This is a genomic window from Nonomuraea gerenzanensis (assembly GCF_020215645.1).
GTDB lineage: Bacteria > Actinomycetota > Actinomycetes > Streptosporangiales > Streptosporangiaceae > Nonomuraea > Nonomuraea gerenzanensis.
On sequence record NZ_CP084058.1, the window covers coordinates 11,944,972 to 11,998,208 of the forward strand.

Annotated in this window: 62 protein-coding genes, 2 tRNA genes and 1 other RNA gene (1 of these 65 running past the window's edge); 33 read left to right on the top strand and 32 right to left on the bottom strand. The window is 69.4% G+C overall.

The window, feature by feature from the left end; genetic code table 11:
* Positions 1-149, bottom strand: partial view of a DNA polymerase III subunit gamma and tau gene (locus tag LCN96_RS55725; RefSeq protein WP_225270456.1) — the 5' end (the start) only. Its footprint begins 2,407 nt before the window's first position; only the first 149 of its 2,556 coding nucleotides appear in the window; the start codon lies at positions 147-149; the stop codon falls past the left edge of the window.
* Positions 150-180: 31 nt separating this feature from the next.
* Positions 181-276: signal recognition particle sRNA small type (ffs, locus tag LCN96_RS55730), an RNA gene on the bottom strand.
* Between the two features lie 125 nt (positions 277-401).
* On the opposite strand from ffs, the gene LCN96_RS55735 reads away from it, so the two are divergent.
* Positions 402-489 (top strand) — tRNA-Ser (locus LCN96_RS55735).
* 65 nt (positions 490-554) lie between these two features.
* Here LCN96_RS55735 and LCN96_RS55740 read toward each other — a convergent pair.
* Positions 555-923 carry a tyrosine-type recombinase/integrase gene (locus LCN96_RS55740; RefSeq protein ID WP_225270457.1) on the bottom strand — a complete coding sequence of 123 codons (369 nt, stop codon included), beginning with the start codon at positions 921-923 and terminating at the stop codon, positions 555-557.
* Positions 924-1,217: 294 nt separating this feature from the next.
* Here LCN96_RS55740 and LCN96_RS55745 point away from each other — a divergent pair, with 294 nt between their 5' ends.
* Entirely contained in the window at positions 1,218-1,694 is a 477-nt protein-coding gene (locus LCN96_RS55745) for a hypothetical protein (RefSeq protein ID WP_225270458.1), read from the top strand.
* A gap of 57 nt (positions 1,695-1,751) precedes the next feature.
* Here LCN96_RS55745 and LCN96_RS55750 read toward each other — a convergent pair whose 3' ends face one another.
* Positions 1,752-2,006, bottom strand: coding sequence for a hypothetical protein (locus LCN96_RS55750; protein WP_225270459.1), 255 nt, complete (start codon positions 2,004-2,006; stop codon positions 1,752-1,754).
* Positions 2,007-2,165: 159 nt separating this feature from the next.
* Here LCN96_RS55750 and LCN96_RS55755 point away from each other — a divergent pair, with 159 nt between their 5' ends.
* From LCN96_RS55755 to LCN96_RS55770, 4 genes are all read left to right on the top strand, one after another.
* Complete coding sequence (locus tag LCN96_RS55755) at positions 2,166-2,342, top strand: hypothetical protein (RefSeq protein WP_225270460.1); 177 nt, start codon at positions 2,166-2,168, stop codon at positions 2,340-2,342.
* Positions 2,343-2,417: 75 nt separating this feature from the next.
* Positions 2,418-3,368, top strand: coding sequence for a DUF418 domain-containing protein (locus LCN96_RS55760; protein ID WP_225270461.1), 951 nt, complete (start codon positions 2,418-2,420; stop codon positions 3,366-3,368).
* Between the two features lie 25 nt (positions 3,369-3,393).
* Positions 3,394-4,038, top strand: coding sequence for a hypothetical protein (locus LCN96_RS55765; RefSeq protein WP_225270462.1), 645 nt, complete (start codon positions 3,394-3,396; stop codon positions 4,036-4,038).
* 90 nt (positions 4,039-4,128) lie between these two features.
* Complete coding sequence (locus LCN96_RS55770; protein ID WP_225270463.1) at positions 4,129-4,497, top strand: hypothetical protein; 369 nt, start codon at positions 4,129-4,131, stop codon at positions 4,495-4,497.
* Here the strand turns inward: LCN96_RS55770 and LCN96_RS55775 are convergent.
* On the bottom strand, positions 4,494-5,120 hold the full coding sequence (locus LCN96_RS55775) for a LysE family translocator (protein WP_225270464.1): 627 nt from the start codon (positions 5,118-5,120) through the stop codon (positions 4,494-4,496). The genes LCN96_RS55770 and LCN96_RS55775 overlap by 4 nt on opposite strands.
* Before the next feature lie 117 nt (positions 5,121-5,237).
* Here LCN96_RS55775 and ypfJ (LCN96_RS55780) point away from each other — a divergent pair, with 117 nt between their 5' ends.
* The 3 genes from ypfJ (LCN96_RS55780) to LCN96_RS55790 all read left to right on the top strand — a co-directional run bounded on the left by ypfJ (LCN96_RS55780) (position 5,238) and on the right by LCN96_RS55790 (position 7,478).
* Positions 5,238-6,197: a KPN_02809 family neutral zinc metallopeptidase gene (ypfJ, locus tag LCN96_RS55780; protein WP_225270465.1), complete on the top strand. Its 960-nt coding sequence runs from the start codon at positions 5,238-5,240 to the stop codon at positions 6,195-6,197.
* A gap of 86 nt (positions 6,198-6,283) precedes the next feature.
* Positions 6,284-7,171 (top strand): KPN_02809 family neutral zinc metallopeptidase, encoded by an 888-nt coding sequence (ypfJ, locus tag LCN96_RS55785; protein WP_225270466.1) that lies wholly within the window; start codon positions 6,284-6,286, stop codon positions 7,169-7,171.
* Positions 7,172-7,181: 10 nt separating this feature from the next.
* Positions 7,182-7,478 carry a type II toxin-antitoxin system VapB family antitoxin gene (locus tag LCN96_RS55790; RefSeq protein ID WP_043615040.1) on the top strand — a complete coding sequence of 99 codons (297 nt, stop codon included), beginning with the start codon at positions 7,182-7,184 and terminating at the stop codon, positions 7,476-7,478.
* A gap of 164 nt (positions 7,479-7,642) precedes the next feature.
* Here the strand turns inward: LCN96_RS55790 and LCN96_RS55795 are convergent.
* The 4 genes from LCN96_RS55795 to LCN96_RS55810 form a co-directional block, all read right to left on the bottom strand.
* Positions 7,643-7,732, bottom strand: a tRNA-Ser gene (locus LCN96_RS55795).
* A gap of 10 nt (positions 7,733-7,742) precedes the next feature.
* Positions 7,743-8,180 carry a nucleoside deaminase gene (locus tag LCN96_RS55800; RefSeq protein WP_225276274.1) on the bottom strand — a complete coding sequence of 146 codons (438 nt, stop codon included), beginning with the start codon at positions 8,178-8,180 and terminating at the stop codon, positions 7,743-7,745.
* 33 nt (positions 8,181-8,213) lie between these two features.
* Positions 8,214-8,690: a tRNA adenosine deaminase-associated protein gene (locus tag LCN96_RS55805; protein WP_225270467.1), complete on the bottom strand. Its 477-nt coding sequence runs from the start codon at positions 8,688-8,690 to the stop codon at positions 8,214-8,216.
* An 18-nt stretch (positions 8,691-8,708) separates the two neighbouring features.
* Positions 8,709-9,224, bottom strand: coding sequence for a tRNA adenosine deaminase-associated protein (locus LCN96_RS55810; RefSeq protein WP_397351844.1), 516 nt, complete (start codon positions 9,222-9,224; stop codon positions 8,709-8,711).
* Positions 9,225-9,417: 193 nt separating this feature from the next.
* Between LCN96_RS55810 and upp the strand changes: the two genes are divergently transcribed.
* The 5 genes from upp (at position 9,418) to LCN96_RS55835 (ending at position 13,394) form a co-directional block, all read left to right on the top strand.
* Complete coding sequence (upp, locus tag LCN96_RS55815; RefSeq protein ID WP_225270469.1) at positions 9,418-10,056, top strand: uracil phosphoribosyltransferase; 639 nt, start codon at positions 9,418-9,420, stop codon at positions 10,054-10,056.
* A gap of 112 nt (positions 10,057-10,168) precedes the next feature.
* Complete coding sequence (locus tag LCN96_RS55820; RefSeq protein ID WP_225270470.1) at positions 10,169-10,393, top strand: hypothetical protein; 225 nt, start codon at positions 10,169-10,171, stop codon at positions 10,391-10,393.
* A 252-nt stretch (positions 10,394-10,645) separates the two neighbouring features.
* Positions 10,646-11,179 (top strand): PH domain-containing protein, encoded by a 534-nt coding sequence (locus tag LCN96_RS55825; protein WP_225270471.1) that lies wholly within the window; start codon positions 10,646-10,648, stop codon positions 11,177-11,179.
* Positions 11,180-11,275: 96 nt separating this feature from the next.
* Complete coding sequence (locus LCN96_RS55830; protein ID WP_225270472.1) at positions 11,276-12,619, top strand: helix-turn-helix domain-containing protein; 1,344 nt, start codon at positions 11,276-11,278, stop codon at positions 12,617-12,619.
* 100 nt (positions 12,620-12,719) lie between these two features.
* Complete coding sequence (locus LCN96_RS55835) at positions 12,720-13,394, top strand: FadR/GntR family transcriptional regulator (protein ID WP_225270473.1); 675 nt, start codon at positions 12,720-12,722, stop codon at positions 13,392-13,394.
* Here LCN96_RS55835 and LCN96_RS55840 read toward each other — a convergent pair.
* Together LCN96_RS55840 and LCN96_RS55845 are read right to left on the bottom strand one after the other, a co-directional pair.
* The gene (locus LCN96_RS55840; RefSeq protein WP_225270474.1) at positions 13,381-14,226 is read right to left on the bottom strand and encodes an SDR family oxidoreductase; all 846 of its coding nucleotides are present in this window, start codon (positions 14,224-14,226) and stop codon (positions 13,381-13,383) included. The genes LCN96_RS55835 and LCN96_RS55840 overlap by 14 nt on opposite strands.
* Positions 14,223-14,510 carry an antibiotic biosynthesis monooxygenase gene (locus LCN96_RS55845; protein ID WP_225270475.1) on the bottom strand — a complete coding sequence of 96 codons (288 nt, stop codon included), beginning with the start codon at positions 14,508-14,510 and terminating at the stop codon, positions 14,223-14,225. Before LCN96_RS55845 ends, LCN96_RS55840 begins: the two co-directional genes overlap by 4 nt.
* 62 nt (positions 14,511-14,572) lie before the next feature.
* On the opposite strand from LCN96_RS55845, the gene LCN96_RS55850 reads away from it, so the two are divergent.
* Positions 14,573-15,022: a MarR family winged helix-turn-helix transcriptional regulator gene (locus LCN96_RS55850; RefSeq protein ID WP_225270476.1), complete on the top strand. Its 450-nt coding sequence runs from the start codon at positions 14,573-14,575 to the stop codon at positions 15,020-15,022.
* A gap of 3 nt (positions 15,023-15,025) precedes the next feature.
* On the opposite strand, the gene dnaN is transcribed toward LCN96_RS55850, so the two are convergent.
* The 3 genes from dnaN to LCN96_RS55865 all read right to left on the bottom strand — a co-directional run bounded on the left by dnaN (position 15,026) and on the right by LCN96_RS55865 (position 18,324).
* Positions 15,026-16,123: a DNA polymerase III subunit beta gene (gene dnaN / locus LCN96_RS55855; protein ID WP_225270477.1), complete on the bottom strand. Its 1,098-nt coding sequence runs from the start codon at positions 16,121-16,123 to the stop codon at positions 15,026-15,028.
* Positions 16,124-16,246: 123 nt separating this feature from the next.
* Positions 16,247-16,897: a response regulator transcription factor gene (locus LCN96_RS55860; RefSeq protein WP_225270478.1), complete on the bottom strand. Its 651-nt coding sequence runs from the start codon at positions 16,895-16,897 to the stop codon at positions 16,247-16,249.
* Positions 16,897-18,324 (bottom strand): sensor histidine kinase, encoded by a 1,428-nt coding sequence (locus LCN96_RS55865; RefSeq protein WP_225270479.1) that lies wholly within the window; start codon positions 18,322-18,324, stop codon positions 16,897-16,899. The genes LCN96_RS55860 and LCN96_RS55865 overlap by 1 nt, the downstream gene beginning before the upstream one ends.
* Before the next feature lie 109 nt (positions 18,325-18,433).
* Here LCN96_RS55865 and LCN96_RS55870 point away from each other — a divergent pair, with 109 nt between their 5' ends.
* Together LCN96_RS55870 and LCN96_RS55875 are read left to right on the top strand one after the other, a co-directional pair.
* Positions 18,434-19,339, top strand: coding sequence for an ABC transporter ATP-binding protein (locus tag LCN96_RS55870; protein WP_225270480.1), 906 nt, complete (start codon positions 18,434-18,436; stop codon positions 19,337-19,339).
* On the top strand, positions 19,336-20,064 hold the full coding sequence (locus LCN96_RS55875; protein WP_225270481.1) for an ABC transporter permease: 729 nt from the start codon (positions 19,336-19,338) through the stop codon (positions 20,062-20,064). The genes LCN96_RS55870 and LCN96_RS55875 overlap by 4 nt, the downstream gene beginning before the upstream one ends.
* 35 nt (positions 20,065-20,099) lie before the next feature.
* Here LCN96_RS55875 and LCN96_RS55880 read toward each other — a convergent pair whose 3' ends face one another.
* The gene (locus LCN96_RS55880; protein ID WP_225270482.1) at positions 20,100-21,014 is read right to left on the bottom strand and encodes an SMP-30/gluconolactonase/LRE family protein; all 915 of its coding nucleotides are present in this window, start codon (positions 21,012-21,014) and stop codon (positions 20,100-20,102) included.
* A gap of 58 nt (positions 21,015-21,072) precedes the next feature.
* Here LCN96_RS55880 and soxR point away from each other — a divergent pair, with 58 nt between their 5' ends.
* Positions 21,073-21,570 (top strand): redox-sensitive transcriptional activator SoxR, encoded by a 498-nt coding sequence (gene soxR / locus LCN96_RS55885; RefSeq protein ID WP_225270483.1) that lies wholly within the window; start codon positions 21,073-21,075, stop codon positions 21,568-21,570.
* Here soxR and LCN96_RS55890 read toward each other — a convergent pair.
* Complete coding sequence (locus tag LCN96_RS55890) at positions 21,557-22,006, bottom strand: universal stress protein (RefSeq protein WP_225270484.1); 450 nt, start codon at positions 22,004-22,006, stop codon at positions 21,557-21,559. The two genes, soxR and LCN96_RS55890, sit on opposite strands and share 14 nt — an antisense overlap.
* A gap of 90 nt (positions 22,007-22,096) precedes the next feature.
* On the bottom strand, positions 22,097-23,452 hold the full coding sequence (gene dnaB / locus LCN96_RS55895) for a replicative DNA helicase (protein ID WP_225270485.1): 1,356 nt from the start codon (positions 23,450-23,452) through the stop codon (positions 22,097-22,099).
* Positions 23,453-23,737: 285 nt separating this feature from the next.
* Here dnaB and LCN96_RS55900 point away from each other — a divergent pair, with 285 nt between their 5' ends.
* Both LCN96_RS55900 and LCN96_RS55905 read left to right on the top strand, forming a co-directional pair.
* Positions 23,738-25,039: an MATE family efflux transporter gene (locus LCN96_RS55900; protein ID WP_225270486.1), complete on the top strand. Its 1,302-nt coding sequence runs from the start codon at positions 23,738-23,740 to the stop codon at positions 25,037-25,039.
* A gap of 67 nt (positions 25,040-25,106) precedes the next feature.
* Positions 25,107-26,579, top strand: a complete 1,473-nt coding sequence (locus LCN96_RS55905) for an APC family permease (protein WP_225270487.1) — start codon at positions 25,107-25,109, stop codon at positions 26,577-26,579.
* Between the two features lie 4 nt (positions 26,580-26,583).
* On the opposite strand, the gene LCN96_RS55910 is transcribed toward LCN96_RS55905, so the two are convergent.
* From LCN96_RS55910 to rpsF, 7 genes are all read right to left on the bottom strand, one after another.
* Complete coding sequence (locus tag LCN96_RS55910) at positions 26,584-27,327, bottom strand: amino acid ABC transporter ATP-binding protein (protein ID WP_311132170.1); 744 nt, start codon at positions 27,325-27,327, stop codon at positions 26,584-26,586.
* Positions 27,324-28,163: an amino acid ABC transporter permease gene (locus LCN96_RS55915; RefSeq protein ID WP_225270488.1), complete on the bottom strand. Its 840-nt coding sequence runs from the start codon at positions 28,161-28,163 to the stop codon at positions 27,324-27,326. The genes LCN96_RS55910 and LCN96_RS55915 overlap by 4 nt, the downstream gene beginning before the upstream one ends.
* Positions 28,160-28,984: an ABC transporter substrate-binding protein gene (locus tag LCN96_RS55920; RefSeq protein ID WP_225270489.1), complete on the bottom strand. Its 825-nt coding sequence runs from the start codon at positions 28,982-28,984 to the stop codon at positions 28,160-28,162. Before LCN96_RS55920 ends, LCN96_RS55915 begins: the two co-directional genes overlap by 4 nt.
* A gap of 279 nt (positions 28,985-29,263) precedes the next feature.
* Positions 29,264-29,710, bottom strand: coding sequence for a 50S ribosomal protein L9 (rplI, locus tag LCN96_RS55925; RefSeq protein WP_225270490.1), 447 nt, complete (start codon positions 29,708-29,710; stop codon positions 29,264-29,266).
* Between the two features lie 14 nt (positions 29,711-29,724).
* Entirely contained in the window at positions 29,725-29,961 is a 237-nt protein-coding gene (gene rpsR, locus LCN96_RS55930; RefSeq protein WP_020543048.1) for a 30S ribosomal protein S18, read from the bottom strand.
* Between the two features lie 64 nt (positions 29,962-30,025).
* Entirely contained in the window at positions 30,026-30,586 is a 561-nt protein-coding gene (locus LCN96_RS55935; RefSeq protein ID WP_225270491.1) for a single-stranded DNA-binding protein, read from the bottom strand.
* Between the two features lie 78 nt (positions 30,587-30,664).
* The gene (gene rpsF / locus LCN96_RS55940) at positions 30,665-30,955 is read right to left on the bottom strand and encodes a 30S ribosomal protein S6 (RefSeq protein WP_026214314.1); all 291 of its coding nucleotides are present in this window, start codon (positions 30,953-30,955) and stop codon (positions 30,665-30,667) included.
* Between the two features lie 192 nt (positions 30,956-31,147).
* On the opposite strand from rpsF, the gene LCN96_RS55945 reads away from it, so the two are divergent.
* Positions 31,148-31,465 (top strand): hypothetical protein, encoded by a 318-nt coding sequence (locus LCN96_RS55945; RefSeq protein ID WP_225270492.1) that lies wholly within the window; start codon positions 31,148-31,150, stop codon positions 31,463-31,465.
* A 42-nt stretch (positions 31,466-31,507) separates the two neighbouring features.
* On the opposite strand, the gene LCN96_RS55950 is transcribed toward LCN96_RS55945, so the two are convergent.
* A complete protein-coding gene (locus LCN96_RS55950; protein WP_169789008.1) occupies positions 31,508-31,684 on the bottom strand; it encodes a hypothetical protein in 177 nt (58 codons plus the stop codon).
* Between the two features lie 78 nt (positions 31,685-31,762).
* Between LCN96_RS55950 and LCN96_RS55955 the strand changes: the two genes are divergently transcribed.
* Complete coding sequence (locus LCN96_RS55955; RefSeq protein ID WP_225270493.1) at positions 31,763-32,506, top strand: deoxyribonuclease IV; 744 nt, start codon at positions 31,763-31,765, stop codon at positions 32,504-32,506.
* Positions 32,507-32,579: 73 nt separating this feature from the next.
* On the opposite strand, the gene LCN96_RS55960 is transcribed toward LCN96_RS55955, so the two are convergent.
* The 4 genes from LCN96_RS55960 to LCN96_RS55975 all read right to left on the bottom strand — a co-directional run bounded on the left by LCN96_RS55960 (position 32,580) and on the right by LCN96_RS55975 (position 38,148).
* Positions 32,580-33,644, bottom strand: a complete 1,065-nt coding sequence (locus tag LCN96_RS55960) for a mannosyltransferase family protein (protein ID WP_225270494.1) — start codon at positions 33,642-33,644, stop codon at positions 32,580-32,582.
* Positions 33,641-34,963 (bottom strand): glycosyltransferase family 87 protein, encoded by a 1,323-nt coding sequence (locus LCN96_RS55965; protein ID WP_225270495.1) that lies wholly within the window; start codon positions 34,961-34,963, stop codon positions 33,641-33,643. Before LCN96_RS55965 ends, LCN96_RS55960 begins: the two co-directional genes overlap by 4 nt.
* On the bottom strand, positions 34,960-37,296 hold the full coding sequence (locus tag LCN96_RS55970; RefSeq protein ID WP_225270496.1) for a transglycosylase domain-containing protein: 2,337 nt from the start codon (positions 37,294-37,296) through the stop codon (positions 34,960-34,962). Before LCN96_RS55970 ends, LCN96_RS55965 begins: the two co-directional genes overlap by 4 nt.
* 411 nt (positions 37,297-37,707) lie before the next feature.
* The gene (locus LCN96_RS55975) at positions 37,708-38,148 is read right to left on the bottom strand and encodes a DUF5318 family protein (RefSeq protein ID WP_311132171.1); all 441 of its coding nucleotides are present in this window, start codon (positions 38,146-38,148) and stop codon (positions 37,708-37,710) included.
* 79 nt (positions 38,149-38,227) lie between these two features.
* On the opposite strand from LCN96_RS55975, the gene LCN96_RS55980 reads away from it, so the two are divergent.
* Both LCN96_RS55980 and LCN96_RS55985 read left to right on the top strand, forming a co-directional pair.
* The gene (locus tag LCN96_RS55980; RefSeq protein ID WP_225270498.1) at positions 38,228-38,818 is read left to right on the top strand and encodes a PadR family transcriptional regulator; all 591 of its coding nucleotides are present in this window, start codon (positions 38,228-38,230) and stop codon (positions 38,816-38,818) included.
* 13 nt (positions 38,819-38,831) lie between these two features.
* Positions 38,832-39,911, top strand: a complete 1,080-nt coding sequence (locus tag LCN96_RS55985) for an inositol-3-phosphate synthase (RefSeq protein ID WP_225270499.1) — start codon at positions 38,832-38,834, stop codon at positions 39,909-39,911.
* Between the two features lie 60 nt (positions 39,912-39,971).
* On the opposite strand, the gene idi is transcribed toward LCN96_RS55985, so the two are convergent.
* The gene (idi, locus tag LCN96_RS55990) at positions 39,972-40,556 is read right to left on the bottom strand and encodes an isopentenyl-diphosphate Delta-isomerase (protein WP_225270500.1); all 585 of its coding nucleotides are present in this window, start codon (positions 40,554-40,556) and stop codon (positions 39,972-39,974) included.
* Between the two features lie 98 nt (positions 40,557-40,654).
* Here idi and LCN96_RS55995 point away from each other — a divergent pair, with 98 nt between their 5' ends.
* The gene (locus tag LCN96_RS55995; RefSeq protein WP_225270501.1) at positions 40,655-41,941 is read left to right on the top strand and encodes an MFS transporter; all 1,287 of its coding nucleotides are present in this window, start codon (positions 40,655-40,657) and stop codon (positions 41,939-41,941) included.
* Here the strand turns inward: LCN96_RS55995 and LCN96_RS56000 are convergent.
* Positions 41,921-43,321 carry a CCA tRNA nucleotidyltransferase gene (locus tag LCN96_RS56000; RefSeq protein ID WP_225270502.1) on the bottom strand — a complete coding sequence of 467 codons (1,401 nt, stop codon included), beginning with the start codon at positions 43,319-43,321 and terminating at the stop codon, positions 41,921-41,923. The genes LCN96_RS55995 and LCN96_RS56000 overlap by 21 nt on opposite strands.
* Before the next feature lie 152 nt (positions 43,322-43,473).
* On the opposite strand from LCN96_RS56000, the gene LCN96_RS56005 reads away from it, so the two are divergent.
* The 8 genes from LCN96_RS56005 to trxA all read left to right on the top strand — a co-directional run bounded on the left by LCN96_RS56005 (position 43,474) and on the right by trxA (position 52,445).
* Complete coding sequence (locus LCN96_RS56005; RefSeq protein WP_225270503.1) at positions 43,474-43,998, top strand: aminoacyl-tRNA deacylase; 525 nt, start codon at positions 43,474-43,476, stop codon at positions 43,996-43,998.
* A 50-nt stretch (positions 43,999-44,048) separates the two neighbouring features.
* The gene (locus LCN96_RS56010) at positions 44,049-46,163 is read left to right on the top strand and encodes a DUF6049 family protein (RefSeq protein WP_225270504.1); all 2,115 of its coding nucleotides are present in this window, start codon (positions 44,049-44,051) and stop codon (positions 46,161-46,163) included.
* Positions 46,160-47,764, top strand: a complete 1,605-nt coding sequence (murJ, locus tag LCN96_RS56015) for a murein biosynthesis integral membrane protein MurJ (RefSeq protein ID WP_225270505.1) — start codon at positions 46,160-46,162, stop codon at positions 47,762-47,764. Before LCN96_RS56010 ends, murJ begins: the two co-directional genes overlap by 4 nt.
* A 166-nt stretch (positions 47,765-47,930) precedes the next feature.
* A complete protein-coding gene (locus tag LCN96_RS56020; protein ID WP_225270506.1) occupies positions 47,931-49,457 on the top strand; it encodes a protein kinase family protein in 1,527 nt (508 codons plus the stop codon).
* Positions 49,458-49,472: 15 nt separating this feature from the next.
* Positions 49,473-50,108 carry an RNA polymerase sigma factor SigM gene (sigM, locus tag LCN96_RS56025; RefSeq protein ID WP_127937855.1) on the top strand — a complete coding sequence of 212 codons (636 nt, stop codon included), beginning with the start codon at positions 49,473-49,475 and terminating at the stop codon, positions 50,106-50,108.
* Complete coding sequence (locus LCN96_RS56030) at positions 50,098-51,042, top strand: anti-sigma factor family protein (RefSeq protein ID WP_225270507.1); 945 nt, start codon at positions 50,098-50,100, stop codon at positions 51,040-51,042. Before sigM ends, LCN96_RS56030 begins: the two co-directional genes overlap by 11 nt.
* A 145-nt stretch (positions 51,043-51,187) precedes the next feature.
* Positions 51,188-52,120, top strand: a complete 933-nt coding sequence (trxB, locus tag LCN96_RS56035) for a thioredoxin-disulfide reductase (RefSeq protein WP_225270508.1) — start codon at positions 51,188-51,190, stop codon at positions 52,118-52,120.
* 10 nt (positions 52,121-52,130) lie between these two features.
* Positions 52,131-52,445: a thioredoxin gene (gene trxA, locus LCN96_RS56040; protein ID WP_225270509.1), complete on the top strand. Its 315-nt coding sequence runs from the start codon at positions 52,131-52,133 to the stop codon at positions 52,443-52,445.
* Between the two features lie 79 nt (positions 52,446-52,524).
* On the opposite strand, the gene LCN96_RS56045 is transcribed toward trxA, so the two are convergent.
* Positions 52,525-53,142, bottom strand: coding sequence for a GNAT family N-acetyltransferase (locus tag LCN96_RS56045; protein ID WP_225270510.1), 618 nt, complete (start codon positions 53,140-53,142; stop codon positions 52,525-52,527).
* Positions 53,143-53,237 lie beyond the last annotated feature (95 nt).

Consider the following 53,237-nt stretch of genomic DNA (forward strand, 5'->3'; position numbering starts at 1 on the left):
TTGCCACATCCGCGGGGGCCGCTGAACAGGTAGGCGTGGTTGATCCGGCCCGTACGCAACGCTTGTCTCAGCGGATCTGTGACGTGTTCCTGACCCTTGACCTCGGCGAAGGTCCCGGGTCGGTACTTGCGGTAAAGCGCAAGGCTCATACGACCATCCCGCCTGCGAGGGGGCTCTCAACGAAGAGACCCCCCGCACACCCGCCAGAGCCCGCTTATCCTTGCTGCCTTCCGGCCCTGGGGAGGTTCACAGGATGACGCCGCGCGAGGGGTCCCTGGACAGTCTAGCCGCACGCCGCAGTGCTCGCTCCACCCTGCGGGGAACGCTGGGGGGAATCTCGTGAGAGCCGCCGCGGGAAATGGTGGTCTGCGCACCCGGAGAAGTCCGGTAAGCTCGTCGGCGGAGGATTCGCCTAGTGGCCGAGGGCGCACGCTTGGAAAGCGTGTATAGGGCAACCTATCAGGGGTTCAAATCCCCTATCCTCCGCCAGCTCAGAGGGGTCATGCCGTGATCAGCGGCATGACCCCTCTTGCTTTGGGTCTCAGTTGGCCTCTTCAGGGCTCCTCCCCCTCCTCCCAGAGCAGGCCGTCAACCTGCCTCGCCACGGTGTTCCGGATGCCGTCGGTGACGTGCTGGTACCGGCGTGCCATGCCGCTGCTGGACCACCCCATGATGGCCATCACGGTTCGCTCGGGAACTCCCAGGATCAGCAGGACGGTCGCGGCGGTGCGCCGGGCGTCGTGGAGCCGACCGTCCCTCAGCCCGGCCGAAGCCAGGAGGTCTTTCCACTCGTGGTAGTCGCTGTAAGGGCTGACGGGGCGACCGGCCGTGCGGAACGGCGTCGGCGCGGGTCCGTGATCGCCAGCCCCCTGGACCGCATCACCCGCGACCAGGCGCAGATGAGATGAGCGCTCGTTCGTCATGCGGCCACCGTTCGCGGGCGGCGCGCGCCTGCCCGTAGTCCGCTGGAGCGTGCAGCACCTTGTATGAGCCGTCGCCGTCGCCGGCTTGGACGCGGCTGCCGGGGCCGACGACGTAGCCACCCGCGGCGCGTGTGTCGATGAGCCAGCCGACGCTCCCCCTCGCCGCAAGGCCAACGACGCGAGTTGAGAAGTGTCCCAACTGTTCCCGGTCTCCCTAAGCCTGCTCTGAGCAGCGCGCGCCGAGTCGCCTGCGAGACAACACCCGGGACGCGAAGAAGCCGGAAGGATACTTCCATGATCAAGCGCTTATTGGCGGCGTTGAGCCTCTTAGCCGCGGTTGCAGGTTGCGATGCGGCATGGTTGCCCAGGACGGTGATCACGGTCGATCCCGATGCGCTCGCGGAAGTGCGAAGCGTGGGCCGCGTCGTCACGCGGACCTTCGTGGACCCGATGTACGAGCGGACTGTTCAAGTCATCGAGGTTCTGGTGGTCGACATGCGGGCCACCGGCTTTCTCGAAGCGCTCGACCTCGCGCGCACTCGCCTGGAGCGGCTCGGATGGAGCGAGGTCGGCTCTACTGACGTGTCGGTGCAGATGGAGTCGAGTCGCTGGGAGGGGACGACCACGACGCTCGACTCCGTGGAGGAACTGGATGCGCTCGGTGCGCGACTGGAGCCGACGGCGGGAGAAGCACTGCGGGCTGATCCGAAGAAGTGGGCGAACTACATCGTGGTGTCACTCTCCAGCGTGAACGAGAGTGTGCACGAGTAGGTGTGAGCCCGCAGGGTCTGTCCGGTTCCCGATGATGTCGCAGGCATGCGGGCTTCGTCAGGCTTCCTGATCGAACTCGGCCTTGCGCCGAGCGAGGTAGGCGGGCCAGTCGGTACGCGCGGCGACGACGTCCTCGATCGACAGCCTGATCACCCCGCAGGAGCCGACGGAGCAGGCGCGCGGCATGGAAGCGTCGATCAAGGAGATCCCCCCGATCTGATCACCGTCGTTGAAGGTGCAGAGCACGGGGTGGAAGGAGCAGTCTTCGTAGATGTCGCCGGGTCTGATGCGCCCGGGCTGGTCTCTGGTCACAGAGCAAGTTTGAGGGGCCTGGCGCACCAGGCGAACGAATTCCGCGCACCGCCTCCGCGCTCCACTGTGTCGTTCGAGCTCGGCGTGCACGGCTTCCCACGCCATCTCCGTCTGCACTACCATCGCCCCCTTCATCACCGAAATCGCACGGGAGGTCCCATGATCCGCACCGGACTGCTCAAGAAGATCGCCATCGTGCTCGCCGCCGGTCTCATCGCGCTCGGCCTCGGCGCGGCGACCGCCTCCGCCGCCTCCGCCGCCTCCGCCGCCTCCGTCGCCGGCGACATCGGGCTCCCCGGGGGCTCCGGCGAGATCTCGGACCACCCTCAGCCGTAAGTACCGCCCCGGACACCCAGGACCCCTGCCTTCGGCCGGTGCCGTGACGCGGTGGCCTCCGCATGATGTGGCGTCATGCCACACGAAGACCCCGCACCTCGGATCATCGCGCTCGACGTGCTGCGCGGCTTCACGCTGTGCGAGATCCTCCTCGCCAACATCCAGCTCATCGCCAACGGCGACCGCGCCGTCACGGCGCCGCCCATGGGCGAGTGGGATCCCTGGCTCGGGCTCCCGATCTTCTCCCTGCTCTTCGGCGTCGGCTTCGCGCTGCTGCTTGACTCCGCCGCGAACCGTGTCCCCCGCCCGCGACTGCCGTTGCTGCGCCGGCTGCTCGCGTTGCTGGTGATCGGGCTCGGGCACGGGCTGCTGTGGCGGGGGGAGATCCTCACCGTGTACGCGGTCGTGGCGCTGCTGGTGCTGCTGCCCTCGACCTGGCTGCCGCGTTGGGCCGTGGCAGGTCTGGCTCCGGTGCTCGTCGCGGCGGCGTCGGGCGCCGGCGGGGGCGGTGGTCCGCTGATGATCGCCGGGCTGTTTCTGCTGGGCTCTGCGCTAGTGCGCTACGGGGTGGTCGAACGCCTCGAGAGGTCCACGCGGGTGCCGCTGGTGCTGGGCCTGGGCCTGGCGGCGGGGGTGGCCGCGGCCGGGGCCGTGGCGCCCGGGCACTCCTTCGCGAGCGGCCTGGCCGATCTGCTGCTCGCCGGTGTGTACGTGTGTGCCGTCCTCGTCCTGCTCAGAACGCCGTTGCGACCCGCCATGCAAGCCGTGTTCGCGCCCCTGGGCCGGATGGCGCTCACCCAGTACCTGACCGCCACCGTGCTCGTCCTGATGGCCGGCCGGCTCCTCGGGGTGCCGATCGGGCAGTCCCTGCAGGCGGCGTACCTGACGGCCGGAGCCATCCTGGTGATCCAGTGGCTGTTCTGCACGCTCTGGCTGCGCTGCTTCAGGCAGGGCCCGGTCGAGTGGCTGTGGCGATGGGCCACCTGGGCCAGGCGGCCGGTGCTGCGCCGGAGGGTGCCGTCCTGAGAAGGCCGGTGGCATGATGCCGCTCATGGCGACTTCGGCGCGGTGGCGGGCCGTCTGGGTGGGCGGCGCGCTGGTGCTGGCCGTCGCGGCCGTCGCGCTGCCCCACTGGCCGCTGTTCGGGTCCGAGGTGGTGGGCACGGCCGTGGAGGAGGTGCTGGAGGTCGATCCGGCGCAGCGGGCGGCGCTGCTGGAGGCCGCCGACCGCTTCCTGGAGACGGATCCTGACCGGAACGGACGCGACCTCCTGCGCACCGAACGGCCGGAGCTGGGGCCGCGGACGTTCTGCCGGGAGGAGTTCGTCGAGGTGCGCAGAAAGGATCCGCACCTCCTGCTCGGGATCGTGGCCTCCTGCATGGAGCTGGCCCGTTCGGGGGACACGCTCGTCGCCGGCAGCGGGTTCGGCGGCCCGCTGCTCCTGACCGTCGAACGGGCCGGGGGCCGCTACGCCGTACGGGAGGTGCGGGAGCCGCTGGACGGCGACAGGAACCTGCCGTCGATCCGCGAGATGTTCTCGCCCGAGGGGGCGCCGCGGGCGGTGGTGGCGCAGTCCGACGGCGGCGAGCTGCATGAGGCGGTCGTCGAGGAGGCCCGCCGGGTCTTCGGCCTGCCCGCGGGCACCGAGCTCACTTACCTCTCGATGTCGGCATACTTCGGTCTTTCCCGTACATGACCATGTGAGCCGGTCCTAGGCTCGGCCGCGTCCATCGCCGCCCCATGGAGAGGGAGGCTCGCCATGTCCGGGCCTTATGGAGCCGAAGCGATGCCCGCGTCCGTGTCCGTCGCCCGGTTGGGCATGTGGGTTCAGGCGGTCATGGGGCTGGTCGGGGTGTTGCTGCTGTTCGTGCTGCTGGGCAGCGCGCCCCCGGGTGCCGTGGGTGCGGCGCTGCTGATCGCGCTGTCGGTGCCGCTGGCCACGATCCTGCTGATCGGGTTCCTGGCGCTGCGGATCCCGTCCAGGCGCGGGTGGGTGCGCGTGACAGGGATCGTGGTGGAGCTGCTGCTCGTCCTGCTGGGGCTGTGGCAGCTCACCGGCGCCGTCAGCTTCGGGAACGTGCTCGGCGTGCTGCTCGCCGGGCTCGTGTTCGCGCAGCTGTGCAGGGCGCCGTCCGCCACCTGGTTCGATCGTTAGGCGCTGACCAGGGCCTTGGAGCGATCGGTCGCCATGCTGACGGCGAAGGCGCCGAGGATCGTGCCGGTGAGGTAGCGCTGGACGCGCAGCCACCCGGGACTGCGGGCCAGGAACGCGGCCAGCGAGCCCGCCGAGACCACGATCAATCCGTTGACCAGCGTGCCGACGAACACCTGCACCGAGCCGAGCGCGAGGCTCTGCAGCAGCACGTGTCCCATCGACGGGTCGATGAACTGCGGGAGCAGCGACAGGTAGAGGATGGCGATCTTGGGGTTCAGCAGGCAGGTCAGCAGGCCCATCGAGAAGAGCCTGCCCGCCCGCTCCACCGGCAGCTCGCGCGGCTCGAAGGCGGACGCGCCGCCCGGCTTGACGGCGTTCCAGGCCAGCCAGAGCAGGTACGCGGCGCCGGCCAGCTTGAGCGCGGTGTAGGCGGCCGGCACGTACGCGAACACGGCCGTCAGCCCCAGGCACGTGGCGGTCAGGTAGGCGGCGAAGCCCAGGAAGACGCCCCCGAGCGAGATCAGCCCTGATCGGCGGCCCTGGGTGAGCGAGCGGGAGACCAGATAGATCATGTTGGGGCCGGGCGTGAGCACCATGCCCAGCGAAATCAGTGCAATCCCCATCAAACCCGCCGTCATGGTGCCCACATTATCGGGCTAAGCCCGAAATATCATTACCTTTGTCGTCGCTGTGCGTAATCGATCTGCTACTGGGGAGAACTGCGTCGGAGGGAGCACGCGATGCAGTTCGACGATGACAAGCCACTCGATCCGTCGCAGGTCGAGGACGTCCGCGCCTCGGGCCCGCGGCCCGGCGGCGGTCGCGGCGGCGGGTTCGGCGGGATGCCGGGCGGCTGCATGCTGCCCATCGGCGGCCGGGGCGGCGGCTGCCTGCTGCTCGTCCTGGCGGTGGGGGCGATGTTCCTGTTCGGGATCGTGCCCTCGCCCTTCACCGGTGACGAGGGCGGGCAGCAGGGCGGGCAGCAGCCCGAGGCCCCGCCCGCGACCTCCCCCAGCGGCAACCTGGCCGAGCGCTGCAAGACGGGCGCCGACGCCGACCAGTCGGAGGACTGCCGGGTCGTCGGCACGGTGAACAGCATCCAGTCCTACTGGCGCCAGGCGTTCCAGGAGCGCGGGCGCAAGCAGTACACGCCCGCCAAGACCGTGCTGTTCTCGCAGGCGGTGCAGACGGGCTGCGGCGCGGCCGACTCCGCGGTGGGGCCGTTCTACTGCCCTGCCGACCGCAAGGTCTACCTGGACCTGACGTTCTTCGACACGCTGCAGCGCGACTTCGGGGCCGAGGGCGGGCCGTTCGCGCAGGCGTACGTGATCGCCCACGAGTACGGCCACCACGTCCAGAACCTCCTCGGCACCATGAACAGGGTCGGCCGCGGCAACCGCCCCGGCGCCGACAGCCCGTCCGTCCGCCTGGAGCTCCAGGCCGACTGCTACGCCGGGGTCTGGGCGCAGAACGCGGTCAAGACCGGCTTCTACCAGGAGCCGTTCTCCCAGAGCGACATCGACCAGGCGCTCAGCGCGGCGGCGGCGGTCGGCGACGACAGCATCCAGCGGCGCACGCAGGGCCGGGTCACCCCCGACGCCTTCACGCACGGCACCTCGCAGCAGCGGGAGAGGTGGTTCAGCACCGGCTACCAGAGCGGCGACCCCGAGCAGTGCGACACCTTCTCCGGCGCCATCTAGGCAACCCAGGCTCCAGGCCGCCCCGATAGGCGGGCGGTCTTCGGGGCAGTTGTCCCGCCAGGCGCAACGGCGGGAAGGACGTCACGATGGATTTCCGTGACCAGGTCGACCTGGACCCCTCGCAGGTGGAGGACCGCGGCGGCAGCGGCGGAGGAGGAGGAGGAGGTGGCGGCTTCTCCGGGTTCCCCGGGGGCATGGTCATCGGCGGGGGCGGCATCGTCAGCCTGATCGTGCTGGTGCTGGTGTTCGTGCTGAACAACGTCGGCGGGGGTGGCGAGCCCGCGCAGCGACAACCTCCGGCCAACCTGTCGGAGCAGTGCCAGACGGGCAAGGACGCCGACCAGACGGAGAAGTGCCAGGTCGTCGGCGTGGTGAACAGCATCCAGGACTACTGGAAGCAGGAGATCTCGGAATACCGGCTGGCGAAGACCGTCCTCTACACCGGCCGGCTGACCACCGGCTGCGGCTCGGCCAGCTCCGCCGTGGGCCCCTTCTACTGCCCCGGCGACCAGCGCGTCTACCTCGACCTGAGCTTCTTCGACCAGCTCCACAGCCAGTTCGGCGCCAAGGGCGGCCCCTTCGCCCAGGCGTACGTGATCGCCCACGAGTACGGCCACCACGTCCAGAACCTCCTCGGCGTCCTCGACTCGGGCAGCTCGGTCCCCATCGAGCTGCAGGCGGACTGCTACGCCGGCGTCTGGGCCCGCAACGCGATCGACACCGGCTTCTACGAGCGCCCCTTCACCGAGGCGGAGATCTCCGAGGCGATCGACGCCGCCGCGGCGGTGGGCGACGACAGAATCCAGCAACGCACCACCGGCAGAATCGATCCTGAATCGTTCAGCCACGGCAGCTCCGCGCAACGCGTCAACGCCTTCCAGCGCGGTTACGAAAAGGGCGCGCCCGCCGACTGTGATCTCAACCGGCTTGCCCTGACACGGGCGGATAGCGCGAGGAATCGGATTCTCTCCTAAAATCAGGGGGGTGATCTTCAAGCTAGTCGGCGACGGACGCCCTTATCCCGACCACGGTCTGACGAACCGCGAGTGGGCCCAGATCCCTCCCCGGCAGGTCCGGCTCGACTCCCTGATCACCACGAAGGCCATGCTGGACCTGCACTCGCTGCTCGCCGCCGACTCCACGTTCTACGGCGACCTTTTCCCGCACGTGGTGCAGTGGCAGGGCGAGCTGTATCTGGAGGACGGCCTGCACCGCGCGTTGCGCGCGGCGCTGCACCAACGATCGATCCTGCACGCCAGGGTCCTCGAACTGCCCAACTGAGAAAGAAAAAAGGGAGCCGCCGGTCGCGGCTCCCTTTTTCGTCGGGCCGGCTGAGGCGTTTTCAACATCATTCAGCCGGAATACGGTTACCGTTTTCGCCCGGCGCGCACGGCCCCGTACATGCGGAAGGGGCTCCCGACCCGCTGGTCGGAAGCCCCTTCATGTGGCGGTGGTGGTGGGATTTGAACCCACGGATGAGTTGCCCCATCACACGCTTTCGAGGCGTGCGCCCTCGGCCACTAGGCGACACCACCGCGGATGAGCTTACCGGATTCTGCGAGGTGTGAAGAACCGCTTGAGGACCGCACCGCACTCCTCGGCCATCACACCCATGACGACCTCGGGCCGGTGGTTGAGCCGGCGATCGCGTACGACGTCCCAGAGCGAGCCCACGGCCCCGCCCTTGTCGTCCGTGGCCCCGTACACGATGCGCTCCACCCTGGCGAGCACGGCGGCGCCCGCGCACATCGTGCAGGGCTCCAGCGTCACCACGAGCGTGCAGCCGCTCAGCCGCCACTCGCCGCGCGCCGCGGCGGCGCCGCGCAACGCGAGGACCTCGGCGTGCGCCGTCGGGTCGGCGGCGGACTCGCGGTCGTTGCCCGCGGCGGACAGCACCTCGCCGAGCGGGTCCAGCACGACCGCCCCCACGGGGATCTCCCCCCGGGCGGCGGCCGCGTCGGCCTGCGCCAGAGCCAGGCGCATGGCCTCCTCAGAAGTCACGACGAGGGTGCGCCGTCACCGCAGCCGGTCAAGCTCGTCGGCGAACGACAGCCGCTCGGCGATCACCGACAGGATGTCGGCGGGCAGCATACCCTCCTCCATGCTCAGCTCCAGCAGCTCCTCCGAGCTCACACCCAGATCGCTGAGCAGCTCGAAGTCGCCCGCCGGGCGCACGCCGAGGCCGTTGCCGTCCTTGTCGGGCGCCACGCCGGCGAACTCGGCGAACAGCTCGCCCAGGCTGTCGGAGACGATGGCGTGCACGTCGGAGAGGAACACCCGCGGCTCGTCCTCGCCCCGGTAGCGGGCGAGGGCGAACCACTCGTCCTCGACCTCGACGCACAGCAGCGCCAGCTCGTCGCCGGTGAGGCTCAGCGCCTCCATGACCGCGTCACCGAGGTCGTCGACGATCTCGGCGCCCCCGAGATCGACCTCGGCCCCGCTCCAGCCGTCGGAGGTTCTGACGAAGGCCGCAGAAAAGGTGTTGGACGCCATGTCCGCGCTCCTGGGGGGTCAGCCGAAGACCGATTCGATGGCACGCTCGAACGGCTCGGAGAAGCCGAGCCGCGCGGCGATGCTGGACAGCACATCTTCGGGCAGCAGATCGATGTCGCCGGAGAGGATGCCCAGCTCCATCTCGTCCAACCCGAGATCGGCGAAGATCGACAGATCCCCGGCGGGGAGCACGGTCTCCTCGTCCTGGAGGATCTCGTCGAGCTCCTCCTCGTCCGGCACGGGGACGTCGAGGTACTCGAGCACCTGCGCCGCCAGCGGGAAGTCCCACGAGGCGGCGATGTCGGAAAGGAACACGTCCACCCGGTCACCCAGGACCCGCAGCGCCACGAAGAACTCGTCGCCGACGGCGACCAGGCCGATCGTGCCGCTCTCGCTGGGCTGCTGCTTCATCGCGTGAAGCAGCCCCTCCAGATCGGACGTCAACGTGGCAGGCAGGAGCTCGGCCTGCCAGCAGTCGTCCTCGCGATAGACCACGATGGCGAAGTCAAGAGCGTCCTCGTCTGTCATCGCCATCCCCACCCGACCTCTGACACGACAGATATCACCAGCACCCAATCGTTCCAGACCTGACCACCAGCCGTGTGCCTCTCGGACCAAATTGTGATCAAAACCAAAGATGTGATGCGCCCGCAACCCTGTGTAACGTTCCAAGTGCGCAGGTGAGGGGGTCCTCAGCAGGGTGTGCCAGGAGATAGCGTGGTGACCCATGGAGACCCTCGTCGTCGATCATCCGCTCGTGGCGCACAAGCTCACCACGCTGCGCGATGTCCGCACCGACTCGCCGACCTTCCGCAGGCTCGCGGACGAGCTGGTGACGCTGCTCGCGTACGAGGCCACGCGCGACGTGCGGGTCACCGAGGTCACCGTCGAGACCCCGGTCTCGCCCGCCGCGGGCGTTCGCCTGGCCAAGCCGTACCCGCTGGTCGTGCCCATCCTGCGGGCCGGGCTCGGCATGCTCGACGGCATGACCAGGCTGCTGCCCACGGCCGAGGTCGGCTTCCTCGGCATGATCCGCAACGAGTCCACGCTGCAGGCCGAGACCTACGCCACCCGCCTGCCCGACGACCTGTCCGGCCGGCAGTGCTACGTGGTCGACCCGATGCTGGCCACCGGCGGCACGCTGGCGGCGGCCGTGCAGTTCCTGTTCGACCGGGGCGCCGTCGACGTCACGGCCCTGTGCCTGCTGGCCGCGCCCGAGGGCCTGGCGTACATGGACAAGGTGTTCGCCAACTCCGGCAAGCCGATCAGGGTCGTCACCGCGGCGCTCGACGAGCGGCTCAACGAGAACGGCTACATCGTGCCGGGCCTCGGCGACGCCGGCGATCGGCTCTACGGCGTGGTCTGACCTCCGGAGTCCTGGTTTCCCGTCACGCGGGGTCATCACTTCGTTACATACTGTGGTTGGGTGGGTACGAAGAGCCAGGAAGGCAACTTCCGCATGCGCGTGGGGGAGCACGATGACCGATCACACCGACACGGATCCGACTCCGTACGCGGACGTGGAGACGGTGCTGTGCGACGAGTTCGCCGGCATCCACTCCGCGACCACCGTAACGCGCTGCGTGGAGGCGGCGCACTACGGCGCGCTGGAGGTCACCGGCTATGCCCACCCGAGCCTGGTCGAGCGCATCGCGCGCAAGCACCTTCACGTCCTGGCTCTGGTGGCCAGCGAGCGTGGCTAAGCAAGATCGAAACTAACCCGCCAAGTCATCTTTACCCGGGCACTCGGGTGGGTAATGTAGTTGGCGGGTGGAGTGGGTAAGTGGCACGGAGGCGACGGTGCAGGTCAAAAAGGTCCTCACATACGGTGGTATCGCATTTGTTGCGTACTACCTGTTCGCGCGACCAGCTGACGCCGCGGACGCGGTGAGAGGAGCGTTCGACACGGTGTTCAACGCAGCCGACTCGCTGGCTCAATTTGTGAACAGCCTCTCATGAGACTTGTGACCCACGGGGACTCAGCTCCATCGTCGGTCAACCGCTACCTCCTCCCCCACGAACAACAGGTCATCATGGTGCGGCGGCATCCTGCCATCCTGCTGCGCCCGGTCGCCGAGGTGCTCGGCGGCCTCATCATCGCCGCGTTGCTCAGCAGGTTCTTCGGCGGCGGCGAGGCGGGCGGCACGGCCCTCGTCGTCGTCTGGTGGCTCTGGCTGCTGCTGCTGATCCGTTTCGTATGGAAAGTCGCGGAGTGGTCGGTCGATTACTTTGTGGTGACTTCCAAGCGAATGCTGCTCACCACCGGGCTCATCACACGCAAGGTCGCGATGATGCCCCTGGGCAAGGTCACCGACATGAGCTTCCAGAGATCTCTCCTGGGGCGCATGCTCGGTTACGGTGAGTTCATCCTCGAGTCGGCGGGCCAGGATCAGGCTCTGTCAACGGTCGAGTACATTCCGTATCCGGAAACCCTCTACCTCGAGGTCTGTCAGATGCTTTTTCCCAGCAAGGACGACAGCGACGATTAATCTCGGCGTGGCAAATTCTTCACGCGGGGATACCAGATTCGGCCACTTCATGCAATCATTGCGTGTTGTTGACCCTTCCCCGCCTTGAGAGATGAGATGCCGAGTCAGGGAACCATCGGTGACCGCGTCCGAGGATTGCGGCTGAACAGGCGGATGTCTCAGGCCCAGCTGGCCGGACCCGACCTGTCTGACAGTTATGTCTCGCTCATTGAGTCGGGTAAGCGCACGCCGACTCCTGTGGTGGCGCGGCTCCTGGCCGAGCGGCTGGGGTGCACGACCGAGTTCCTCCTTCACGGGATCGAGCCTCGGCAGCGCATCGACACCGAGCTGGGCCTGCGTCACGCCGAGCTCGAATTGCAGCACGGAGACGCCTCCATCGCCGCCGACCGCTTCACGGAGATCGTGAAGGCCGCCGACGAGGAGAACGCCATGCTGACCGCGCAGGCGCGGTTCGGCAGGGCGCGTGCGCTGGAGGCCCAGGGCAGGCTGGGGCAGGCCGTGGAGGCGTTCGAGCGCCTCAGGAGAGAGGCGGCGGCGCATCCGGAGCGGCTGGCCGACCTGCCGCTCACGATCGCGCTGAGCCGCTGCTACCAGCGGGCGGGCGACCGCCTGCGGGCCCACGACCTGGCCGCCGCCGCGCTGCAGCAGGCCGAGCGGCTGTCCATCACGCGGGGCGAGCTCGCCACCGACCTGGCCGCCGCGCTGATCGAGGCGCGCAGCGAGAGCGAGAGCGACTCCCCCGAGCTGGCCTACGTCAGGCGGGTGCTGGACCTGTCCGGCGTTCCTGAAGTTGTGGACCGTTCCGGCGAGATCCAGGCCCTGTGGCACGCCAGTGCCGCCGCGGCGGCGGGCGAGGACTCGGCGCTGGCCGTGCGCCTGGCCGACGACGCGATCGGGGCGGGCCGCCAGGGCCGGCTCGCGCTGCAGCTCGCCAGGACGGCCATGCACTGGTCCCGGATCCCCACCGCACCCATCGAGGAGGCGGAGCGGCTCATCGCGAGCGCGGTCAGGGCGTTCGCGGTGTTCCCCGGCACCCTGCGCGAGCACGGCGAGAGCCTCATCGTGCACGCGCGGGTGAAGCTGCGGGCCGGCGACCCGGTCGGCGCGGGCGAGCTGGCCACCGCGGCGCTGGGGCTCTCGCCCGACCGCTCGGGCACCACCCCCGCCGAGGCGCACCTGGTGCTGGCCACCATCGCGCTCGACGGCGGCGGCGACGCCTCCGCGCACCTGCGTCACGCGCGCGAGCTGCTCGTCACGCTCGACCGCCCGGTGTTCGGCTCCGACCGCCAGGCCGCGCGTTGCTGGCGTGAGCTGGGCGATCTGTACGGCAGGGCGTCGGCCAGAGCACAGCAGACGGCGGCATATCGTAAAGCCCTCGAAGCGGCCGGAGTGCGCTCCGCCATGGCAGGGGTGACGGCAGACGCCACAGTGTCCCACTGATCCTCCGGGAGCTCCAGATTTGGCGTTTTGAGTCTGGAATAATTAGGGTCTACCAGTCATTGACTCATAGGATGACTGGTTTCCCCGGAGGAGGCGGACTGTGAGTCTGCGTACGGCGCAGCGGGCTTCGCTCGTCGACCAGGTGATCGATCAGCTCAAGGAGCAGATCACATCAGGGTCGTGGCCGATGAACGGCAAGATCCCGACCGAGACCGTGCTCGCCGAGCAGCTCGGGGTGGGTCGCAACACCGTTCGTGAGGCCGTACGCGCGCTCACGCACGCCGGGCTGCTCGAGTGCCGTCAGGGGGACGGCACTTACGTCCGCGCGACCAGCGAGCTGTCCGGAGCCATGCTCCGGCGGCTGCGCCAGGCCGAGCAGCTCGAGATCCTCGAAGTCCGCCGTGCGCTGGAGGTGGAGTCGGCGCGCCTGGCCGCCACCCGGCGCACCGAGGAGGACATCAGGCGCATCGAGGCCGCGCTGGCCGAGCGCGAGCGGGCCTGGGAGCTCGACGACCCCGACTTCTTCGTGGAGGCCGACCTGGCCTTCCACATGGCCGTCGCGCACGCCACCCACAACCTCGTGCTCATCGACCTGTACGAGGACTTCTCGGCGGCGCTGCGGGCCAGCATCACCGCTGCGGGGACGTCGCTGAACAAGAGCTACATCCCTCACGACGCGATCGCGCGGGCCATCGCCGCCGGTGACGCCGCGGCGGCCGAGCGGGCCGGGCACGCCTGCATGGAGCACATCCTCATCGCGCTCACCGAGTCGTAGGCCGCAGCTGCTCGGCGTGGTCGCGGGCGAAGCGGGCGAACGGCGTGGCCGGGCGGCCCACCACCTTCTCGAAGTCCTGGGTCGTGAAGTCGCCCCAGCCCCGCGAGTACGCCGTCAGGTACTCCCCCGTGACCTTGGCGTCCCACTCGGGCAGCCCCGCCTCCAGCATCGAGCGCACGCCTGCCTCCACCGGCACCGGCCGGTAGGTGATGGGCGTGCCGTACAGCTGTGACAGCTCCTCGGCGACCGTTCCCAGCGAGATGCTGGCCGGGCCCGTGAGAGTGTAGGTGGCGCCCCGGTGCCGTCCCGGCGCGCGCAGGACCTCGGCCGCGAAGTCGCCGATGTCGCGCACGTCGACCATGCCGATCCTGCCCTCGCCCAGCGCGCCGTACAGGGTGTCGCCGTCGACCGAGCCGAGAAGGTTCTGCATGAAGAAGGCCGGGCGCAGGATGGTCCAGCCGAGGCCGGAGGCCGTCAGCTCCACGTCCGACAGCGCGTGCAGGCGGCCGTTGCGCGTCGGCGCGTCGTGCGCGGCGCCGATGGCCGACATGCGCACCACGTGCTCCACGCCCGCCTGCCGTGCCGCCCAGACGGCGTTCATGCTGCGGTGCGGCGCCTGCGGCCCCATGGCGGTCAGCAGCCACAACGTGCGCACCCCGCGGAACGCCTCGCCCAGTGTGCCGGGCTCGTCGAGGTCGCCGACCGCGACCTGCACGCCCGCCGGCGCCTTGGCCGGGTCGCGCACCAGCACCCGCACGTCCTCGGTGCCCGCCAGGGAGCGCAGCACGGCGCGTGAGACGGTGCCGGTCGCACCGGTGATCAGGATGGTCATGACAGGGTCCCCTCCTCTGTGGAGACAAGCTCGTCGATCAGCTCGAAGAAGGCCCGGATGCCGGGCCGGTTGGCCCCCTTCGCCCGCGAGGCGGCGAAGTCGGCGCCCGATCGCCACTCCACGATGTCCAGCCATTCATCAGCGGACACGCGAACCAGCCTGGCGCCCAGGAATCCGGCCCGGTCCGCCTGGAAATCGGCGATCATTTCCGATCGGGCGGCGAGCAGGTCGCCGGCGCGATCGGGAGACACCCGGAACCGGGTGAGTTCCACCGTCGTCGTCATGCCTCGACGATATATTCAAGATTAGTGACGGTCAAGATTAGTGACTAATTGAGGAGTGTGTGATGCGCAGGAGCCAGCGCAAGCAGGAGGATCCGGATCTAGGCGTCCTGTCCAGCCGGACGCTCTTCAGCCTGCAACGCGAGCTGTTCGCGAAGCTGAGCGAGCAGGGGCATCCCGAGCTGCGGCCCAGGCACGGCGCGGTGATGGCCTACCTGGACGAGGAGGGCAGCAGGGCCACGGATCTGGCCGCCCAGTCGGGCCAGCACAAGCAGGTGATCGGCACGCTGGTGGACGAGCTGGTGGCGCTCGGGTACGTGCGGCGGCAGCCCGATCCGGCCGACCGGCGGGCCAAGCTGATCGTGCCCACCGACAAGGGGCTCGACCACATGGCCAGGTCGGACGCCGTGCTGGCCGAGATGGAGGCGGAGCACGCCAAGGCCGTCGGCGAGGCGGCGTACGCGGAGTTCAAGCGGGTGTTCAGGCTGGTCGTCAAGCGCCAGGCGGGCTCGTGAGCCTCAGGTCTGGCGCAGCGACATGACCAGGTAGCGGAAGGCCGGCTCGGCGTCGCCCGGCACGTCCTGGATGAGCGCCGGCCTGGTGGGCGACTCCATGTTGATGCGGGCCAGGTCGCTCTCGATGCCCGTCAGCCCGTCGAGCAGGAACTGCGACTGGAAGGCGATCTGGATGTCCTCACCGCGCAGCTCGCACGGGACGACCTCGGCGCCGCGCCCGATGTCGCCGCCGCCCGCCTGGATCAGCACCTGCCCCTGGCTGAACGACAGCCTGATCGCGGTGTTGCGCTCGGCCACCAGGGCCACCCGCTTGATCGCCCCGACGAACGGGGCCACCGCCACGTCGGCCCTGATCGACCAGTCGGAGGTCAGCCTGGCGCGGTAGTCGATGAACTGCTCGTCGAGCAGCCGCACGGTGGTGCTGCGCCCGACGCTCTCGAACCCGGCCACCCCGTCGCCCATCGCGATCGAGACCTCGCCGCCGCGCAGCGACTTGGCCACCTCGACCAGCACCCGGGCCGGGACCATGGCCGAGACGGCGACGTCGGGGCGGGCCGGACGCCAGCCGAAGTCGCGGGCGGCGATGCGGTAGCGGTCGGTGGCCGCCATCGCCACCGACTCGCCCTCGATGTCGACCCGGATGCCGGTGAGCATCGGCAGCGTGTCGTCGCGGCTGGCGGCCGGCGCCACCTGGGCGACCGCGGAGGCGAACACGCCGCCGCCGATGGCGCCGATGCTCTCGGGCATGGCCGGCATGCTCGGGAAGTCCTCGACCGGCATCGTGATCAGCCCGAACTCGGCGCTCCCGCAGGTCAGCACTGCCTCCGGGCCCTCCGTGACGAGCTCGACGTCGTCGGCGGGCAGGCTGCGGCTGATCTCGGCCAGCAGCCGCCCGGGGATCAGCACCCGCCCCTCCTCGGCGACGTCGGCGTCGATCGCGGCCCGCGCCGAGACGTCGTAGTCGAACGCGGACAGCGTGAGGTCCTCGCCCGCCTCCAGCAACAATCCGGACAGGACGGGCACCACGGGGCGGCTGGGCAGAACTCGGGCAGCCCATGCCACTGCTTCTGCAAGAACATCGCGGTTAACCCGGATTTTCACCTGAAACCACCTCTTCGTCGCGCCGTGCCACTATGAAAATAGCCGCTGCGACCGACAACTCTGCGCGGTTCGGCGGGCGCGCGTCAGCGGCTGTGGAGAGCGGTCAGCGGTTGTCGAGAGCGGTCAGCGGCTGTCGAGATAGGCGAGCACGGCCAGCACGCGCCGGTTGTCGTCGTCCGACGGCGCGAGCCCGAGCTTGGCGAAGATGGAGGCCGTGTGCTTGGCCACGGAGCTCTCACTGAGATAGAGCCGCTGCGAGATGGCCGCGTTCGAGCGTCCCTCGGCCATCGCCTCCAGCACCTCGCGCTCGCGCGGCGTGAGCGCGGCCAGCGGCTCGTTCCTGGCGTTCCTGGCCAGCAGCTTGGCGATCACCTCGGGGTCCATGGCGGTGCCGCCCGCGGCGACCCTGCGCACGGCGTCCACGAACTGCTCGGCGTTGAAGACCCGGTCCTTGAGCAGGTAGCCGATCCCGCCCGAGCCGTCGGCCAGCAGCTCGCGCGCGTAGAGCTGCTCGACGTGCTGTGACAGCACCAGCACGGGCAGCCCCGGGATCTGCTTCCTGGCCGCCAGCGAGGCCTGCAGGCCCTCGTCGGTGAGCGTGGGCGGCAGCCGCACGTCCACGATAGACACGTCGGGACGCAGCTCCAGCAGGCCCTTCAGCAGCTCGGGGCCACTCTCCACGGCCGCCACCACCGTGAAGCCGTGGGCCTGCAGCAGGTGCACCAGGCCGTCCCTGAGGAGGTAGAGGTCTTCGGCGATCAGTACGCGGTTCATCAGCACCAGGGTTTCGTCGGGGTCGCTTCCGCCATGAACTTCTCCCGGTTGTGCGTGGCCGGGATGCGGATGGCCATGACATGCATGATGACACCCAGCGAGATCATGCCCAGGATCACCGGCCACTGCCAGGGCAGGGGCAGGTGCAGCGCGAGGAACCAGGTCTTCTCCTCCACCCCGAAGATCTTGAAGATGGCCGCCACCACCCCCTGGGGGAACGTCGGGCACCAGGCCGTGGCCCACAGGACGATGATCAGGACCGACTTCCAGCGCGGCATCTTGCTGAAGTCCTGAGCCCACGGCACGGGCAGCACCTTGGGCAGCTCCATGCTCACGATCGTGGGGCCGCCGGGCGGGCTGTTCAGGGCCAGCACGCCGTCGAAGGCGGCCAGCCGCCGCTCGATGCCGATCAGGCCGCTGCCCTTGTCCGGGTCGGCGCCGCCCAGGCCGTCGTCGGTCACCGTGACGCGCAGGCTCGCCCCGTTGGCGCTGATGTCCACCGTCGCGGTACGGGCGTCGCCGTGCCGGGCGGCGTTCGACAGCAGCTCGCTGACCGCGAAGTACACGGCGGCCTCCACCGGGGCCTCCGGCCGGTTCGGCAGGTTGACCTCCACGGTGACGTCGAGCGGGCTGTCCATGGCCAGCGCGCGCACGGCGTCGGCCAGGCCGCGCTCGGCCAGCACCGGCGGGTGGATGCCGCGGATGACCCGGCGCAGCTCCGTGAGCGTCTCGGAGGAGGCGTCCCGCGCCTTGGCCAGCAGCGCCTTGGCCGCCTTCGGGTCGCTCTCGACCAGCTCCTCGACGGCGCCCAGCGTCATGCCGATCGCCACGAGCCTGGCCTGCGTGCCGTCGTGCAGGTCGCGCTCGATCCTGCGCATCTCGGCCGCCTGGGAGTCGGCGGCCAGGTTCCTGGTGCGCCTGAGGTGGCTGACCTGGCCGGCCAGGCGGCTGGCGGCGGTGGGGTCCAGCAGCTTCTTGCTCCACAGCCCGTACGCGCGCAGGCCGCGCCCCGGGAGCAGCACGAGCAGCGGCGCCAGCGCCACCTTCACCAGCGGGTCGACCAGCAGCCAGATGTGATCCCGCCACGTCGCCGGGTCGCTGACCAGCCACTTCCACCGGTTGTTCCAGGCCGGCACCCGCGGGGTCTTGTAGAGCGTGCGGTCCGAGCGGTACATCCCGTCGGGCTGCGGAACCGGGGGCGGGGGCGGCGGCAGGTACGGGGAGTCGATCTCGACGCCTGCCCCGTCACGTACCAGCCGGCGGTTGAGCGCGGCCAGCCTCCTGACCAGCATCGCCTGCGGCGGGAACAGGAAGACCATGCCCAGGGCGAAGGACAGGAGCAGCATGAGGCCCGTCAGGGCGATCATGGGGATCTGCACGATGGCGAGCGCGAGCAGCGTCGCGACGTGACCGTACCTTCGCAGCATGTCCCCAGTGTGCGTCAACCGGCCGCACCAGGGCACTGCACCTAGCTACACCCTTGCGGGGCAGCCAGCCGGATTACCGCGCGGCGGACGCGCTCCTAGCGTCATGGCCATGAAAATCATCGAGGTCAGGAACCTGCGCAAGCAGTACCCGAAGCACCTGGCGGTCGAGGATGTCTCCTTCGAGGTCGCCGAGAGCGAGATCTTCGGCATCCTCGGCCCCAACGGGGCGGGCAAGACCACCACGGTCGAGTGCGTGGCGGGCCTGCGCGAGCGGGACGGCGGCCTCGTCCGCGTGGCCGGGCTGGACCCCCGCGACGACCGGGAGGAGCTGCGCCGCGTGCTCGGCATGCAGCTGCAGAGCTCCGCCCTGCCGGACAAGATCAAGGTCTGGGAGGCCATGGACCTGTACGCCTCCTTCTACCCCGACCCCACAGGCTGGCCCGAGCTGCTGGAGCGGGTGGGCCTGTCCGCCAAGCGGGACACGCTGTTCAAGGACCTGTCCGGCGGGCAGCGCCAGCGGCTGTCGGTCGCGCTGGCCCTGGTGGGCCGGCCGCGCGTGGCCGTCCTCGACGAGCTGACCACCGGCCTCGACCCCCAGGCCCGCCGTGACACCTGGGAGCTGGTCGAGCAGCTACGCGAGACCGGCGTGACGATCGTGCTCGTCACCCACTTCATGGAGGAGGCCGAGCGGCTCTGCGACAGGGTCGCGCTCATCGACGCGGGCAAGGTCGTCGCCACCGACACGCCCGCCGGGTTCATCGAGCAGGCGGGCGGCGAGCAGCGGGTGCGCTTCCGGCCGTCGGCGCCGTTCGACGACACCGTGCTGCTGACCCTGCCCGAGGTGCGGGAGGTGACCAGGAACGGCGACACCGTCGTGGTGAGCGGCTCGGGGAACCTGGCCCCTGCCGTGACCCTCGCCCTGGCCCACCACCAGGTCGTCCCCGGAGACCTGCGCATCGAGCAGGCCACGCTCGACGACGCGTTCCTCGCGCTCACCGGAAGGAAGCTGTCATGAAGCTGCTCGTGCTGGAGACCAAGCTGCACCTGCGGGACTGGCCGACCCTGCTGTTCACGATCGGGCTGCCGGTGGGGCTGCTGCTCGTGCTGGGGTTCAGCATCCCGGACTTCACCCAGCCGCAGGAGGGCGGCCAGCGGATCGTCGACACGCACATGCCGAGCACGATGGCGCTGCTCTCCCTGCTGACGCTCTCGTGCAGCGTGCTGCCCGCGGTGCTGGCCACGTACCGGCAGCAAGGGGTGCTGCGGCGGATGTCCACCACGCCCGTGCACCCCGCGCGGGTGCTGGGCGCGCAGCTCGTGATCAACCTCGGGGTCGGAACCGTGTCCACGATCGTCCTGATCGTCGCCGGCTGGCTGGCGTTCGGCGCCGCGCCGCCGCGGCAGTGGGCGTGGTTCGTCCTGGTCTTCCTGCTCGGCACCGCGGCGCTGCTGGCCATCGGGCTGGTGATCGCCGCGCTGGCGCCGAGCGCCAAGTCGGCTCCCGGGATCGGGTCGATGGTGATGTTCCCGCTGATGTTCCTGGGCGGGGTGTGGGTGCCGCGCGAGGTCATGCCGGACGCGCTGCGCGTCGTCAGCGACTTCTCCGTGGCCGGGCCCTTCGCCCAGGCGCTCAAGGACACCTGGGCGGGGCAGCCCCCGCAGCTCCTGCACCTGGTCGTGGTGGCCGCGGGGCTGGCCGTCTTCGGCGGGCTGGCCGTCCGATGGTTTCGATGGGAGTAGATGAGCCCACCGCCGCGGGGGCGCGGAGGGAGGCGTCAGCGCCCGGCCCACACCGGGCGCGCGCCTGTGACGTTGGTCATCAGCGAGTACAGCGAGGAGGAGGCCGTGACGAACAGGCGGTTGCGCTTGAGCCCGCCGAACACCAGGTTGGCCACGGACTCCGGCAGCTTCAGCCGGCCGATCAGCGTGCCGTCGGGGTCGTAGCAGAGCACCGCCTTGCCGGCCGCGACCCACACCCGGCCCGTGTCGTCGAGCCGCATGCCGTCGTAGCTGTCCCGATCCCCGCCCTCGGCGAAGAGCTTGCCGCCGCCCAGCGTGCCGTCGTCGCCCACCTCGAAGACCCGCAGGTGCCGCTCCCTGGTGTCGGCGACGTACAGCCGCCGCTCGTCCAGGGAGAAGGCCAGGCCGTTGGGCCGGGTGAAGTCGTCGGCCACGATCCGCACCTCGCCCGTCACCGGGTCGGCCCGGTAGACGTGGCAGCCGTCGATCTCCTGCTCGGCGGCCACGCCCTCGTAGTTGCTGAGGATCCCGTACGGCGGGTCGGTGAACCAGATGGAGCCGTCGGAGCGCACCACCACGTCGTTGGGGCTGTTGAGGCGCCTGCCCTGCCACCGGTCCGCGATCACCGTGATCGAGCCGTCGTGCTCGGTGCGGGTGACCCGGCGGTTGCCCTGCTCGCAGGAGATCAGCCGGCCCTCGCGGTCGAGCGTGTTGCCGTTGGTGTAGCCGGACGGCTGCCTGAACGGGCCCACCGCGCCGGTCATCTCGTCCCAGCGCAACATCCGCTCGTTGGGGATGTCGCTCCAGGCCAGGAAGCGGCCGGCCGGGAAGTACACCGGGCCCTCCGCCCACCGGGTGCCGGTGTGCAGGATCTCGACCTGGTCGTCGCCGCCGATCGCGGCGAACCGCTCGTCCAGCACCTCGAACTCTGTGGGGATCGTGTCCGTCATACCGCACACCCTACGGACGCGGCGCCCGGCGGACGCAGGGCTCAAGTAATCTCGAGGTATGACGAAGGTCGCCTGGAACACCAAGGAGCTGACCGTGGGCCAGCTCGCCGAGCGCAGCGGCGTGGCGGTCTCCGCCCTGCACTTCTACGAGGCCAAGGGTCTCATCAGCAGCCGGCGCACCGCGGGCAACCAGCGCCGCTACTCCCGCGACAGCCTGCGCAGGGTCGCCTTCATCCGGCTCGCGCAGCGCATCGGCATCCCGCTGAAGGTCATCAAGGACGCGCTGGCGGAGCTGCCCGACGAGCGCACCCCCACGCGCGACGACTGGGCCCGGCTGTCGGCCGCCTGGCGCGGCGAGCTCGACGACCGCATCGAGCAGCTCCAGCGGCTGCGCGACGACCTCACCGAGTGCATCGGCTGCGGCTGCCTGTCACTGGACCGGTGCCCGGTCGCCAACCCCTACGACCGGCTCGGCGACGAGGGGCCGGGCGCGCGCCGCATCGACACCCGGCTCTGCCCCCCGCAGACCGCCTGCTGTGTCCCTACGCCTTCCTAGCGGGAGGGACGATCAGGGTCGGCCGGTGGGCGTGGTGCAGCACGTGGTTGGAGACGCTGCCCAGCAGCACCGACCGCACCCCCGCCAGGCCGCGCGAGCCCGTGACGATCACCGAGGCGTCGAGCTCGTCGGCCACGTCCACGATCGTCTTCCAGATCGACTCGTTGTCGGCCACCGCCCGGTAGCTCACGTCGCTCAGCCCCGCCGCGACCGCCAGCTCGGCGCCCTCCCTGGCGTGCTGCTCCGCCTGCGCCTTCGCCTCGTCCTCCGTGCCCGGGTCGATCGCGCCCGCCGCCAGCGGATACTTCTTGAGCTGCACCAACAGTGGCTCCCACACCGTGACGATCACCGTGGGCTCCGCCGAGAGGTGCTTGGCGGCGAACTCGATCGCGGCCCGCGCGTCGGCCGAGCCGTCGTAGGCGACGAGGATGGTCATGGCGTTCTTCCCTTCGCTTCAGTCACCCGTTAGAGCACTGCGGCGATCACTGCCATTCCTCGGCCGGCTGTCTGGTTGCTCACACGCGGCTCAGTGCTGGGCCATGTCGACGAACCGGCTGTAGTGACCCTGGAAGGCCACCGTCACGGTCGCGGTGGGGCCGTTACGGTGCTTGGCCACGATCAGGTCGGCCTCGCCCGCCCTGGGCGACTCGGGCTCGTAGGCGTCCTCGCGGTGCAGGAGGATGACCATGTCGGCGTCCTGCTCGATCGAGCCGGACTCGCGAAGGTCGCTGACCTGGGGGCGCTTGTCGGTGCGCTGCTCGGGGCCACGGTTGAGCTGCGAGATCGCGATGACCGGCACCTCCAGCTCCTTGGCCAGCAGCTTGATGGCACGGGAGATCTCCGAGACCTCGTTCTGGCGGCTCTCGGTCTTCTTCGGCGAGCTCATCAGCTGGAGGTAGTCGATGACCACGAACCGCAGGTCGTTGCGCTGCTTGAGCCGCCGGCACTTGGCCCTGATCTCCATCATCGACATGTTGGGCGAGTCGTCGATGAACAGCGGCGCCTCGGCTACCTCGCTCATCCGGCGGGCCAGGCGGGTCCAGTCGTCGTCGCCCATCATGCCGGAGCGCATGTGGTGCAGCGCCACGCGGGCCTCGGCGGACAGCAGGCGCATGGTGATCTCGTTGCGGGACATCTCCAGGGAGAAGATGACCGTGGTCATTCCATGCTTGATCGCCGCAGATCGGGCGAAATCCAGCCCCAAGGTCGACTTGCCGATGGCGGGGCGTGCCGCCACGACGATCATCTGGCCCGGGTGCAGGCCGTTGGTGAGCTGGTCGAGGTCGGCGAAGCCGGTGGGGACGCCGACCATCTGGCCGCCGCGGCTGCCGATCGCCTCCAGCTCGTCGAGGGCGCCCGGCATGATGTCGGCCAGCGGCGCGTAGTCTTCGGAGGTGCGGCGCTCGGTGACCTGGTAGATCTCGGCCTGGGCGCGGTCGACGAGGTCGTCGACCTCTTCGTTCTGGCCGCCGTAGCCGAAGGAGACGATGCGGGTGCCGGCCTCGATGAGGCGGCGCAGGATGGCCTGCTCTCGGACGATCTTGGCGTAGTAGCCGGCGTTGGCCGCGGTGGGGACGACGGCCGTCAGCGTGTGGAGGTAGGCGGCGCCGCCCACTCTGGCCATCTCGCCGCGCTTCTGCAGCTCGTCGAAGACCGTGACCGCGTCGGCGGGCTCGCCCCGGCCGTACAGGTCGGTGATGACGTCGTAGACCATCTGGTGGGCCGGGCGGTAGAAGTCGTCGGAGCGCAGGATCTCCACGACGTCGGCGATGGCGTCCTTGGACAGCAGCATGCCGCCGAGGACCGACTGCTCCGCCTCGATGTTGCTGGGAGGTGTGCGCTCGAAACCCGGGCCTCCGCCGGCCTCTTCCTCAATGCTCACCCGCGCCCCCTCGAACATCTTGCAGGCGGTCGCACCACCCCCACTTGTAGTCGACCGGTGTGACAGTTTCCCGGAGTAACGCGCCGTCGGCAACGTGACCTGTGGACAACCCTGTGGTCTAGCTGTGGATGACCCCGCCCAGAGTGTGAACGGCCTGTGGACGGAGCCTGGGGATAACTCTTGCGGATATCCACCGAAGCCACCCTGACCAGGGCGAACGGTGTCCACCGGCTGTGGAGGAAAGAAAGTTGGCCCGACACGCCGCGTAAGGTCCATAATGGACGAATGCCCATTACATCCAGAGACCGGGAGATTCTCCGGCTGGCCGTGCCCGCGTTCGGGGCGCTCGTGGCCGAGCCGCTCTTCCTGCTGGCGGACTACGCCATCGTGGGCCACGGCCTGGGCACCACGGCGGTGGGCGCTCTGGGGGTGGCGGGCACGGTCCTGACGACGCTGGTGAACCTGTGCGTCTTCCTCGCCTACGGGACGACCGCGTCCGTGGCGCGCCGGTCAGGGGCGGGCGACCACGTGCAGGCCATGCGCAGCGGGGTGGACGGCATCTGGCTGGCGCTGGCGCTCGGCGTGGCCGTGATCCTGGTGTGCTGGCCGCTGGCGCCGATGATCGTGGACTGGTTCGGCACGGTGGGGCCGCAGGCGGCGCAGGCGGTGACGTACCTGCGGATCAGCCTGATCGGCGCGCCCGGCATGCTGGTCGTGCTGGCGGGCACCGGCGTGCTGCGCGGGCTGCAGGACACGGTGACGCCGCTGGTGGTGGCCGTGGGCTCGTTCGCGCTGAACGCCGTGCTGAACGCCTGGTTCGTGCTGGGGCTGGATTGGGGCATCGCCGGGTCCGCGTGGGGGACGGTGCTGGCGCAGACGCTGGGCGCCGCCGTCTACCTCGTGGTGGTGGCACGGGGCGCGAGGCGGCTGGGGGCGCCGCTGACGCCCTCCGCGGCCGGGGTCAGGCAGGCGGGCACAGTGGGATTCGCCCTGTTCATCAGGACGCTGAGCATGCGCGTCGTGATCCTGGTCGCCACGGTCATCGCCACCAGGATGGGCGAGGCGGAGCTGGCCGCGTACGCGCTGGCCACCCAGGTGTGGACGCTGCTCGCCCTGGCCCTGGACGCCATCGCGATCGCCGGGCAGGCCATCACCGGGCGCTCGCTCGGCGCCGGCGACGTCGAGGCCACCACGGCCGCCACGAAGCGGATGGTGTGGTGGGGCATCTGGTCGGGGGTGGTGCTCGGGCTGCTCGTCCTGGCGGCCAGGCCGCTGCTGCCGGCGCTCTTCGACGCCGATCCCCAGGTCGCCGGGCTGCTGCTGGGCCTGCTGTGGCCGGTGGCGCTGCTCCAGCCGCTCTGCGGGGTGGTGTTCGTGCTGGACGGCGTGCTCATCGGCGCCGGCGACCAGCGCTACCTGGCCTGGGCCAGCGTGTGGTCGACGCTCGCCTACCTGCCTGCCGCCCTGCTCGCCTCCGGGCTGGGCGTGGTGGCGCTCTGGTGCGCGCTGGGGGTGTGGATCGCGGCCCGTCTGGTCACGCTGGTACGCCGCGCCAACGGAACCGCCTGGCTGGTAACCGGCACGTAATGCATTCGTGCTTGTTGTTGTCCAAGTAGTGAGACATTGTGGGCGAGTTCCCTGAGCGGGGTGTTCCTTGTCCACGATTCTGCGACGACTGCCGCCTTCAGAGGCGACCGGGCTGCGTACCGGCGCCCGGCACAGCCTGGCCGAGGTCTACCGCCCGGCCGACCTAGTGGTGCTCGGGCTCGGCGTGATGATCGGCGCGGGCATCTTCAGCATCGCCGGGGAGCAGGCGGCCACCACGGCCGGCCCCGGAGTGATCCTGTCCTTCATGATCGCGGGCATCGCGTGCCTGCTGGCCTGCCTGTGCTACGCCGAGCTGTCCTCCACGATGCCGACCTCCGGCAGCGCGTACACCTTCACCTACGTCATCTTCGGCGAGGTCTGGGCGTGGATCATCGGCTGGGCGCTGATCCTGGAGCTGCAGTTCGCCGCCGCGGTGGTGGCCAGGGCGTGGGCCGCGATCACGGTCGGCGCCGTCGAGCACTTCGGCGTCCGCGTGCCCGCCGAGGACCTGGTCCAGGACGTGCTCGTGTTCGTCATCCTGGTGCTGCTCACGGGCATCGTGGCGCTGGGCGCGCGGGTCGGGCTGCGCGCGCTGTGGATCATGGTGTCGGCCAAGCTGCTGGCCATCGGCGCGGTCATCGTCGTCGGCCTGACGCACATCGACGTGGCCAACTTCGGCGACTTCTACGTGCCGCCGAAGACGCTGGACGCCGCGCCGGCGACCGTGCTGGAGATCTTCGTCGGCGAGAGCCAGGCGTTCGGCTGGTTCGGCGTCTTCGCGGCGGCCTCGGCGATCGCCTTCGCCTACATCGGGTTCGACATCGTGGCCACCTCGGCCGAGGAGACCGCGAACGCGCCCAGGGCCGTGCCCAAGGGCATGATCCGCAGCCTGGTGGTCGCCACCGTCCTCTACCTCGCGGTGGCGCTGGTCATGGTGGGCATGGTGTCGTACACGAAGATCTCCGTGGAGGCGCCGCTGGCCAGCGCCTTCCGCGCGGTCGGCGTGGACTGGATGGTGCACGTCATCGACGCGGGCGCGGTGCTCGGGCTGACCACGGTGATCCTGGTGCTGATCGTGGGGCAGACGCGGGTGCTGTTCTCGATGGCCCGCGACGGGCTCATCCCCCGCGGGCTGGCCACGGTGAGCCGCCGCTACCACACGCCCACGCGGGTCACGCTGGTGATCGGGCTGGTGGCGATCGTGCTGGCCGAGTTCGTGCCGGTGCTGACGATGCAGCAGCTGGTGGTGATCGGCACGCTGTTCGCCTTCGCGTTCGTGGCGGCCGGGGTGATCGTGATGCGGCGCCGCATGCCGCACCTGGAGCGGGGCTTCCGGGTGCCGCTCTCGCCGCTGCTGCCCGCGCTGTCGCTGGTGGCCACGCTCTGGCTGATGGTCAACCTGCGGGTGCTGACCTGGGCCTGGTTCGCCCTGTGGATGGCCTTCGGGCTGCTGGTCTACCTCGGGTACGGCCGCCGCCACAGCCTCCTGGCCCGCCCGAGCGCCCCCGCCAGGCAGCCCCACGGCCGCCACCGGCGCTAGGAGCCTAGAACCGCCCCGACTCCAGCACGCTGCGCAGGAACTCCTGGGTGCGCGGGTGCTCGGGCGCGGTGAAGATCTGCTCCGGCGGGCCCTTCTCCAGCAGCACGCCGCCGTCGAGGAAGCACACGGTGTCCGAGATGTCGCGGCAGAATCCCATCTCGTGCGTGGTCAGGATCATCGTCATGCCCGACTCCTTGAGCTCCCTGATGATCCCCAGCACCTCCACCACCAGCTGCGGGTCGAGCGCCGAGGTCACCTCGTCGAGCAGCATCAGCCTGGGCTGAGTGGCCAGCGCGCGGATGATCGCCACCCGCTGCTGCTGCCCGCCGGAGAGCTGGTCCGGGTACGCCTTGGCCTTGTCCGCCAGGCCGAACCTGCCCAGCAGGTCGTGGGCCTGCTCCTCCGCCCGCGCCCTGGCCACCCCGTGCACCTGCCTGGGGGCCAGGGTGATGTTGTCCAGCACGGTCATGTGCGGGAACAGGTTGAAGGCCTGAAAGACGATGCCGAGCCGCCTGCGTACCCGGTCGACGTTCACCCGGGGGTCGGTGATGTCCTCGCCGTCGAGGTGGATGGCGCCGTCGTCCACCGTCTCCAGCAGGTTGACGCAGCGCAGCAGCGTGGACTTGCCCGAGCCGGAGGCGCCGATGAGGCTCACCACCTCGTGCGGCTGGACCTCCAGGTCGATGCCGCGCAACACGCTGTGGCCGTGGAAGTTCTTCCACACGCCCTCGATGGTCAGCACGCTCATGCTCCGCGCCTCCTGCGCGTACGGGCCGCCAGGTGGTCGGTGAGCCTGGCCATGGGGATCGTGAGCAGGATGAAGATCAGCGCGGCGGCCAGGTAAGGGGTGTAGTCGAAGGTGTTGAAGGTGTGCATCTGCGCCTGCCGCAGCGCCTCCAGCGGCCCGATCGTCGCGACGAGCGCCGTGTCCTTCTGCAGCGAGACGAAGTCGTTCAGCAGCGGCGGCACGACCCTGCGCGTGGCCTGCGGCACCACCACGAACCGCATGGTCTTCATGTGGCTCAGACCCAGCGAGCGGGCCGCCGCCACCTGGCTGGAATGCACCGACTCGATGCCGGAGCGGAACACCTCAGCCACGTACGCGCCGTACGAGAGCGTCAGCGCGATGATGCCCAGCGTCGCCTTGTCGGTCGGGATCCCCTGCAGCTTCAACGCCGGCAGCCCGAACCCGATCAGGTAGATCACCAGGATCGTCGGCACCCCGCGGAAGACGTCGGTGTAGAGCGTGGCCAGGGCTCTGATGGGGAAGAACGCCGGGCTCTTGATCCCCCTGGCCAGCGCGACCAGCAGGCCGATGACGAGGATCAGCACCTCGGAGATCAGGAAGATCCTGATGTTGAGCAGGAACCCGTCCAGCACGTCCGGCAGCGCCGCGACGAACTGCTCACCGTCGAAGAACGTCTCCCGCACCCGCGGCCAGCCCGGCGAGCTGGTGATCCCCCAGACCACCAGCACGATGAAGACGATCGTCGAGGCGGTCGCGATCGAAGCCGAGCGGCGGGCCCGCGACCTGCGGACCCGCTCCCGCTCGACCTGCCGCTCCGACTTGACCCATTCACTCATCGCAGCTCGGGGGCGCCGGCCGCGGAGCCGAGCCACTGCTGCTCGATCTTGGCCAGCTCACCCTTCGTCTTCAGCGCGTCCACGGCCTTGTCCACGCACGGCTTGAGCGCGCTGCCCTTCTCCATCACCAGGCCGAACTCCTCGGGCGTGCCGCCCGTCGAGCTGAACTGGCCCAGGATCTTGGAGTTCTCCACCTGGGCGGCCGTCACGTAGAACGCCGTCGGCAGGTCCACGACCACCGCGTCCACCTGGTCGTTCTTCAGCGCGGTCACCACGTCGATCTGGTCGTTGAAGACGTCGGGGTCCTCGGCGGGCTTGATGACGTCCCTGACCGCGTTGAACGAGGTCGTGCCCACCTGCACGCCGATCTTCGCGTCCGTCAGCTCCGCCAGGCTCTTGGCCGCCGCGAACTTGCCCTTCTCGGAGACCACGACGGCCTGCTTGACCGTGTAGTACCCCTTGCTGAAGTCGACCGCCTCCGCCCGCTCGGGCGTGATCGAGACCTGGTTGATGTCGAAGTCGAACTGCTTGTCACCCGGCGCGAACGCGGCGTCGAACTTCACGGTGCTCCACTGCACCTCACTGCGGTCGAAGCCCAGCTCCCCCGCGACGGCGAAGGCCACCGCGCTCTCGAAACCCTGCCCGTTGCTCGGGTCGTCGTCCTTGAACCACGGCTCGAAGGCGGGCTTGTCGGTCGCGATCGTGAGCTTGCCCGGGGTCAGCAGCGAGAGCTGCTCCTTGGTGCAGGCGGTGGACGTCGTGGGGGCGGCCGTGGTGGCCGTCTCGTCCACAGGCGCACAACCGACGACGGCGACGGCCACGGCAAGCAATATCAACGGGCGTACGGCCATGGCCTTGCCTCCAGGGGGAAACGTGCAGCAGAACGACGGCATTCTACGCCGCCCGTATAGGGAATCCTGCCCAAGGGTGCCCTTCACCACGGCATTCGACCCACTTCGGGCTCGCGTGACGGCGGCCCGCCGGTGAAGGGTCAGCGGCCGTTTCCTGGAGGGCCCTCAGCCGGAGTGCGGCGGGTGGTCGGCCACGGCCTGCCGTACATACAAGAAGGCCCCCGCACGAAGCGGGGGCCATCAAGTGGATCAGCCGGCCACGACTTCCACGTCGATGCCCGCGGCCACCTCCGGGTGGAGGCGGACGGTGACGCGGTGGGAGCCGACGCTCTTGATCGGGTTGACGATCTCGATGCGGCGGCGGTCGAGGATCGGGCCGCCGGCGGCCTTGACCGCGTCGGCGATGTCGCCCGTCGTGATCGAGCCGAACAGCCGGCCCGACTCGCCCGCGCGGGTGGTCAGCCGGACGCGCAGCGCGCCGAGCTGGCCGGCGACCTCCTTGGCGGTGCCGAGGTCGCGGATCTCGCGAGCGTCGCGAGCCTTGCGGATGGTCTCGATCTGCTTCTCGGCGCCCCGCGTCCAGCGCATGGCGTAGCCGCGCGGGATGAGGTAGTTACGGCCGTAGCCGTCCTTGACCTCGACGACGTCGCCGGGGGTGCCGAGGCCGGAGACCTCGTTGGTGAGGATGAGCTTCATATCGACAGGCCTCCTTAGCGCGCGGTGCTCGTGTAAGGCAGCAGGGCCACCTCACGGGCGTTCTTGATCGCGGTCGCCACGTCGCGCTGGTGCTGGGTGCAGTTGCCCGTCACCCGGCGCGCACGGATCTTGCCGCGGTCGGAGATGAACTTCCGCAGCAGCGCCGTGTCCTTGTAGTCGACGTAGGAGATCTTGTCGTGGCAGAACAGGCAAACCTTCTTCTTGGGCTTGCGCAGTGCCGGCTTGGCCATCGTGGTGCTCCTTTCAGAGCCCCGCCTTCAGGGCGGGAATGGACTCGGGCTTGGTGGACTGGGATTAGAAAGGCGGCTCGTCGCTGAAGTCGCTGCCGCCGCCGAAGCCGCCGCCGCCCTGCTGGCCGCCACCGCCGCCGCCGAAGCCGCCGCCACCGCCCTGGAAGCCGCCGCCCTGAGGCGGGGCGGGCGTGGCAGAGGCCCACGGGTCGTCGGCCGGGCCGCCACCGAAGCCGCCGCCACCGCCGCCACCCTGACGGGAGGTGCGGTTGACCTTGGCGGTGGCGTTACGCAGGGACGGGCCGACCTCGTCGACCTCGACCTCGTAGACCGTGCGCTTCTCGCCTTCCTTGGTCTCGTAAGACCGCTGCTTGAGCCGCCCCTGCACGATGACCCGCATGCCGCGCTGCAGGCTCTCGGCGGCGTTCTCCGCCGCCTGCCTCCAGACGTTGCAGGTCAGGAAGAGGCTCTCGCCATCCTTCCACTCGTTGGTCTGTCGATCCATGAACCGCGGAGTGGACGCGATGCGGAATCGAGCCACCGCTTGCCCCGTCGGGGTGAAGCGCAGCTCCGGGTCGTCGACGAGATTGCCGACGATGGTGATTACGGTGTCGCCTGCTGCCATGGCTAGCGCTCGCCTTCCTGCACGCCTTCGCTTGGGTTACGGCTCAGAGTACGGGGCTCCTCCGACAAAAGCCGGAGGTTAGTGCACGTCGGGACGCAGGACCTTGGTGCGCAGGATGCCCTCGTTGAGGTTCATCTGCCGGTCGAGCTCCTTGACCGTCGCGGGCTCCGCGGACAGGTCGATGACGGCGTAGATGCCTTCGGACTTCTTGTCGATGTCGTAGGCGAGACGGCGACGGCCCCAGACGTCGACCTTCTCCACGGTGCCGCCGTCGTTGCGGACCACGGTGAGGAACTGGTCGAGGGACGGCGCGACGGTGCGCTCATCGAGCGAAGGGTCCAGAATGACCATTACTTCGTAACGACGCATGCGGGACTCCTACCTCCTCTGGACTCTTGCGGTCACGACACTCTGCCGTGACAGGAGGACGCTGACGTCTCAACCCGGGCGGCCCCTTTCGGCACCCCGGGGCGATGGATCACCCATCACAACGCAGCGTGCCCAAGGTTACCAGCAGTGGGTAGGTGGGAAGGCCTGTAGGAAACCAAGGGGGTGATGGCTGTGCCACATGTGCTTCAGCCCGCCGAAAGGCAGCGGTTCAGGCTCACGCTGAACCCGGATGGACGTCCGCATCCCGTCGAGAACATCCTGGCCGTCGTCACGCTCGTCTGCGGTGTGGTGGCCTTCGTCGCCACGTTCTGGACCTCGGCGCACATGATCGCGTCCTGGGTCGGCACACTGGGCTTCGGCGTGGGCCTGTACTCGCAGTACATCTCCGCGACGACACCGCAGCGCTCGCTCAACGTCATCGGCCTGGTGGGCTCGTTCGTGGGCGCCGCCCTCGGCATCGCCCACGGCGGGTTCCTCCCCCATTCATGAGCAACGGCCCCGGGCTCGTGCCGGGGCCGCTTGTTATGTGGTTCACCCGATGTGCAGGTCGATACCGAGCAGGACCAGGAACCAGAGGAACACCGCGAGCAACGCCTCCGCGAGATCCCGGAGCAGCCCTGGCGTGATGTAGTCGTAGACCCAGGCGACGTAGATGCCGACGATGACGTAGACGAGGACGATGAGCGCCCGTAAGCGCCAGCGGCTCATATGTGATCTCCTCAGGGGTTAGGGGGTGTCCCCGCGACTGCCCTGAGCTGCTCCCACCAAACGGATAAGCTCGGTGACATGGTGCTTATCGGAGCTCACGTCGACCAGGACGACCCCGCCGCCCACGCCGCGCAGGTGGGGGCCGAGGTGGTGCAGTTCTTCCTCGGCGACCCGCAGGGCTACGACAAGCCCGTGCTGCCGGCCAAGCCGGTCGAGGGGGTGGACATCTACATCCACGCCCCCTACCTGGTCAACGTGGCGACGACCAACAACCGCATCAGGATCCCCAGCCGCAAGCTGCTGGAGCAGCACCTGAAGGCGGCCGCGAGCCTCGGCGCCAAGGGCCTGATCGTGCACGGCGGCCATGTCAACAAGAGCGACGACCCGCAGAAGGGCTTCGACAACTGGCGCAAGGTGTTCGAGCGCATGGAGTGCCCCATCCCCGTGCTGATCGAGAACACAGCGGGCGGCGGCAACGCGATGGCCCGCAAGCTGGAGCGCATCGCCCGGCTGTGGGACGCGCTCGACGGGTTCGACGTGGGCTTCTGCCTCGACACCTGCCACGCCCACGCCGGCGGCGAGGAGCTGGTCGACGTGGTCGACCGGGTCAAGGCCATCACCGGCCGGATCGACCTGGTGCACTGCAACGACTCGCGCGACGACTTCGACTCCGGTGCCGACCGCCACGCCAACCTGGGCAAGGGGAGGATCGACCCCGAGCTGATCCTGGCGGTCTGCCGGGCGGCCGGGGCGCCGATCGTGGTGGAGACGCCGGGCGAGGGCCAGGCGGAGGACATCGCGTTCCTGAGGAAGAACCTCTAACGAATACACACAGGCTGTGGATAACTTCCCTGGATTACCGAGAAGAGAAAGTGGGTAAGGAGCCTCACCCGGGTCAGCCCGCCCAAGCCCCGTTCAGGAAGCGGAAGGCGTTGACCAGCATCAACGGCCCCGAGATCGTCGCGTACAGCACGATCACCCACGTCCGCCGGGTGGCGACCCACGCGACCACCACCCACAGCGGAAACCACAGCAGCAGCGAGCGCGGGATCGACAGGTAGTACGCCGACGTCATCAGCGCCGCCGCCTGCGTCCCCGTGTAGACGGCCTCGCTCCACCGGCGCAGCACGAGCAGCCACACCAGCCCCGCCACGGCCAGCACCACCCCGACGATCTCCATGCGGAAGGCCACCGCGAAGTCGCCCGAGCCCATGGCCGAGCGCCAGGTCGTCGCCCACGCCTCCCACGGCCAGGCGAAGTCGCGCCCCCAGCCGGCCTCCTGCGCGTGCTTCCAGGCCAGCCAGTCGCCGGTCCTGCCGTACTGGTAGTACGAGTACGCCACCAGCGGCACGAACGGCACGGCCAGCCACCCCGCCCGCCGCGGCGACTCCCGGCGCAGCACGAACTCCACCACGAGCGCGACCGCGAGGAACAGCCCCGTGATCCGCACGCACGAGGCCCCCGCCGCCAGCAGCCCCGCCGAGGCCCAGTTCCCCTGCCTGGCGGCCAGCCACGCCGGGATCGCGAAGGCCAGGAAGAGCGACTCGCTGTAGCCCGCGGCCAGGAACACCGCCATCGGGAAGAGCAGCAGCGCCAGCACGGCCAGCCAGCCGGTGGCGCCCTCGACCTCGGCCAGCCTGGCCAGCGCCAGCATCGCGACGGCCCCGGCGACCAGCGAGACCAGCAGCCCGGCCGCCGCCCAGTCGGGCACCACCAGGTGCACCAGCCGCAGCGCCGCCGGCAGCCCGGGGAAGAACGCGGGCAGCCCGTCGTCCGGCGGCCTGCCCGGCTCCCCGTCGTAGCCGTATTGGGCGATCGTGATGAACAGCGTGGCGTCCCACTTGCGCCACTTGTCGAGGTACTCGCCCAGCGCCACGCCGAGCAGCGTGGCGAGGAGCAGCCCGGCCCGCGAGCCGAACCAGAGCAGCAGCGCGTCCCGGCCGGTCGAGCGAGTGATCATCGCAGGGCGGTCTGGAGCGTGAACCTGTCCGGGGCGTCGTCGAACACGCCGCCCGCCTGGTCGTCCACGCCGGCCTGGCGCACCACGTCCTTCTCCGGCCGCAGCACGTCACGCACGACGAACGCCATCATGATGGCGATGGTGATGATCCGGCCCCACACGGCGGTGAAGTACGTGTCGTCGCCGATGCCCAGGTCCTCGCGGCTCAGCGGCGGCTGGGCGACCAGGTAGAGCCAGATCGCGACGAAGTACCACACCTCCGCGAGCTGCCACAGCGCCAGCGGCTTCCAGTTGGGCCTGGCGAGCACCGCGAACGGCACCAGCCACAACACGAACTGCGGCGACCACACCTTGTTCGTCATCATGAACGCGGCCAGCGCCAGGAAGCAGATCTGCGCGAGCCGCGGCCGGCGCGGCGCGGCCAGCGTCAGCACGGCGATGCCCACGCACATGGCCGCCAGCGACACCATGCCCAGCGTGCTCACATCGGCCTCGCCCAGCACCGGCCAGCCCTTGTTCTGGAAGAACAGCCACGGCGAGCCCCAGTCCACCCCGCGTTCCTGCGAGAAGACGTAGAAGCGGCGCCAGCCCTCCCAGGCGAAGATCATGAAAGGCACGTTCACCACGAGCCACGCGCCCGCGGCGGAGCCCACCGTGACCAGGAACGGCCGCCACCGCGCGGTCCGCCACGTCAGCAGGAACAGCGCGCCCAGGAACATCAGCGGATAGAACTTGGTCGCGATCGCCAGCCCCAGCAGCACCCCGGCCGCCACCTGGCGTTGCCGTTTCCAGGCCAGCAGCATGCCCATGGACAGCGCGCCGGCCACCAGATCCCAGTTGATGTAGGCGGCCAGCACCACGGCCGGCGAGATCGCGTACCAGAGCGGGTCCCAGCGCCGCGTCGGGCCCGCCACCGCGGCCATCAGCAGCACGCCGGCCACCAGGCAGCCGCCGAGCAGGATCACCGTCAGGTCGTAGAAGCGCACCGCCTGGGCGACCTGGTCCGGCTCCAGCGCGCGGGCGATCCAGCTGATCACCTGCATGACCTCGCCCAGCACCACGGGGTACTCGACCTGCTTGTCGAAGGGCACGTGCGCGAAGTAGGGGTTCTGGGTGGCCAGCGCCCTGTCGAAGTACAGGGGGTAGATGTCGGTGTAGCAGAAGTTGGTGTAGGTGGTGATCTGGTCGTTCCACCCGCCGGTGCGGCACGGGAGCCGCACCACGTACGCGAGGCTCGCCCCCATGGCCGCGATCAGCCCCAGGGGCAGGTAAGGCACGGCACGCGCCGCCCAGGGGGCGCGTGCCTCGGTGCTCGTCACTGGTCCTCTGGCCTGGTGGACTTGGGCTGCGTGCCGCTGGACCTGGGGTCGGGCGCGGAGCCCTCGCCGGCCAGGCCCACGTCGTTGGGGTCGCTGTTGCCGAAGTCGTCATCGGCGCCGTCGTCCACGTTGACGTCCTCGTCGGGCACGGTGGCGTCGTTGCCGTCGCAGCCGATGAGGCAGTCGTCCGTGCCGTCGTCGAACGGGTTGTCCGAGCCGAACGGGTTCTCGTTCTCGGGCGTGGGCGTCGGCGTGGGCGTCGGGCTCGGCACGATGTTCTCGGGGATGCCGACCTCGGCGCGGTCCGGGAACTGCTCGATCGGCAGGTTCTCGTGGGCGAGCTGCATGAACTTCTGCCAGGCGATGGTGGGCGGGCCCGCGCCCTCGAAGCCGAGCGAGACCTCCTTGACCCGGGTGTAGGGGTTGTCGTTGTTGTACTTCTTGCTGCCCTTGCGGAAGATCGGGCAGTTGGAGTGCTGCGGCGGGATGACCTTGCCCGCCTTGGTCACGCACTGCTCGCGGTAGAACCCGACGGCGGCCGAGATCTGCGGCGTGTAGCCGACGAACCAGGCCTCCTTCTCGTCGTTGTTCGTGCCCGTCTTGCCCGCGGCCGGCCTGCTGCCCAGGCCCTTGCCCGCCGCCGTGCCACCCGGCTGGAGCACCGCCTGCATGGCGACCGTGGCGTCGGCGGCGACACCCGCGTCGATGACCGACTTCGCGACGGCCTGCTCGGGGTAGGCGACCTTGCCGTTCTGCCTGACCTCCTGGACGACGTGGTACTTGGTGTACTTGCCGCCGTTGGCGAAGATCGAGTACCCCGCGGCCTGCTCGACCGGGGTCACCAGCGCGCTGCCGATGGCGAACTGGAAGTGGTGCTCGTCGATGTCCTGTTCCATGCGCTTCTGGTTGAACCCGGCCGCCTCGACCAGGTTCTTGACGTCGTCGAGCTGGCCGGGCAGCTTGAACGCCATCGACACGTACGCGGTGTTGACCGAGGCCGCGGTGGCCTTGACCACGTCCACCGAGGCGCCGACGTTGTGGCTGTTCCTGATGCCGCCCGCCTGCTGGCCCGGCAGCTCCTTCGGCACCGTCTGGTTGCCCGGCACGTAGCTCTTGAGCGAGTACCCGGCCTGCAGCCAGGCCGCCAGCACGTACGGCTTGAACGCGGACGCGGCCTGCTTGGTGGACTGGAACGGCTCGTTCCACGGGTCGGTGAGGAAGTCGTCACCGCCGTAGAAGGCGAGCACGCGCCCGTTCTTCGGGTTGACCGCGGCCAGGCCGCCGTGGAACTCCGTGCCCAGGTTGTAGGCCTGCATGGTGCTCTTGACCGCGGTCTGCGCGGCCTTCATGAGCCTTCTGTCGAAGGTCGAGATGATGTGGTAGCCGCCGGACTTGATCTCGTCGGCGGTCAGGCCACGCCCCTCCAGCTCGTTGAGCACCTCCTCGACCATGTAGCCGTTGAGGCCGCCCAGGTCGTCGTTGCCGGCGGAGGCGCGGGTCTTGGGGAACTTGGCGGTCTGCGGGAGCGTGCCGTACTTGTCCGGCCACAGCTCGGCCATGTTCTTGATGACTTCCTTGAAGCGCCACTGGAGCGCCGGGGAGTTGTGGTCCCAGTTCGGCTGCTGGATGCGGGCGGCGAGGTAGGCGCCCTGCTCGGGGGTGAGCTTCGCGGCGGTGATGCCCTTGCCGGGGAAGTACGCCTTGGCGGCGGCCTCGACCCCGTACGCGCGGCCGAAGTTGATGGTGTTGAGGTAGGTCGAGAGGATCTCTTCCTTGCTCATGGTCTCGTCGAGCTTGACCGCGACGAAGATCTCCTTGACCTTGCGCTGGATCGACACCTCCTGGCTGAGGCCGTCGTAGTAGCCCCGGGCCATCTGCTGGGTGATCGTCGAGGCGCCCTGGAGCTGCTCCCCGGTGACGGTGTTGTAGACCGAGCGGACCATGCCGGAGATGGAGATGCCGGAGTCCTCCCAGAACGTCTTGTTCTCGATGGCGACCGCGGCGTTCCTGACGTCCTCGTCCATCTTGGCGTAGGGAACGATCTCGCGCTTGAAGCCGAGCTTGGCGATGACGTTCTTGCCGTCGCGGTAGTAGATCGTGCTCTGCTGGGCCGTCGCCTCGGTCTGCGTGGAGGTCGGGACCGGCGTGTTGGCGTACGCGACCATGATCATGCCGAACAGGCCGGCCGCGAGCACCACGGCGCCCGCCACGAGGATCTTCCAGCTCGGGACGAACCTGCGCCAGCCACCGCGACCGCCGCCGTCCTTCTTGGTCGGCGGGCCGGGGGGCTCGGGCGGCTGGCCCGAGCCGCGCCTGCGTGATCGGCGCGGCATGTCGCTGACGATCGTCTCCTGGTTACCCACAGTGCGCGTATGCTCGCGGCTACGGGAGCGGGGCGGCGGCTCGGCGTGCGGCTCACCGTAGGCGGGGGTCTCCCCGCGCCTCGGGGGCTCGGCACGTCTCTGCGGCTCCGCACGTCCAGGAGGAGGTTCGTCGTACGGCTGCGCGGCCATGGCACCGGTCTGCTCGTAGGCCGCTTCAGGACGACGGGGCGGCTGAGCCGCACCCCAACCCGGCTCGCCGGTTTGAGGTGGAGAACTCTGGGGCACAGAACGGGATGAGCTGGATCGACGGCGCCTCCCCGGGCGGGCCGTCCCCTCATTCATGCTGTTACTCACACGTCCTCACAACGTCGTCGGAACATAAACGGCGGTCGGGCGTGAACTCCTCGCCGCCCTCGGTCATCACGCTTGTCCGGCGAGGTCCGGCGGCCCGTTCCCGAGGACGTACGAAACCGTCAGGTGATTCCAGGAACAACCTTGGCAGACCTCGACAACGTACACCCGGAACTCATCGTAATCATGAGCCATGGCGGCGAGTTCTGATGTGACCTTTGCCTGACCGGCATGCCTGCCGAGGCAATCCCCGTAGACATAGGTCACGTTGGTGACGTTCTCCTTTTCGCACACCGGGCAGGGGCGTTCGGTCGGCTCGCCGAAGTGGCGCGCCGCTCGAAGGAGGTAGGGCTGTGCGTCACAGACGTCGCGGCGCGAGGCGTGCCCCGAGCGCAGGGAGCGGACGACCGCCCGCTTCGCGAGGCCGTAATCCACCACCCTTCTCTGTGACCACATGAGCGCCAGACTACGGCGTTTTACGGGTTCATCCCAACGCCTTGGCAGATTCATAGATTGCAGCCATATAGCGGACCGACGTATCTTGGAGATGTATCGGCTCGATACATCGACGCGAGAGGGGGCGGTTCCAGTGGCCAGCGGACAGGGCAGGGTCTTGGAACTGGCCGTGCTCGGGTCGCTGCACGAGACGCCGCTACACGGCTACGAGCTGCGCAAACGGCTCAACGCCCTGCTGGGGATGTTCCGTGCGTTCTCCTACGGGTCGCTGTACCCCTGTCTGCGATCGCTTCTGGCTCAGGGCCTCATCGTGGAGGAGCAGCCGGCTCCCACCGCGATCGTCGGCGGCAGGTCGAAGATCGTCTACAAGCTGACCGCCGAGGGCAAGGAACGCCTGCAGGACATGCTCACGCAGGCCGGTCCGTCCGCATGGGAGGACGAGAGCTTCGGCGTGCACTTCGCCTTCTTCCGCCACACGGAGGCCGAAGTGCGCCTGCGCATTCTCGAAGGCCGCCGTAGCCGGCTCGAGGAGCGCCTCGACGCGGTGCGTACCGCACTGGCGCGCACCAGGGAGCGCCTCGACAGCTACACGCTCGAGCTGCAACGTCACGGGCTCGAGTCCGTCGAACGCGAGGTGCGCTGGCTGAACGAGCTGATCGCAACGGAGCGTCGGGCCTCGTCAGAGGAGAGGCCCGAAAGAGATACCACGTCAACTGATGAGTAAGGGAGCGAGTGCGATGGGTTCGGTTCGCGTGGCCATTGTCGGTGTCGGCAACTGCGCGTCGTCGCTGGTCCAGGGCGTTCACTACTACAAGGACGCGGACCCGGACACACGGGTCCCGGGCCTGATGCACGTGAAGTTCGGCGACTACCACGTCGGCGACGTCGAGTTCGTCGCCGCGTTCGACGTGGACGCCAAGAAGGTCGGCCGCGACCTGTCCGAGGCGATCGTCGCCAGCGAGAACAACACGATCAAGATCTGCGACGTCCCGCCCACGGGGGTGACGGTCCAGCGCGGCCACACCCTCGACGGCCTTGGCGAGTTCTACCAGGAGATCATCGAGGAGTCCGACGAGGCGCCGGTCGATGTGGTCCAGGTCCTGCGTGACAACCAGGTCGACGTCCTCGTGTCGTACCTGCCGGTGGGTTCGGAGGAGGCCGACCGCTTCTACGCGCAGTGCGCGATCGACGCCAAGGTGGCGTTCGTGAACGCGCTGCCGGTCTTCATCGCCTCCGACCCCGAGTGGGCCGAGAAGTTCACCGAGGCCGGCGTGCCGATCGTGGGCGACGACATCAAGTCGCAGGTGGGCGCCACGATCACGCACCGGGTGATGGCCAAGCTGTTCGAGGACCGCGGGGTGGAGCTGCTGCGCACGTACCAGCTCAACTTCGGCGGCAACATGGACTTCATGAACATGCTGGAGCGCAAGCGGCTCCAGTCCAAGAAGATCTCCAAGACGCAGTCGGTCACCTCCCAGATCCCCCACGAGATGGGCAAGGCCGACGTGCACATCGGGCCGTCGGACCACGTGCCGTGGCTGGACGACCGCAAGTGGGCGTACGTGCGGCTGGAGGGGCGCTCGTTCGGTGACACGCCGCTCAACCTGGAGTACAAGCTCGAGGTGTGGGACTCGCCGAACTCGGCCGGCATCATCATCGACGCCGTACGGGCGGCCAAGATCGCGCTCGACCGGGGCATCGGCGGGCCGATCCTGTCGGCGTCCTCGTACTTCATGAAGTCGCCGCCGAAGCAGTTCTCCGACGACGAGGCCAGGGAGTACGTCGAGAAGTTCATCCGGGGCGAGGTCGAGCGCTGACCCCGCTGACCCGCTGACCTCGTGGCGCCGTGTCCGTGCCGGACGCGGCGCCCTCCCATGTCACAGGCGCGCGGCAGGCGGCAGGTCGTGGTGGGAGGCGGGCTGCCAGGTGAGGGGGTCGGCGCCGAGCTCGGCCAGCAGCGGCACCTGCTCCCTGCACCAGGGCGAGATCGCCAGCAGCCCGTTCTGGGCCCCCTCGGCGAACTCCTTCCACGGCATCCAGCGCACCTCCGCCACCTCGTCGGGGTTGGGCGTGACGGCCGAGTCGACGGTGACCCGGTAGACGGGGCACAGCTCGTGCTCGACGATGCCGTTGGCCATCTCGGCGCGGTAGGAGAAGGCGGGCAGCATGAGCTCGGCCCGCTCGGCCGTGAGCCCCAGCTCGTAGGAGAGCCGGCGCAGCACCGCGTGGTCCACGGGCTCGCCGGGCAGCGGGTGGCCGCAGCAGCTGTTGGTCCAGACGCTCGGCCAAGTGATCTTGTGCTCGGCCCGCTTGGTGAGCAGCACGCGGCCTTCCCGGTCGAAGACGTAGCTGGAGAACGCCAGGTGGAGCGGCGTCTCCCGGCCGTGCACCGACGTCTTGGGCGCGGTGCCGAGTGCGTGGCCGGACAGGTCGACCAGCACAACGTGTTCCTCAGTCGTCACGCTATGAAGCGTACGAGATCATGCGCACCGCTTGGAACCCCATGCGCACCGGCTGCACCAGCATCCTAAAGGAGGAGACGCCGGGCTAGGCTGGCGGCGTGTCTTTCGTCGCCGATCTCCGCGTGGTCCTGCGGGGCCGGGACTTCAGAAGGTTGTTCAGCACCCGGCTGGTCTCCCAGTTCTCCGATGGGATCTTCCAGTTCGGGGTGACCGGATTCGCCTTCTTCAGCCCCGAGAGCCAGACCACCGCGCTCGAAGTGGCCGCCGGGCTGGCCGTGCTGCTGTTGCCGTACAGCGTGCTCGGGCCCTTCGTCGGCGTCTTCATCGACCGCTGGTCACGGCGGCAGATCCTCGTGGTGGCGCCCTTCATCCGCGGCATGCTGCTGCTGCTCGCCGCCGTGCTGGTCGCCGCCGACGTGCCCGATCCGTGGTTCTACGGCGCGGCGCTGGCCGTGCTCGGGGTCAACCGGTTCTTCCTGGCCGCGCTCGGCGCCTCGCTGCCGCACGTCGTGCCGCCGGAGCGGCTGATCTCGGCCAACGCGGTCGTGCCCACCTCCGGGACGGTGGCCACGTTCATCGGCGCCGGCCTGGGCTTCCTGCTGCGTGAGCTCTTCGGCGGCACCGACGCGGGCGTGGCGCTGCTGCTGGTCACCTCCGGCGTGGTGTTCACGATGAGCGCGCTGGTGGCGCGGACGATGGACCGCCAGTTGCTCGGCCCCTGGCCCGACCCGAACCGGCCGCAGGCGCGCCAGGCGCTGCGCAACGTGGTCACCGGGCTGGCCGACGGCGCCAAGCACCTCGTGCGGCACCGGGTGGCCGCCGCGACGATGGGCGCGATGGCCATGCACCGCTTCCTGTTCGGCATGTGCACCGCGCTCGGCATCATCCTCTACCGCTACTACTTCACCGACGGTGACGCCGACGCGGCGCTGCGCGGGATCGGCCTGGTGGTGGTGGCCGCCGGCATCGGCACCGCCCTGGCCGTGGTGCTCACCCCGTACGCGACCGAGCGCTTCGGGATCGAGCGCTGGGTGCAGATCGCGCTGGTCTCGGCCGGGGTGCTGACGGCGGCGCTGGTGCTGCCGTTCCAGGAGTGGGGGCTGCCGCTGGCCGGGTTCGTGCTGGGGCTGGCCGGGCAGAGCGTCAAGATCTGCGCCGACACCACCGTCCAGCGCGACGTGGAGGACATCTACCGGGGCCGCGCGTTCTCGATCTACGACATGCTCTTCAACGGCATGTACGTGCTCGCCGCGGCCCTGTCTGCGGCCATCCTCCCGGCGGACGGCAAGTCGTACGCGGCCGTGGTGATCATCTCGCTCGGCTACCCGCTGGCGGCGCTCGCCTACCGGATGATCACCTCGCGCTCAGGCACCAAGGTCGTTTGACCTGGCCCACTCCAGCAGCGCCGCCGTGGCGGCCTCCTTGCCGAGCACGCCCTTGTCGAGCCTGAGGTCGAGCAGGAACTTGTAGGCCTGCCCCACGATCGGCCCCGGCCCCACGCCGAGCACCTGCTGGATCTCGTTGCCGTCGAGCTCCGGGCGGATCTTGGCCAGCTCCTCCTCCTCGGCCAGCCTGGAGATGCGCTCCTCCAGGTGGTCGTAGGTGCGCGACAGGGCCGCCGCCTTGCGCTTGTTACGGGTGGTGCAGTCGGCCCTGGTCAGCTTGTGCAGCCGGGTCAGCAGGTGGCCGGCGTCGCGCACGTACCGGCGCACGGCGCTGTCGGTCCACTCGCCCGTGCCGTAGCCGTGGAAGCGCAGGTGCAGCTCCACCAGGCGGGCGACGTCGGACACCACGTCCTTGGGGAACTTCAGCTCGGTCATGCGCTTCTTGGTGAGCTGCGCGCCGACCACCTCGTGGTGGTGGAAGGAGACCCGCCCGCCCGCCTCGTGACGGCGCGTCTTCGGCTTGCCGACGTCGTGCATGATCGCCGCCCAGCGCAGGATCCGGTCGGCCTTGCCGTCCTCCTCCTGCGCGATGGCCTGGTCGAGCACCGTGAGCGAGTGCTCGTAGACGTCCTTGTGGCGGTGGTGCTCGTCGATCTCCAGGCGCAGCTTCGGCAGCTCGGGCAGCACGTGCGCGGCCAGCCCGGTGTCGACCAGCAGGCGCAGGCCCTCGCGCGGGTTGGCGCCGCAGATCAGCTTGTCGAGCTCGTCGCGGATGCGCTCGGCCGAGACGATCTCGATGCGCTCGGCCATCGCGGTCATCGCCGCCACGGCCTGCGGGTCCACCTCGAACCCGAGCTGCGAGGCGAACCTGGCCGCCCGCAGCATGCGCAGCGGGTCGTCGCCGAACGACTGCTCCGGCGTGCCCGGGGTGCGCAGCAGGCGGGCCCGCAGGTCGTCCAGGCCGCCGTACGGGTCCACGAACTCGTGGCCGGGCAGGCGGACCGCCATCGCGTTGACCGCGAAGTCGCGCCGCTCCAGGTCGGCCTCGAGCGTCTCGCCGTACATGACCTCGGGCTTGCGGGACTTGGGGTCGTAGGACTCGCTCCGGTACGTGGTGACCTCGATCAGCCAGCTCCCCTTGCGCAGGCCGACCGTGCCGAAGTCGATGCCGATCGTCCATACGGAGTCGGCCCAGTCTCTGACGATCTCCAGCACCCGCTCGGGGCGCGCGTCGGTGGTCAGGTCGAGATCATTGCCGATGCGACCGAGCAGGAGGTCGCGCACGGGACCGCCGACGAGGGCCAGCTCGTGGCCCTTGTCGGCGAACAGGCGGCCGAGCTCGTCGGCCACTGGAGCGATCTTGCGGAACAGGTCGTTCATGGCCCGCTGCTGGCTTTCGGTCAAGGTTGAGTCGGACAAACTGAGTCGGCCTTCTGCTTCCGGAACATATCCCCCGAGCCACACCAGGTCCGGGTTACCGTCGGTCAAGGGACGACCGTCGGGGGCAATGGACTTCAGGCAAGGAGGACTATATGAAGGACGCCCTCGCGATCCACCGCTGGCTCCTCGCACACCAGGTCCATCATGAGATCGTACGCCTTCCGCGTCCCATGACATGCGCGGAAGAGCTGCCGGAGACGGTCTCCGCCGCCCCTGAGCGGTGCCTCACGGTCACGGTGCTCGAAGTCACGACCTGGGTCGGCCGCGAGGTCGTCATCGGGGTCACCGCCCCCGTCTCCTCGCCGCCCCGGCCCGGAGCCATCGGCGGGCTGCTCGGCGCGCGCCAGGTACGCCCTGCGCCCGCCCACGTGGTCAACGCCACCACCGACTACGCCTGCGGCCTGGTGTGCCCGCTGCTGCTGCCGGAGTCGATGCCGATGTTCATCGACGACCGGCTGCTGGCCGACACCGAGCCACTGTTCACCGCCACCGGTGAGCGGCACACGGCGCTGTCGATGCGTGCGCTCGACCTGCTGGCCGTTCTGCCAGGCAAGATGGTGGACCTGCGCGGCTCGCGCCCGCGAGGATCGCGCGCGGCGGTCGCGCGACGGCACTGAGCCCGTACCATTGCGGGCGTGCGTCGTCGTAGACCAGCTCGGGCATCCGCGTGATCCGTAAGGCCACGCTGCTCGCCGCGCTGTCCGCCGCGTTGCTCGCCCCCCTGGTGGCGGTGACGCCGGGCTCTGCTGCCGCGAAAGCGGCGGTCACAGCGCAGCGGCAGAGCTACACGGTGTCGATCTCGTCGATCACGCCCGAGGCCCCCAGAAACCTGACCGATGAGATCAAGATCACCGGCACGGTGCGCAACGACACCGGGGCTGACACCTCCGGGCTGCAGGTCCGCCTGCGCTACCTCAACCAGAGGTTCGCCGACCGCGCCACCATGGCCACCTACCTGAGCGACCAGAACACCGCGACGCTGCCCTCCAGCGTCTCCACCCGCAACTCGTTCATGGACCTGCCGCCGCTCGCCGCGGGCGGCACGGCGCAGTGGACGATCACCGCCACCCCCGTGCAGCTCGGGCTGAGCACGTTCGGCGTCTACCCGATCGCCGTGGACGTCGCCCAGTACTCGGTCCCGCAGGCGGCGGTGCGCACGGTGCTGACGTACGCGCCGGCCACGCCGCAGAAGCTGCCGCGCAACAGGATCGCCATCGCGCTGCCCGTCATCGACCAGCCGCACCGCGCGACCGACGACGCCGCGTTCGTGGACGACAAGCTGAGCCAGTCGCTGGCCGGCCGGGGCCGCCTGGCCGACCTCGCGCGCATCGCGCAGTCCGCGCCGGCCACCGTCACCTGGGTGTTCGACCCGGCGCTGCTCGACGACGTGAGCCGGATGACCAAGGGCTACACCGTCAAGACCAAGGACGGCGAGGAGAAGAAGCCGGCCAGCGCCGAGGCCACCGCGTGGCTGACGACCATGCGCAGCGCGCTGGCCGCCTCCCCCGTGGTCGCCACCCCGTACGCCGATCCCGACGTGGCGGCGCTGGCCCACCAGGGGCTCGACACGCAGACCCACCGGGCCATCGAGCTGGGCGGGCAGACGGCCAGGACCCTGCTCAACCGCAACGCCACGACCAACCTCAACTGGCCGGCCGACGGCGTGCTCGACCCCGACGCGCTCGACCTGCTGTCGGTCAGCGACGTCGACACCGTCCTGCTCAACGCCACCAACCTGCCGCCGCAGCAGCCCGTCACCACCACGCCCGACGGCGCCGCGACCCTCGACTCGGTCAACGGCCCCGTCACCGCGCTGGTCGCCGACGCCGAGCTGAGCCGCCTGTTCGAGCCCGCCTCCAGCACCTCGACGCTGCTCAGCACACAGCGCTTCATCGCCGAGACCGCGATGATCGCCGCCGAGCCGGGCCAGACGGCACCGAGGTCGCTGGTCGTCGCCCCCTCGCGGCGCTGGAACCCCAACCCGACGCTCGTCACCGCGCTCATCAAGACCGCGGGCAAGCTGCCGTGGCTGCAGCCGGTCAAGCTGGAGTCGATCAAGCCGGGCAAGGGGGCCGTGCCGCGCGCCGGCCTGACCTACACCGACCAGGACCGCAAGGAGGAGCTGAGCCGCAAGTACCTCGACCCGGTCAAGGACGTCTGGTCGAAGTCGCAGCTCACCTCGCTGATCATGCAGCAGAAGACGCAGTCCCGCTTCGACGCGGCGGTGCTGCGGCTGACCTCCTCCGCCTGGCGCAACAGCACCCGAGCGGGCCGCTCGGTGACCAGCGAGGTCAAGAAGGCCGTGGACGACAGGCTCGCCGAGATCAAGATCACCGGCGCCAGCCCCGACTCCCCCAAGACGCTCGCGGGCAGCAACGGCGTGGTGCCGATCAGCGTGAAGAACGAGCTCGGCGTGCCCATCGAGCTCTACATCGACATCAAGTCCGACAACCCCGAGCTGCTGACGGTGAACTTCGCGCAGCCCGAGCCGCTGACGATCGGCGGCGGGCAGAGCGGCACGGTGCAGGTGCAGATGAACGCCGCCCCCGACACCAGCGGCGACGCCACCGTGACCGTGCAGCTCAAGACCGCCGACGGCCAGCCGTACGGCAAGCCGCAGCGGCTGACGATCCGCACGACCGGCTACACGGGGATCGCCCTGGTGATCGTGGGCGCGGCGCTGACCGTGATGCTCGCCGCGGTGGTGACGCGGCTGCTGCGCCGCAGGTCCCAGCGCAAGCTCGCGCGTGCCGCCAAGAATCGGGAGAGTGAATCCGTATGAGCCGCATGCTGCGGGCCAGCGCCATCATGGCGGCGGGCACCATGGTGTCCAGGGTCACGGGGTTCGTGCGGACGATGGTGCTCGCCTACGCCATCGGCACCGCCGCGCTGGGCGACGCCTACAACGCGGCGTACGCGATCCCGTACAGCATCCTCGACTTCCTCCTCCTGGGCGTGCTGAGCAGCGTCGTCGTGCCGATGATCGTGCGTGCCCAGCAGCACGACGAGGACGGCGGGCGGGCCTACGAGCAGCGGCTGCTGACGCTCGCCACGGTGGTGCTGGTCGTGGTCGCGGCGCTCTCCGTGCTGGCCGCGCCGCTGCTGATCGACCTCTACACCGACTGGGACCCGGGCAGCAGGAAGTTCGAGGTCGCGGTCATGCTGGCCCGCTTCATCCTGCCGCAGCTCGCCTTCTTCGGCGTCGGCGCGGTGGCCGGGGCCATGCTCAACACCCGCGACCGCTACGGCGCCCCCATGTGGGCCCCCGTGCTCAACAACGTGGTCGTCATCTGCGTGTTCCTGCTCTACGCCGTGATCGGCGCGGGCAGCGACCTCGACCAGGTCTCCACCTTCGACCTGGCGCTGCTCGGCGTGGGCACCACGGTCGGCATCGTGGCCCAGGCGGCGGTGCTGGTGGTGGCGCTGCGGCGGGCCGGGTTCACCTTCGTGCCCCGCTTCGACCTGCGTAACGCGCGGCTGGGCGAGATGGGCAAGGCCGGCATCTGGACGATCGGCTACGTCGTGGTCACCCAGCTCGGCTTCATGCTGACGGTGAACCTGGCCAGCTCCGCGGGCAACGCGGTGCCCGGGCACGGCATCAGCCCGTACACACTGGCGTTCCAGCTCTTCCAGCTCCCGTACGGCGTGATCGGCGTCTCGGTGATCACCGCGATGCTGCCGCGCATGAGCAGGGCGGTCAACGAGGGCCGCTTCGACGACGTGCGCGCCGAGTTCGGTTCAAGCGTGCGGCTGGTCTGCTCGTTCATGGTGCCGGTGTCGCTGCTGCTGATGGTGCTCGGGCCGGCGATCACCGTGCCGATCTACGGCCACGGCGCCAACAGCGTCGCCGACGCCGTCTACATCGGCAACGTGCTGCAGGTGTACGGGCTCGCGCTGGTGCCGTTCGCGATCTTCCAGCTCCTGCTGCGGGTCTTCTACAGCCTGGGCGACACCCGGACGCCGGTGTTCATCGGGGCCGGCACGACGGCGGTCAACGCGGTGTTCATGGTGCTGCTGAACTCGGTGCTGCCGCCGGCGTACACGGTGATGGGGCTGGCGCTGGCGTACGCGATCGCGTTCGGGCTGGGCGCGGTGCTGGCCTGGTGGATGGCCGGGCGCCGGGTCGGCGGGCTGGGCGGCTGGGCCGTCGGCATGTCGCTGACCCGGATGTACCTCTCCGCCCTGCCCACGGCCGTGCTGGCGCTGGCCGCCGTCTGGGTCGTGACGAGCGTGTTCGGCGGGCTCGACTTTCTCAATTCGGTCATAGTGCTCGCTATTGGTGGCGGACTGGGTATGGTGCTCTATCTCGGCGTAGCCCACAGAATGCGCATCCCGGAGGTCAACTCGATCGTTGGGATGGTCGCGAGGCGGGTAGGTCGGTAAAGAACGCGGGCGGAATCTTCTCGGCACTACCATGGAGCCCGACACGCGCGAATGGAAGCAGGAGGGGCGTGGGCGGATCCACCCGGCATAGCGTGCCTTCGTGGGACACGGCCACGCAGGTGAGTCGAACCATGAGCACGCCCGATCGGCCAAGCGGAGTGAGCCAGTGAGCAGCACGTCGGCCGTCGAACCCGGCACCCGTCTCGCCGAGCGCTTCCGGCTGGAGGACCGCGTCAGCGAGTCCGACGGCGCCACGTTGTGGAAGGCGATCGACGAGATCCTTGCCCGTCCCGTCGCGGTGCACACCTTCGCCCCCGACTTTCCCCGCGTCCACGAGGTCGTCACGGCCGCCCGCGCGGCCAGCCGGCTCACGGACCCGCGCCTGACCCAGGTGTTCGACGCCGCCGAGGACGACAAGAGCGCCTACGTCGTCAGCGAGTGGGTCACCGGCGAGACCCTGACCGACCTGCTGGCCAACGGGCCGCTGGAGCCCGAGCGGGCCGCGGGGCTGGTGGCCGAGGCCGCCGAGGCGCTCGCGCACGCCCACGAGGCGCAGCTCTACCACCTGTGCCTGCGCCCCTCCCACCTGATGTGGACCAACGGCAACACGGTCAAGGTGCTCGGCGTGGCCGTGGACGCGGCGATGTGGGGCCTGACCACCGACCAGCCGGCGCTCGACGACGCCGAGGGGCTCGGCCGGCTGCTGTACGCGGGCCTGACCGGGCACTGGCCCGGCGACGAGGAGGAGGGCGGCCTGCCCGCCGCCCCCATGACCGACGGCCACTTCTGCACGCCCCGCCAGGTGACCGCGGGCGTGCCCAGCTACCTCGACACGGTCACCGTGCGGGCCTGCCTGCCGGAGTCGCGCCGGGGCCAGGGCGCGCTGTCCAGCCCGGCGGAGGTCGCCGAGTCGCTGGCCGACGTGGCCCGGCCGATGCCGATCCCGATCTCCTACCCCTCCACCCCCGCGGTCGCCTCGGCCTCCCACACCGAGGGCCTGGACATCGCGCACCGGCAGAAGGCGGCCCCCATGCCGCCGCTGCCGCCCGTCACGATGCCGCAGCACCGCCCCTCCGGCGGCGGGGGGAGCACCCTCAACCGCGTGCTGATGACGCTGGTGGTGCTGCTCGTCATCGCCGCCGTCGGCGTCGGCGCCTGGACGATCGGCCGCAGCCTGGGCAGCCCGACCGCGTCGCAGCCGGCCACCGCCGCTCCCACCTCGACCAAGTCGGCCACGGTCGCCGTCGACGCCGTCAAGCCGAAGAACGCCAAGGGCTTCGACCCGCTCGGCGACGGCGACGAGAAGAGCGACATCGCCAAGCTGGCCATCGACGGCAAGCCCGGCACGTTGTGGAAGACCGAGACCTACACCAGCGCCGACCTGGGCCGGCTCAAGGACGGGGTGGGCCTGCTGCTCGACATGGGCAAGTCCATGCCGATCAACGACGTGGTCGCCACGCTGTCCGACGCGTCGGGCGCGACCGTCGAGCTGAAGGTGGGCGACTCCCCCGAGCTCGACTCGCTCAAGACCGTGGCCACCGAGAAGAACGCCGCAGGTAAGACCACTCTCACCCCCGACAAGGCGACCAGCGGTCAGTACGTTTTGATCTGGTTTACGCGTGTTCCGACGGATGCAGGCACTTTTCATGGCACCATCTATGAGGTAGTGGTGCACTCTCCCGGATCGGCATAATCAGGAATCTCTCTTGTGAACTCCCCACCCGAGACACCCTCAGCAGCGGAGCGGCCGGCGGTCACAGACGCCGAGCTGCTGACCGCGCACATCAACGGGGATCCACACGCCTTCAGTGAAATCGTCAAAAGGCACCGCGACCGCATGTGGGCGGTCGCACTGCGTACGCTCGGTGACCCCGACGAGGCCGCCGACGCCGTGCAGGACGCCTTCGTCTCCGCATATCGCAAGGCCGCCACGTTTCGCGGCGAGGCGGCCGTCACGACCTGGCTGCACCGGATCGTGGTCAACGCCTGCCTCGACCGGATGCGGCGCAAGTCCGTCAGGCCCGTCGCCGACGACGAGCTCATCGAGGCGGCGGAGCGCGAGACCCCGCTGCCCGACCAGACCGTCGAGCGCGAGGTCTCGATGGAGGTTTCGGCTGCTCTGAAACTGCTGCCCGCCGACCAGCGGGCGGCGTTGGTGCTGGTGGACATGATGGGCTATTCAGTCGAAGACGCAGCTCAGGTGCTCCAGGTGCCGAGCGGCACCGTGAAGAGCCGATGCGCGCGGGGACGCGCGAAACTTGCCCCAATTCTTTCGCATCTGCGGAACCGTTCGGACCTCAATCGCGTCTCATCCGCGAAGGGAGCAGAACTTCGTGACGGGTGATACGCACTACGATCTGGAAATCCTCGCCGAGCTGGCAGAGGGTCTCCTGGACGTCGGCACGGCGCGCCAGGTCCGCGAGCATCTCGCGGTCTGCGACCCCTGTGGGGAGCTTCTGGCAGACCTGGCGGCGGTTCGCGAGGTGCTGGCCGCGACCCCCACACCGGCCATGCCGATGGGTGTCGCACTGCGCATCGACAAGGCCCTGGCCGCCGAGGCGGAGTCCCGGCGCGGCGGGGGTGTCGGCCTCGTGGAAACTCCGGACTGGGATGAGCTCATGCGGGACGCCCCGTGGGAGCGGCCACCGGCCGAGGTTCCGGAGCCCGTACGCCTGGGCGCCGTGGCCTCCACAGCCGACGACGTCCCCGAGATCCCCGAGCCGGTACGTCTCGGCGTGGTCTCCGACGACGGCACGATCGTCCCCGCCAGGACCCGCACCACGCGGCGCCGGCGCTGGGCGATGCCCGCGGTCGCGGCCGCGGCGGCGGCCGTCGTGGTCGGCACTGCCGTGGCCTCCACCGGCCTGCTGGCGAGCGGCGGCGACGGCGGCACGAGCGTCGCGCCACCGGTCGCCCTGCCACCGGTGCAGTCGTCGGAGCCCCCGAAGGGGCATCTGAAGGCCAGGGGCTACGCCGTGACCAACAGCGACCACAACTACAGCGACCCCGAGCTGAAGATGTCGCTGGAGAGCTTCCTGGCGCCCGCGCCGGCCGTCCTCGACACCTCCAACGGGGCCGACTCGGTCGGCAAGTGTGTCAGCGCGGTCTCCAAGCGGTCCAAGCTCGACGTGTTCGCGGTGGACCAGGGCCAGTACAACGGCCAGGAGGCGCTCATCATGGCCTCGTGGAAGCAGCGCGCCGCCAAGAAGGTCCGGATCGACGTCGTCGACCCGTTCAACTGCAAGAATTTGCGTAGGCCCGCCCTGGGCCGCTGGTAACGGACATCCGTAAAAACCCCACGTCAGAGCCCGCTTCGGCGGGCTCTTTCGTTTCTCCCCGCGTTGCCGGGTAGGGCAGGGAATCAGGGCGGCCTAGGATCTGTTGACGCCGGTGCAATCAGCAGACGAGGAAGGCGTGGGAGCGTTGAGCGACGTCCGTAACGTGATCATCATTGGTTCCGGCCCCGCCGGTTACACGGCGGCCGTCTACTCCGCGCGCGCCGAACTCAAGCCGCTCGTCTTCGAAGGCTCCGTGACCGCGGGCGGCGCGCTCATGAACACGACCGACGTGGAGAACTTCCCCGGGTTCCCCGACGGCATCATGGGCCCCGACCTCATGGACAACCTGCGCAAGCAGGCCGAGCGCTTCGGCGCCGACCTGGTGGCCGACGACGTCGTCGAGGTCGACCTCAACGCCAATCCCAAGGTCGTCAAGACGCACTCCGAGACCTACTACGCCAAGTCGGTCATCCTGGCGATGGGCTCCGGCTACCGCGAGCTCGGCCTGGACAACGAGAAGCGGCTGTCCGGCCACGGCGTGTCCTGGTGCGCCACCTGTGACGGGTTCTTCTTCCGCAACAAGGACATCGTGGTCGTCGGCGGTGGTGACACCGCGATGGAGGAGGCCACGTTCCTGACCCGGTTCGGCCGCATGGTGACGGTGGTGCACCGCCGCGACGAGCTGCGCGCCAGCAAGATCATGCAGGAGCGGGCGTTCAGCAACGACAAGATCCGCTTCGTCTGGGACTCCGAGGTCACGGACGTGCTCGGCGACACCAAGGTCGAGGCGGTGAAGCTGCGCAACGTCAAGACCGGCGAGGAGTGCGAGCTGGCGACCGACGCGCTGTTCCTGGCGATCGGTCACGACCCTCGCACTGAGCTGGTCAAGGGCCAGATCGACCTCGACGAGAACGGCTACATCAAGGTGGCCTCGCCGTCCACGGCGACCAACATCGAGGGCGTGTTCGCCGCCGGCGACGTCGTCGACCACACCTACCGCCAGGCCATCACCGCGGCGGGCACCGGCTGTGCGGCCTCGCTCGACTCCGAGCGCTGGCTCGCCAACAACGAGAAGTAAGGAGCGCACCGTGAAGGCTGTCACCGACGCCACTTTCGAGTCCGAGGTCCTCAAGAGCGACAAGCCCGTGCTGGTCGACTTCTGGGCGGAGTGGTGCGGCCCGTGCCGCCAGGTCGCGCCCATCCTCCAGGAGATCGCCAACGAGCACGGCGACAAGCTGGAGATCGTCAAGCTGAACATCGACGAGAACCCTGAAGTGCCCCGCCAGTACGGTGTGCTCCAGATCCCGACGATGAACGTCTACAAGGGTGGAGAGGTCGTGAAGCAGATCATCGGCGCCAAGCCGAAGGCCATGCTGCTGCGCGAGCTCGAGGGCATCATCTAGGACGCCCACGCGAACGCCCCCGCGGTCACCACGACCGCGGGGGCGTTCTCCTGTCCGGGTGGACGGGGCTGAGGTGGCGTCAGACGGGACGTAGCGCCCGTTCCGGGCTCATGGAGCCGAGGAGGCGTTCGAGGGCCACCTCGACGTCCTCACGCCACGAGACGGCGCTCTTCAGCTCCAGTCGCAAGCGCGGAAATCTCAAATGCGGACGAACGGTCTTAAACCCCACCGAAAGCAAGTATTCCGCCGGAACGACGCAACTAGGCTCTTCCCACTTCAGATCCCCGAAAGCTTCAATGGCCTTCACGCCGCGCCGCGTCAGGTCCTTGGCCACTCCCTGAATCAGCATCCGGCCCAGCCCGCCGCCGGAGAACTCGGGAATGATGTGCGCCGTCATCAGCAACACCGCGTCGGCGCTCACCGGCGAGGTGGGAAAGGCCACCGAACGCGGGGTGTAGAGCGGCGGGCTGTAGAGCACGAACCCCGCGGGCACGCCGTCGACATAGGCGATCTTGCCGCAGCTCCCCCACTCCAGCAGCGTGCCGGAGATCCAGGCCTCCTTCTCCAGGCCCGGATCGCCCGAGTCCACCGCTCGTTCGCCACTCATGGGGTCGAGCTCCCAGAACACGCACCTTCTGCAGCGGCGCGGAAGATCTTCGAGATTGTCCAGGGTTATGTTGACCAGCCGGCGCGACAACTACGGCCCCTATCGTTGACCCGGAAAAGCGCGCGAAAACCGCGTCTACAGGTGGCATCGTAGCCCAGTGAAGATGTCGCCACCGGACACCACGA

What these genes read in the sequence shown, in the direction of transcription:
- LCN96_RS55810 (WP_397351844.1), bottom strand. Translation starts at nt 9,224, where the DNA reads ATGGCGATGACAGACGAGGACGCTCTTGACTTCGCCATCGTGGTCTAT.
- upp (WP_225270469.1), top strand. Translation starts at nt 9,418, where the DNA reads ATGGAGACCCTCGTCGTCGATCATCCGCTCGTGGCGCACAAGCTCACC.
- LCN96_RS56000 (WP_225270502.1), bottom strand. Translation starts at nt 43,321, where the DNA reads ATGAACGACCTGTTCCGCAAGATCGCTCCAGTGGCCGACGAGCTCGGC.
- LCN96_RS55805 (WP_225270467.1), bottom strand. Translation starts at nt 8,690, where the DNA reads ATGGCGTCCAACACCTTTTCTGCGGCCTTCGTCAGAACCTCCGACGGC.
- LCN96_RS55890 (WP_225270484.1), bottom strand. Translation starts at nt 22,006, where the DNA reads ATGACCATCCTCGTCGCCTACGACGGCTCGGCCGACGCGCGGGCCGCG.
- LCN96_RS55935 (WP_225270491.1), bottom strand. Translation starts at nt 30,586, where the DNA reads ATGGCAGCAGGCGACACCGTAATCACCATCGTCGGCAATCTCGTCGAC.
- murJ (WP_225270505.1), top strand. Translation starts at nt 46,160, where the DNA reads ATGAGCCGCATGCTGCGGGCCAGCGCCATCATGGCGGCGGGCACCATG.
- rpsF (WP_026214314.1), bottom strand. Translation starts at nt 30,955, where the DNA reads ATGCGTCGTTACGAAGTAATGGTCATTCTGGACCCTTCGCTCGATGAG.
- LCN96_RS55830 (WP_225270472.1), top strand. Translation starts at nt 11,276, where the DNA reads ATGCCGAGTCAGGGAACCATCGGTGACCGCGTCCGAGGATTGCGGCTG.
- LCN96_RS55970 (WP_225270496.1), bottom strand. Translation starts at nt 37,296, where the DNA reads ATGCCGCGCCGATCACGCAGGCGCGGCTCGGGCCAGCCGCCCGAGCCC.
- ypfJ (WP_225270465.1), top strand. Translation starts at nt 5,238, where the DNA reads ATGCAGTTCGACGATGACAAGCCACTCGATCCGTCGCAGGTCGAGGAC.
- LCN96_RS55900 (WP_225270486.1), top strand. Translation starts at nt 23,738, where the DNA reads ATGCCCATTACATCCAGAGACCGGGAGATTCTCCGGCTGGCCGTGCCC.
- LCN96_RS55770 (WP_225270463.1), top strand. Translation starts at nt 4,129, where the DNA reads ATGCCCGCGTCCGTGTCCGTCGCCCGGTTGGGCATGTGGGTTCAGGCG.
- LCN96_RS55800 (WP_225276274.1), bottom strand. Translation starts at nt 8,180, where the DNA reads ATGCGCCTGGCTCTGGCGCAGGCCGACGCGGCCGCCGCCCGGGGGGAG.
- LCN96_RS55775 (WP_225270464.1), bottom strand. Translation starts at nt 5,120, where the DNA reads ATGGGGATTGCACTGATTTCGCTGGGCATGGTGCTCACGCCCGGCCCC.
- LCN96_RS55840 (WP_225270474.1), bottom strand. Translation starts at nt 14,226, where the DNA reads ATGACCATCCTGATCACCGGTGCGACCGGCACCGTCTCACGCGCCGTG.
- LCN96_RS55985 (WP_225270499.1), top strand. Translation starts at nt 38,832, where the DNA reads ATGGGTTCGGTTCGCGTGGCCATTGTCGGTGTCGGCAACTGCGCGTCG.
- LCN96_RS55745 (WP_225270458.1), top strand. Translation starts at nt 1,218, where the DNA reads ATGATCAAGCGCTTATTGGCGGCGTTGAGCCTCTTAGCCGCGGTTGCA.
- LCN96_RS55880 (WP_225270482.1), bottom strand. Translation starts at nt 21,014, where the DNA reads ATGACGGACACGATCCCCACAGAGTTCGAGGTGCTGGACGAGCGGTTC.
- LCN96_RS55955 (WP_225270493.1), top strand. Translation starts at nt 31,763, where the DNA reads ATGGTGCTTATCGGAGCTCACGTCGACCAGGACGACCCCGCCGCCCAC.
- rplI (WP_225270490.1), bottom strand. Translation starts at nt 29,710, where the DNA reads ATGAAGCTCATCCTCACCAACGAGGTCTCCGGCCTCGGCACCCCCGGC.
- LCN96_RS55975 (WP_311132171.1), bottom strand. Translation starts at nt 38,148, where the DNA reads ATGAATCTGCCAAGGCGTTGGGATGAACCCGTAAAACGCCGTAGTCTG.
- LCN96_RS55825 (WP_225270471.1), top strand. Translation starts at nt 10,646, where the DNA reads ATGAGACTTGTGACCCACGGGGACTCAGCTCCATCGTCGGTCAACCGC.
- LCN96_RS55860 (WP_225270478.1), bottom strand. Translation starts at nt 16,897, where the DNA reads ATGAACCGCGTACTGATCGCCGAAGACCTCTACCTCCTCAGGGACGGC.
- ypfJ (WP_225270466.1), top strand. Translation starts at nt 6,284, where the DNA reads ATGGATTTCCGTGACCAGGTCGACCTGGACCCCTCGCAGGTGGAGGAC.
- LCN96_RS55760 (WP_225270461.1), top strand. Translation starts at nt 2,418, where the DNA reads ATGCCACACGAAGACCCCGCACCTCGGATCATCGCGCTCGACGTGCTG.
- LCN96_RS55875 (WP_225270481.1), top strand. Translation starts at nt 19,336, where the DNA reads ATGAAGCTGCTCGTGCTGGAGACCAAGCTGCACCTGCGGGACTGGCCG.
- LCN96_RS55820 (WP_225270470.1), top strand. Translation starts at nt 10,169, where the DNA reads ATGACCGATCACACCGACACGGATCCGACTCCGTACGCGGACGTGGAG.
- LCN96_RS55950 (WP_169789008.1), bottom strand. Translation starts at nt 31,684, where the DNA reads ATGAGCCGCTGGCGCTTACGGGCGCTCATCGTCCTCGTCTACGTCATC.
- LCN96_RS55765 (WP_225270462.1), top strand. Translation starts at nt 3,394, where the DNA reads ATGGCGACTTCGGCGCGGTGGCGGGCCGTCTGGGTGGGCGGCGCGCTG.
- LCN96_RS55755 (WP_225270460.1), top strand. Translation starts at nt 2,166, where the DNA reads ATGATCCGCACCGGACTGCTCAAGAAGATCGCCATCGTGCTCGCCGCC.
- LCN96_RS55870 (WP_225270480.1), top strand. Translation starts at nt 18,434, where the DNA reads ATGAAAATCATCGAGGTCAGGAACCTGCGCAAGCAGTACCCGAAGCAC.
- LCN96_RS56005 (WP_225270503.1), top strand. Translation starts at nt 43,474, where the DNA reads ATGAAGGACGCCCTCGCGATCCACCGCTGGCTCCTCGCACACCAGGTC.
- LCN96_RS55845 (WP_225270475.1), bottom strand. Translation starts at nt 14,510, where the DNA reads ATGACGACGACGGTGGAACTCACCCGGTTCCGGGTGTCTCCCGATCGC.
- LCN96_RS55910 (WP_311132170.1), bottom strand. Translation starts at nt 27,327, where the DNA reads ATGAGCGTGCTGACCATCGAGGGCGTGTGGAAGAACTTCCACGGCCAC.
- LCN96_RS55850 (WP_225270476.1), top strand. Translation starts at nt 14,573, where the DNA reads ATGCGCAGGAGCCAGCGCAAGCAGGAGGATCCGGATCTAGGCGTCCTG.
- soxR (WP_225270483.1), top strand. Translation starts at nt 21,073, where the DNA reads ATGACGAAGGTCGCCTGGAACACCAAGGAGCTGACCGTGGGCCAGCTC.
- LCN96_RS55865 (WP_225270479.1), bottom strand. Translation starts at nt 18,324, where the DNA reads ATGCTGCGAAGGTACGGTCACGTCGCGACGCTGCTCGCGCTCGCCATC.
- LCN96_RS55960 (WP_225270494.1), bottom strand. Translation starts at nt 33,644, where the DNA reads ATGATCACTCGCTCGACCGGCCGGGACGCGCTGCTGCTCTGGTTCGGC.
- rpsR (WP_020543048.1), bottom strand. Translation starts at nt 29,961, where the DNA reads ATGGCCAAGCCGGCACTGCGCAAGCCCAAGAAGAAGGTTTGCCTGTTC.
- LCN96_RS55740 (WP_225270457.1), bottom strand. Translation starts at nt 923, where the DNA reads ATGACGAACGAGCGCTCATCTCATCTGCGCCTGGTCGCGGGTGATGCG.
- LCN96_RS55915 (WP_225270488.1), bottom strand. Translation starts at nt 28,163, where the DNA reads ATGAGTGAATGGGTCAAGTCGGAGCGGCAGGTCGAGCGGGAGCGGGTC.